Genomic DNA, 44,815 nt, shown 5'->3' with positions numbered 1-44,815 from the left:
TTTGAAGTTTAGCTTGATGACATTGGCTGTTATCCCCCACCTATCTTCCTCGATTTCTCGGCATCCCCGAGGTGGGGGTCTTACAGCCCGTTAAGCGTGGGATAAAAACAACACCAAAAGGTGAATGTCCATCTAAAGAACATTCACCTTTTTTATTTAACTAATACTTAATACTTCTGCTCTTTTTATTACCAGCGCCCGTCTCCATCATTTCCAGCCGATCCACTGCTTCTTTTGACCACTTCAAATAAAGTAGAATCTTTTGGCAGGCTGCCATTTTTCTGTTTCTCTGAGGTGGCTGTCACAGTAGCAAATCCAAGTTCTTTCCCTTTTAAGTAATATTCACCGTCAATTTTCACCACTTCTATTCTATTCGGCATATTGGAAATCACATTTTCCAAATCCTTTTCTGTCGCGTTTGATGGGATAAAAGTTAATAAATCTTTTACAGCTATATAATTAGTAATGGTGTCATCACTTTGTGTGATTTCGTAAACTGGTTTGCTGAATTTTATTTTCTCCAGCGCAATATAAGGATCAATGACCGTTACATGAACTCTAACTTCCAAGTTTGAACCTTCTGTAGATCGAACGATTAACTCTGTCGTTCCTGCTTTATTGGCAGCAAGTGTATTCTGTTCAGGAACAATACTAGCAATAGTTGGATCTGCAATAGATATATCGAGTTTATTATTTGTAGCATCAGTTGGCTCAACTGTTACCGTAAAGTTTCCTGTGCTGCCGACTGTTAAATTAATAGGATTCGGCTGTACCGTAATCGATTGAACGATCTTTTGAATCGTAATGTTTTTTGGAACCTCCACATTATTAGCAAAACCGCCGACCGCTTTTACTTTGATCTCGTTCAATCCAGTTTTCATTATTGAGATAACATCAGTTGGAGCAAACTCGGTCCAATTGCCGGTTTGATTGCCGTTTTTTATTTGATAGTAATACTTTACATCGCTGCCAGCCACTTTATTTGATAGTTTCATATCAATCGATTCAGTAGTTGTATCCCCACTATTATACTTGTTTCCTGTGAATTTCCCTATTAAATCATAATCAGGCACTAAATATAAGTATGCTTTACTATCATCATAATAAGTTATTTCTATAACTTGATTATTTGAGCCAGATTTATATTCCATATCCTTAATTGCTTTATTCGCTAAATTATAATCATTCGGCATCTCTGTTTGGACAAGCTTATTATTTGTTGCAATATCTCTTTTTTCGATAATGCCTGCTGCGTCGCCTTCGTATTTATTAATGTTCTTCTCTTTTAACAGCACCTTCATGTTTATTGCTTGTGAGGATGCCGGTATGCTTGTTTCATTGCTTCCACTGAATCGTGTATCTGTAAATTTCAAGTTCGCTTTTGGCATTGTTAAATTATATACAGCATAATCGACTTTACATTTTATACTTGCTGTTACTTCAGCTGGAGAGAAGCTTCCATTTGAATAATTTATGATATTATTTGCTAAAGTAATAACCGCATAGCGTTTTCCGTCTTTAATCTGCTCCACCACATTTGTACTCTGAATAATGGATACACCGTCTGGAATCGGCTGTTCAATCACTAAGTTTTTCAGCTGTCCACTAACCGTATTACTCACTAAATTGGTAGGTTTTAATGCATAATTCACATTAAAATAATTCGTTTTGTCTGTTGAGTTGCTCGTTTTAACTAAGTTATTCAACTCATTTACTTCTTTTTCCAATGTCATGCTATTGTTAAAGCTTGCAGGTGCATCGTCTTTCACAGTTATTGTTGTGCTTGCTGTTTTTTCCTGCAATACGCCGTCAAGATCACGATATTGCAAGGTGATATTATCAAAATCATACGTGCCTGTGCTATTGAATGTCAGCGGCAGCGATACATCAATCGTACCGGTTGAATCTTGGTTGATTGGAAATAAAATATCTTTTTTCACCATAATATTACCTATGCTGTCTGTCGTCGCATTCGCTCCATCTGCAAGCTTCACTTTACCTCCAAATTTGGAAATATTAATTTTTACAGTTGCCGTAATCGCTGGGGTAGCAATTTTCTGCGAGATATCTTCAAATATTTTCGCAATTGTATCCGTTGAAGCCTGTTGTGCTGTTACGCCTGTTATTTCGGACATCTTCTGTAAATATCCCATATCAACATCATTTTTGCTGCCGAAGCCTATGGAATAAAGCTTAATGTTATTATCCGCAAGATTATTCACTTCTGTTTGAATATGGGATTTGATGTTTGCTACTGCATCATTTACAGAAATATATTTTATTTCATTATTATATTTTTTAACACCATAGTAATTAATATAGTTTATATAGGTAACATTTTTATAATTATTACCTATTTTCTCATTCGCACTTGAAACAGTCGGCTGACCATCTGTTAAGAAAAAAATATATTTTTTGGAATTCGTATTGCTACTCGTTAATATACTTGCTGCTCTTTGAAAAGATTGTGTGTAGTTTGTAAATCCATTAGCATATAATCCTTGTGCCTTTAAATTAATGTTTTTCAAATTTGTTTGTACTGTTCCAATTGGCGGTGTAGCTTCTACAGGGAAACCAATCATACTATCTGATTCGACATCATCCGAAAACGGAATAAAAGCAAAACGGTCCAATTTATTTGGATCTGCACTAAAATAATTTACAGCTTCTGCTAAGGCATGTTTTGCACTAAGGAATTTCCCTGGATCTTTCCCTAATTCATCCATCGATCCCGATTTATCAAAAACAAAGGCTACATCAATTGGAGCACGATTGGCATTTGTTGCTTTTCCTTTTGGTGTTAAGCGAATATCTAAACTTCCCTGCGCATCGCTTCCACTTGGTTTCACAATGACATTTTGCGAAGGCGTTACGGTGAAGTCAATATGGGGAGCAGTTGCTGTTGCATCCTCTTCAACCGTTATCGATGTTTGAGTTGTTTTTTCTTGCATTACTCCATCAAGGTTGCGGTACTGCAACGTAATTTGATCGAAATTGTATGTTCCCTTACTGCTGAATAAGAGTGGAAGAGACACGTCAATTGATCCAGGCATATCTTGGTTAATTGGAAATAATAGATCCTTTTTGATAATAATATTTCCAGAACTGTCTAACGTCGCATCGGCCCCCTCAGCGAGCTTCACTTTATCGCCAAAATCAGAAATATTTATTTTTACTGTAGCCGAAATTGTTGACGTCGCCATCTTTTGCAAAATATCTTCTAATATTTTGGGAATTGCATCAGTAGAAGCTTGCTGTGCAGTTGCACCTGTTGTTTCGGACATCTTCTGCAAATACCCCATATCGACATCATTCTTGTTGCCAAAATAGACGGAATAAAGCTTAATATTGTTAGCAGCAAGCTTATCTACTTCTTTTTGAAATTCAGGCTTCAGTTCTGTTTCAGTTGATTGTCCATTATGAACAGCAACATTTGACTGGCCATCTGTTAAAAGAATGATGTATTTTTGGGAATTATTATTGCTGCTTGTTAACATACTAGCTGCTTCTTGAAACGATTCCGTATAATTTGTTGATTCATTGGCCTTTATTCCTTGTATCGTTGAATTAATAAGCTTCAAATTCTTTTGAACTGTACTGACTGTTGGGGTTTCTTCCTTAGGAAAAGGGACTATATTCTCTGTTTCCACATGATTTGCAAAAGGAATAAAGGCAAATCGATCACTTTTGTTGGGATCAGCGCTAAAATAATTCACTGCTTCTGCCATGGCATTTTTTGCACTGGGTAATTTCCCATCATCTTTTCCCTCTCCATTCATTGACCCAGATTTATCAAAAACAAAAACCACATCAATTGGAGTACGATTGGCATTTGTTGCTTTTCCTTCTGGTGTTAAGCGAATATCTAAACCTCCCTGTGCATCGCTTCCATTCGGCTTTACAATAATACTTTGTGAAGGTGCTACCGAAAAATTAACGCCTGTAGCAGTTGCTGCTGAACTAGTAAATGTTGGAACAATCAATATAGCTGCTATAAAAAACACAATATATTTACTATAAATATGTATTCTCCTCAAAGGTTTCACTCCAATTTCATAACTATTTACCTATGAATTTTCTCCGTTCTTTTTCTACCTACATTATATCAAGTACTTTTTTACTAAGATAGTTTTTTCTTTTCTATTATCCATCTAATAAACGGCTGTTTGTATAGGTCAATAGACTTCCTACAAGATAGGCAAAAAAATAAGAACTTCCTTTAGTGAAGTTCCAACAGTTTACAATATTTTTTTACTTATCTCATATAACATGCCACTCGATTTCGTCCTTCTCTTTTAGCGCCTACATAAAGTGCTCTATCTGCATGTCTTATTAATGCTAATGGTTCATCCGCATCCTGAGGAGCAATAGCAAGACCTAATGATGCTGTTATATTAATCTTGCTTTGCAAATTATTCATATTTTTTTTAATCATAAACGGTCTTGTTTCTATCATTTTTCGAATAAACTCCGCTAAATCAAGGGCTTCTTTTGCTGCTGTATTTGTTAGTAAAACAACAAATTCTTCACCACCATATCTTGCCACCATTCCATGCTCTCCGATTAATTTCTGAATCCGCACGGCAAACTCCATTAATATCTCATTCCCTGCTTGATGGCCATATGTATCGTTTACTGATTTAAAATGATCAATATCCAGCATAATTAAGCCCAAATTAGTTATATGCTGATTCTTTAGTTCCTTAAACTTCTCTGTTAAAATTTGATCAAAATATCGATAATTATAGAGCCCGGTCAATGCACAGCGCTCACTGTATTCTTTCGTTTTTTCGAAATATTTTGCGTTTTCAAAAGCTACGGCGAATTGAGTGCAAAGCAGATCCAGAATCATTAATTTTGTATGAGCAAATGCCCGCTTTTTTTTGCTTCCTAATAATAAAATCCCGATAACCTGGCTGTTTTTTTCCAATGGCATACATAAAACACTTTCTATTTCGGCTGGCATATAGCCCTTATTACTAGATTGCCAGTCCTTTTTCTTATGATAAATAACAGTTTCCTTAGAAGCTAATACTTTGCCGCTTATCCCCTCTTGTTCCTTAAGGATGCTTGTAAATAAAGGCATATGCTGATTGTGCTCAAATCTTGCAATCAATTCTAATGCATTATTGCTATTCACTTCATGAATAAAAACAAAATCAACTTTCAGCAGTTCATATAATTTTAATGTAAAAAAATCAATAACTTCTTTGGCATATAGATTTTGTGATAATTGATGGCCAATTTCAGCAATTTGTTTCAAATAATCATTTACTGTTTCACTCGAATGATACAATCGTAAAATAACAGAAAGAGAGATAAAAGGAATGCCAATTAGGATAAGCGCCATTAAACCTATGTCTTCATACATAATATAGAGGGCAATTCCAACTGGATATGTAATGACCGTCGTAATAAATTCCCACACTAAATCAACTGTCAAGAATTTATCCTTACTTTGATACACAAAACGGCCAATTATATAAATAAAAAAAGCATTTAAAACAAAATAAGAAAACGGGTAAAGAATGACTAATGAAAAGGACTTCATATCTAATAAAATATCTGCTGCATGTTTGCCGCCTAAACTGTAATAAATAAGCCCGCTGCACAAGGAAACAAGAAAAAACATAATCGAATTCAATGGAAAACGAAATAAACTTTTTTTATCCAATTTTATTTGCATCAATAAAGCGATTAATGCAATCTGAACAAGCACTGTTTCAATAAATAAGCCAAAGATTAAAAAAACAGAGAGAGTTGCCCATTGCAGAAAGAAAACAGGACGTCCGTTTATAATCATTGGCATGGACGCAACAATCGACAAAAAGAGCAAGAAAGCTGCTACATGCCAATTATGACCTGCTTGGATAGGCGGAAAATATTGATAGATAAAGCCAAGCCCAGCAGGAATAAGTATAATCCAAGTAATCCAAATTGCTTTTTTAATAGATGATTTAACCAAATGCTTCACCTAATCTCCGCATTAATATCCCATAATAGTTTTTCGGAAAAGGTATCACTTCCCTTATATTGAAAGTAATAACGCTAATCCTAATGCTTTTAACCTATTATCATTATACTAACCCTTTCCCTACTAATAATCTATCTTTTTTTTATTATTCAGGAAATTCTGTTAATCTATTGATTGTTTTTTCTATATATTAATTACTTGAAACATTTTCCTATTCATTCAAAACTCCCAGGCAGCCTTGTCCCCATTAACTAAAATGGAAATTCCCGCAGAGGCAGATCTAATAAAAAACGGAGCCACTCCATTCTTAATACAAAGAAAACAAAACACCAATCACATGTATTCGAAGGTAGCTCCGTCTCCTTATCCATACAAGCAAAATTATTTATTTTTTTGCTTCCAATATGCTTTCACTTCAGATAAAAAGTAAAGGGAACCAGTAATAACCAGCATTTCTTCCTCTTTGATCATTTCTACTTGCTCTTCTATGGCCTTCATCCAATCTTCTTTATATGATTTGGATGGATGTGTGCTTTCTTTATAAAGATCATAACAAGAAGCAGCTCGCGGATAATCAAAAGAAACAAATACTATTTTATTTGCAATATGGTCCAGTTTTTGAATCATTTTATCTGTTTTTTTATCAGAAAGTGCAGCAAACAGTACTGTCTTTTTTCGCGTCGAAAACCTTTTTGTCAGCTCCTCTGTTAAAGCTTGCACCCCTTCTTCATTATGAGCGCCATCCAAAACAATAAGTGGATTTTCAGCAATTATTTCGAACCTTCCTGGCCATTTTGCCTGAACAAGACCTGTACGGATCATTTCTTCCTTTAGTTGTGGATACTCCTTTTTTAATAAAATAGCTGCCATTATTGCTAAAGAAGCATTTTCTGTTTGATGGACTCCCATCATGCTAATATGCATATCTTCCTTTTTTTCTGCTGCAGTTTTAAACGTAAAACTTTCTCCTTTAAGAATGGATTGATGGTTTTCAATCATAAAATGTTTCGATAGTAAATAAACTGCAGCATTTTCCTCTGCTGCTTTTTTTAAGATAACTTCTTCCGCTTCACGCTGTTTCACCCCAGTAATGACAGGGGTATCTTTTTTAATAATCCCTGCTTTTTCAAAAGCAATTTCTGCATAAGTATTACCTAAAATAGCGGTATGATCTAAGCCGATGCTTGTAATGATCGACAATAGCGGCGATATTATATTGGTAGAATCAAAACGTCCTCCTAACCCAACTTCATAAATAACAAGATCCACTTTATTCACATAAGCAAAATAATACAAAGACATAGCTGTGATTATTTCAAACTCTGTCGGACCTCCCATTTCTGTCTGATCCATTTCTTCTACTATCGGGTACAGCTTATTTGCCAAATCTTTTATTTCTGTGTCACTAATTGGAATGCCATTTACACTGATTCTTTCATTAAACTGCTCAATATACGGAGAGGTAAATGTGCCGACATTTAGACCTGCACTTTCTAAAATACAGCGTAAATAAGTGACCGTCGACCCTTTTCCATTTGTTCCGCCAATATGAACTGTTTTTATTAGTTTTTCTGGAAAATTCAACTTTTCCATCATCATGTTCATTCTTGTTAATCCGGGCTTTATTCCTAATCGTAATCGAGAATGGATCCAATTTAATGCTTCCTCATATGTTTGGAACATCTAATTCACCTGCTTTTTATTTTTTGGCTCTTTGTTATCCTTTTCATAATCGAAGACGAATCCTTAATCGGATTCGCCTTTTTTTAAAGAGTAAGAAAGTATAAGTTTTCTGCAGTCTGACAAGTGTCTAGCGCAAGCATCCTATCGACTTCAACGCTTCCCTCACCTCGTTTGCGTAGTCAACATCGAATCACTACGTTCTTCGTGCTTCCTTTATCTCACTTAAGATACGCAAATTAAGAACGCCACATCCTGTGGACCTCACCTTTTTCTTTCGATGAGCAAGGGCGCTTGCGCTTTTCTTAGAAGCTTATCTTAAGCTTCGCCCTTTAATTCTTTAATGCGCGCTTCCACCGTTGCTCTTTTTTCTAAGTAATCTTGTTCTTTTGCTTTTTCTTCGTTGATTACTTTTTCAGGAGCTTTTTTCACAAAACCTTCGTTGCTTAATTTCTTTTGAACACGTTCTACTTCTTTATTCCATTTATCCAATTCTTTGGAAAGACGTGCAATTTCTTCTTCCATATTAATTAATCCTTCTAACGGCAGAATAATCTCTGCACCTGTCACAACGGAAGTCATCGCTTTATCTGGAATTGGTAGTTCTGTTGCAATTTCCAACGTTTCAGGGTTACAGAAACGTTCAATATACGCTTTATTTTCTACCAATGTTTTTTGAACCTCGGCATCTTTGGTTTTTAAGAGAATGCTGATTTTTTTGCTCATTGGTGTATTTACTTCTGCACGGCTGTTCCGTACAGAACGAATGATTTCTACTAGGAGCTTCATATCGTTTGCTGCTTTTTCATCTGTCCAATCAGAATTTACTTCTGGCCATTTTGCTTCCGTAATCGTTTCTCCAGCATGCGGAAGGTTTTGCCAGATTTCTTCTGTAATAAATGGCATAAATGGATGCAATAAACGCATGGTGTTATCTAATACATAAGCAAGGATCGAACGTGTCGTAAGTTTCGCTGCTTCGTCTTCCCCATATAAAGGAAGCTTCGCCATTTCAATATACCAGTCGCAGAAATCATCCCATATGAAGTTGTAAAGCACACGGCCCACTTCCCCAAACTCATAGCGGTCGGAAAGTCTTGTCACTGTTTCGATCGTTTCATTTAATCTTGTTAAAATCCATTTATCGGCAACTGATTTTTCTCCAGATAAATCAATTTCTTCGTATTTTAAGCCGTTCATATTCATTAATGCAAATCGGGATGCATTCCAGATTTTATTGGCAAAGTTCCAAGTGGACTCTACTTTCTCCATGCTGAAGCGCAAATCTTGTCCAGGAGAACTGCCTGTTGATAAGAAGAAGCGAAGAGAATCCGCCCCATATTGAGCGATAACATCCATTGGATCAACGCCGTTTCCTAATGATTTACTCATTTTGCGTCCTTGCTCATCCCGAACCAGCCCATGGATTAACACATCTTTGAATGGTCGTTCTTCCGTAAATTCAATTCCTTGGAAAATCATGCGGGATACCCAGAAAAAGATAATATCATATCCAGTTACTAGTGCAGCTGTTGGATAATAGCGTTTGAAATCTTCTGCTTCTGCATCTGGCCAGCTCATTGTGGAAAACGGCCAAAGTGCGGAACTGAACCATGTATCCAATACGTCTGTATCCTGTTCCCAGTTTTCAATATCCTCTGGTGCTTCCTTGTTAACATATACTTCTCCTGTTTCTTTATGATACCATGCAGGAATTCGATGACCCCACCAAAGCTGACGAGAGATGCACCAGTCACGGATATTTTCCATCCAGCGCAAATACGTATTTTCAAATCGCTCTGGTACAAAGTTGACTTTTTCTTCTTTTGATTGAAGTGCAACAGCAGCGTCCGCAAGTGGCTGCATTTTTACAAACCATTGTGTGGAAAGATATGGTTCAACAACAGCGCCGCTTCTTTCTGAGTGTCCAACAGAGTGCATATGTTCTTCGATTTTAAATAATACACCTGCTTCTTGTAGATCTTTCACAATTTGTTTGCGGCATTCAAAACGATCCATGCCTTCATATTTGCCTGCGCGTTCGTTCATTGTTCCATCTTCATTCATAACAAGAATGCGCTCAAGATTATGACGGTTGCCTACTTCAAAGTCGTTTGGATCATGTGCAGGGGTCATTTTTACTGCGCCTGAGCCAAAGTCCATTTCAACATAATCATCGGCAACAATTGGAATTTCTCTTCCTACAATCGGTAAAATAACTTTTTTGCCAATTAAATGCTGATAGCGCTCATCTTTAGGATGTACTGCAACCCCTGAATCACCAAGCATCGTTTCTGGGCGGGTTGTTGCCACTTCTATATAGCCAGATCCGTCTGCCAAAGGATACTTCATATGATAGAAAGCACCTTGTACATCTTTATATATAACCTCAATATCAGACAAAGCTGTTTTTGTAGCTGGATCCCAGTTGATAATATATTCACCGCGATAGATTAAGCCCTTTTTGTATAAAGAAACAAATACTTCGCGAACTGCTTTTGATAAGCCTTCATCCAATGTAAAACGCTCTCTGCTATAATCTAATCCTAAACCTAATTTCGCCCACTGTTCACGAATATGGCTTGCATATTCTTCTTTCCATTTCCATGTTTCCTCTACGAATTTTTCTCTTCCTAAATCATATCTGCTGATGTTTTGGCTGCGAAGCTTTTCTTCCACCTTCGCTTGCGTTGCAATTCCAGCATGATCCATGCCAGGAAGCCATAATACATCGTATCCTTGCATCCGTTTCATTCTCGTCAGAATATCTTGCAAAGTAGTATCCCATGCGTGCCCTAAATGGAGCTTCCCTGTAACATTAGGAGGGGGAATAACAATTGTATAAGGCTCTTTCCCTTCATCTGGTTTTGCTTCAAAAAACTTGCCGTTTACCCACCAGTCGTAGCGGCCTTTTTCTATTTCCTTCGGGTCGTATTTTGTCGGCATTGAAATTTCATTCGTTTCCATTCTTTTTCCTCCTACCATCTATTCTTTTATTTGAAAAGGATTTTTTTGCAAATAAAAAAACTCCACTCGTCATAAAAGGACGAATGGAGTTTTGTTCGCGGTACCACCTTTTTTCCAATAAAAATCATTGGCTCTTAAAGATGATATCGGATTCTCTCCGTCTCTTACTAATAAGGACTGCCGTTCGCAAAAGAAGCTCTAGGGCTACTTCCAATGGGTTGAATGGAAACCTCTCAGCAATTGATTTCCTCTCTGCAAAACAACTTACCATTGTACTACTCCCTGTCATCGCCATTTTCAATTATGTATATATGATATACTACCGAAAAAAAGTGATTTTCGTCAATAAGGATACCCGTTATTTTTATAAATTATTCAAGTTTTTTTATAAAGTGAACCTTTCCATCAGTGGTGGTTTTCTTCATCCCCACTGATGGTTAGTTGCGGTCCACAGGATGTGGATCACACAAACGTTGCCACAGGAAGTGGCGACCTTAGTTTGTGTACCTCCATCGGACCTTTACGGGCAGTTATCCCCCACCTATTTCTCAGCATCCCCGAGGTGGGGGTCTTTCTGCCCGTTAAGTGTGGGATAAACAGTATATGGCTGTTCATATTAAAGGGGACTTATTTGCAGCAAAAAAATCTTGGGGGGTACTTTCTGGGTTTACCAAACATATACTATGTGTAAAGGCTAAAAAGGAGGTATGATTCGTTTGAAAAGAAAATTTAACCCTTATAATTTGCCGCCATGGTTAAGAACGGTTCGAAATGCGTGCTCAAAATTTATTATCCCATTCTGCATTTTTCAAGGAATACGAACCATGCTTTTGCCCACTACATTTGATGTATTATTTCTTTCTCTGCTTATTGTACTTGCATTATCCATATACTTAGATATCATTTAAAACCCAAGTTTCATAAGCCACTTGGGTTTTTCACAATAACACAAAAAATTGGCTGCCTGTTAATGAAGAAAGATTTTTAAGAGAATATCAAAAAAAGCAATAAAAAAAGACCCAAGTTTATTAATCCTGGGTCTCTTTCTGCGCCTCCTGCTGCGCTTTTTTTTGCTTTTCAATTTCTTCCACTCGCATGACAATATATTCCGTGTTTTTTAACAGCCAATAATTCTTCAATAATTTCTGTGTATATTTTCGTTCATTGCTAATAAAATCCTCTTTCATGTAACGCTCACATATTTTCATTACAGGACCTGGATGCGCTAAGTAGCTTAAAAACAATAACATTTCATCCGATCGAAGTGGATAATAATTAAAATACGTATATAGCCAATCGATGCAGTCTTCATTTTGTTTTGGGGTTGTTTTTAAAGAACGGGCTAAAAATGGCAGCAAATCATGGCTGGGAGGCCCATATTTTGCATTCTCAAAATTAGCGAAATAGCCATATCCTCTTTCGTCATAAAGGAAATGCTCTGGAGATATTTTGCCATGGATAATCGATACCCTTGCCTTTTCCTCCTCTTTTGTTTGCTCATACCAATCTTTTAACTTATTCTCTGAGTATTTTAAAGCTTGGCGAATATCATGATAATACGTACAAAACATAAGTTCAAATGGGGACATATATTCTGTATTTTCGCACTGCTCGATAAATCCGTCCAAAAATTCCTGTTCCTTCTCCAGCTCTAATAAAGTATTTTCATAATGCTCCTGCCTATCTTCTTTTTCAATTGTTACTTCCTTAGAAGATAATAGGTGAAGCCTTGCCAGCTCTCGAAACATTTGCTGATGTTTTTTAAAATAATTCTCTCGATCCTCATTTGGCAGCCATGGCATTAAATAATATAGTTTTTGCTCAGAAAGAATGGCATATCTTCCATCAACCGTTGGAAAAATAGGAACAATCCGATTATATCCTTTTTGGTACAATGTTCTGACATACCTGATAAAGTCAGATCCTTTATGTGGATCAATTTCCTTTAGAGCAAAGGTGCCTTTATTACAATAGATTTTTGCAAGCGAACCAAATTCTTCCACAAAGTGTGGTTCTACTGCGTAAGACTTTAAAATGGGTGTATATTTTTTTATCGTATTTTTCTCACTCATACGCTCCCACTCTTTCTATTAATAAAAGCGCAAGCGCCCTTCCTCATCACCGTACAGACTAGAGGGTCATTTTGTGTGATAAGGCGAGCCTTCCATCAGGGGGATGTTCATTCCCATGATGGCCAGTCGAGGCGGTCAGGCTTTTACGGGCAGTATGTTGTGCACTCTCCTTTATTTTTTAGCAATAGCAAACTGATGTTAAACGGTCTTATTTTTCTGCATATTTAACAGGGATATACAGCACCTGCCCTTCATAAATATCCTGATTAGCTTCCATTCTATTTTCTTTTAAAATACTGTGCACCTGTATATTGTAGCGTTCACTTAATTTTTCAAGCGTTTCTCCGTGTTGAACAATGCAAATCTTTATTTTTGTATGGGTTTCTTCCTCTTTTCTTGCAAAAAACTCTGTAAAGGTGAGTGATTTTGTTTTATTAAAAATACCTTTTTTCTTTTTTGCACCTTTTTGATTGTTGGAGGATGATTCTGATGATTCCTCCTCTTCCTCCTCTTGTTCATATGAGACATCTTCTACTGTTAATTCAGAAGATTCCTGGGGCGGCTTCTGATAAACATCTTCTGCTGAATATACCTCTTCTTTTTCATTTCGAAATAGAGCCACTTTCATATCCCGATCCTCAGCATTCACTTTGTATATCGGAATCGCTTCCTCATCCTGTTGAGACTCGGAAAAGAATGGAACAACCTTGCTCTCCATCTCATCCTCGATTGCAGCAGATTTTTTTGCTTCTGCTTCAAATGGTTTGTATAAATCAGCTACATCTTCTGTATCTTCGTCAGAAGAACGCTCTTCTTCTAAAAGTGGACTTATTGTTTGAAAAGGACTTACCATAAGTTCAACAGGCTTTTCTTCATAAAAATTCTCTTCAAACACATCTGTGTCTTCCTGCCCTCTAAAAGCAAATTCCAGCTCTTCTGGTTCCTCTATTTCTTGCTCCTTATAAACGAGCTCGATTGCTTCCTCTTCCAATTCCTGTTTGTTCCCATCTGACTGTTCTTCATTTGTTAACCCCGCAATAGATAAATCAGCTGTTAAATTTAAGCAGCTTTCTTCCGGAAAAACATAATCAAAGGATTCAATTTCAACTTCAATATCATCTAAACTAGCAATTCTTGCGATAGGAATCGTTATATCTACAGGAAAATGGTGTAAAAATTCACATATTCCCTCTTCTCTTTCCATTACAGAATGAATTAATTTAGGAGCATGAAAAACCTCTTCTTCCCCCCAGTGATTATCTGGAGAACGTGTGTATTCCCCTGTTAATTCTAATGAACCTTGAATGGTAATATACTGATCGTTTTCTTGGATCGTTATATTTGGGTCAAGGGAAATGGAAAGCAGATCAGCTACTTCCTGTCCTCTTTGAAACCAGACTGACTCTTCCAATGAAAACCGTAAAGTAGACGAATTTTCTTGAGACAAAGCGACTCCTCCTTTCATTCCTTTCACGTTAATCACTATGTCAATTACAATTTATGAGAGGAATGTTTGAATTATGATTAGAATCTTCTTCTAATTAGTGGATTTCTGAAGAAACTATCCTGAAAAGAAGGTCCGCAGCCGGAATACACGAAGACTCCTACGGGATTAGCGGGACAGGCGAGACCCCGCAAGGAGCCGTGCTCCGAGGAAGTTCGGCGCCGGACCCGTGGAAAGCGAAGTGTATGCTGGCTGCGAACTAATTATAAGAACACCACTCTTTTCAGTGAAGCCAAAAAAAATAAGAGGGAAAATTCCCCTCTTATTTTTTCAGCTGTGAAAATGCTTTTTCTGTAGCTGCAATTGTTTTTTCAATATCTTCATCCGTTAGTGTTGTGGATAAAAACATTCCTTCAAATTGGCTTGGCGGAAGGAATACTCCTTGTTCCAGCATCACATTATAAAAGTCTGCGAAATAATCTAAATTGGATGTTTTCGCACTCTCATAATCTTTAACATCTTCTTTGGTGAAAAAGAACCCAATCATAGAGCCAGCACGATTAATTGTAAAAGGTATATCGTATTTTTTAGCCGCTTCATACAAACCTGCTTCCAGCTTATCTGCTTTTTGAACAAATTCGGTATACGTTTCTTTTGACAGCTGGGATAATGTTTCATAGCCTGCTGTCATTGCCAATGGATTGCCGGAAAGCGTCCCTGCTTGATAAATTGGACCGCTTGGCGCAATTTGATTCATAATTTCTGCTTTTCCGCCATATGCTCCAACCGGAAGTCCTCCGCCGATTACTTTCCCTAAACATGTTAAATCAGGTGTAATGCCAAAGTAGCCTTGGGCACAGCCATAATCAACTCGGAATCCTGTCATTACTTCATCAAATATAAGCAAGGCACCATATTGTGTCGTAATATCACGAAGTCCCTGCAAGAAGCCCGGCTTTGGCGGGACAACTCCCATATTCCCTGCAACTGGCTCCACAATAATTCCAGCGATATCTTCACCAAATCTTTCGAAAGCATAGCGGATGCTTTCGAAATCATTGTACGCAACCGTAATGGTATTTGCAGCTACTCCTTCTGGAACACCTGGGCTGTCCGGCAAGCCTAATGTTGCAACACCAGAGCCTGCTTTTATTAGCAAGGAATCACCATGACCATGATAGCAGCCTTCAAATTTTATAATTTTATTCCGTCCCGTATACCCACGAGCCAAACGAATGGCACTCATCGTTGCCTCCGTACCGGATGATACCATACGGATAATTTCGATCGATGGAACCCTTTCTTTTACAAGAGTAGCTAGCTTGTTTTCAATTAATGTCGGCGCACCAAAGCTTGTGCCGAGCTCTGCTACCTTTTTAATTTCTTCCACCACTTGATCATTTGCATGTCCTAAAATCAACGGTCCCCAAGACAGGACATAATCAATGTATTCATTTCCATCCAAATCACGGATTTTAGAACCTTTTCCTGACTGGATAAAAACCGGGTCTCTTTTTACCGATTTAAATGCGCGAACTGGACTGTTTACTCCTCCAGGCATTAATTGCACCGCTTCTTTAAATGCTTCCTTTGACTTTTGATATGAACGCATATTACTACCCCTCATTTCTTATTGTTCTTTTAACCAGCGTGCCGCATCTTTTGCAAAATAAGTCATAATTAAATCTGCTCCTGCCCGTTTCATTCCTACAAGCATTTCCATCACGATTCTTTGTTCATCAATCCAGCCGTTTTGGGCAGCAGCTTTCACCATGCTGTATTCACCGCTTACGTTATAAACAACAATCGGAAGATGCAGCGTATTTTTCATATCTCGAACAATATCCAAATATGGCAATCCTGGTTTTACAATAAGAAAATCTGCTCCTTCCGCTACATCCGATTCAGCTTCTCTCAACGCCTCTAATCTGTTGGCAGGGTCCATTTGATATGCTTTTCGATCGCCAAACTGCGGCGTGCTGTCTGCTGCTTCACGGAACGGACCATAGAAAGCAGAAGAATATTTTACGCCGTAAGACATAATCGGTGTATCGATATAGCCAGCTTCATCCAAGCCTTTTCGGATTGCTGCAACAAAACCATCCATCATATTGGATGGTGCAATTATATCTGCACCTGCTTCTGCCTGACTTACCGCTGTTTTAACAAGCAGATCCAATGATTCATCATTTAATACTTTGCCTTCTTCCACGATGCCGCAATGTCCATGGCTTGTGTATTCACATAAACATGTATCTGCAATAATGACGATTTCTGGATAATTCTTTTTAATAAATCGAATTGCCTCCTGGACAATCCCATGATTGTGAAAAGCTTGAGTTCCACATTGATCTTTTTCCAATGGAATGCCAAAAAGAAGAACAGATTTTATTCCAAGTTCCTGCACTTCATCCATTTCTTCCCCTAAACGATCTAATGAAAGATTATAGATTCCCGGCATTGAAGAAATTTCCCGTTTAATATTTTTTCCCTCTGCTACAAAGATTGGATAAATTAAATCATCCGTATGTAAATATGTTTCTCGGACAAGTGCTCTCATGTTCGTAGATTGTCTTAATCTGCGATGACGTTTAAATTCCAAAGTCATTTGCTTTCTCCCCTATCTGTTTATTGTTAAATAGTGAACTAAATCTGCCAGCATGCCGTCGACTGTGAAGACTTTAGGCATTACATCGACTTTTATTTTATAATAGTCTAACCTTTCTTTTGTAACAGGACCAATCGAAACGACTGTGCATTCACTTAGTTTTCTACGGAGATTATATTTTTCCACTACAGACATAAAATGATCCACTGTGGATGTACTCGTGAAAAAAAGGATATCCAGCTCATTTTCTATGAGCTTTTTTGCCAATTGCTCTTCACTTTCTTTCGGAAAATAAGTATGGTACACAATAACCTCTTCTATGAGAGCATGCCTTTTTTTCAGCATGACAGCAAGGTAATCTCTTGCCAAGTTTCCTTTTGCAATCAATACTTTTTCCTTATTTTTCAATAATGGACGAAATTCTTCCACAAATATTTCGGCGACATACTCACTTGGAATGAAATCAGGTTGATATCCAAATGTTAACAGCGCTTTTGTCGTTTTTTCTCCAATAACAGCTATTTTAGGTGTTGTTTTTCCAAATCTTTCTAGTTGATGAAAAAAGGCCCTCACCCCATTGCTGCTTGTAAAAACAAGCCAATCATAGTAATTGGTTTTGCACTTTGTTGATATTTCTTTAGAAATCGCACATTCACTAAATGCTAGAAGCGGAATATCCACAGCGATGCCGCCTAATGCAGCAACCTTTTCAGAAAGTGCTGCTGCTTGTTTTTTTGCACGTGGAATCATAACCCTTTTTCCGAGAAGCGGATCAGCCATCAATGATATTCTCCTCTTTCAACTGATCGATTAATTTCTTTGCCCCTTTATTTGTTAAGATGGAAGCAGCAAGCTCTCCAACCTCCACTGGATTATTTCCACTAACGGTTTCTTTATAAACTGTTTTTCCATCTGGAGATGTGACAAGTGCTGTTAAAACCACTTCATTCTCGTCTTCCACTGTCGCAAAACCCGCTATCGGAACTTGGCATCCCCCGTCCATTTTATTTAGAAAAGCTCTTTCAGCAAAAACAGTCCTTGTTGTTTCTTCATTAGACAGCTTGCTTAATAATTCCAATACTTCTTTATCATCTTCTCTGCACTCAATGGCAAGCGCTCCCTGGCCCACAGCCGGCAGACAAACTTCCGGTTCTAAAAATTCTGTGACTACATCACTTGTCCAGCCCATTCTTGCTAATCCGGCAGCAGCTAAAATAATAGCGTCATACTCTTCTGTTTCCAGTTTTTTCAGGCGGGTATCAATATTGCCTCGGATCCATTTAATTTGAAGATCAGGACGCTCCGCTAATAATTGTGCTCCTCTTCTTAAGCTGCTTGTGCCAATTATTGCTCCTTCTTTTAAATCCTTTAAAGGAATATGATTTTTGCTGATTAAAGCGTCGCGATGGTCTTCTCTTTTTGGGATGCAGCCAATAATTAAACCGCTTGGCAAAACAGCTGGCATATCTTTCATGCTATGCACTGCAATATCAATTTTTTTATCCATCATGGATTGTTCAATTTCTTTAACAAACAACCCTTTTCCGCCAACCTTTGAAAGGGTTACATCTAAGATTACATCGCCTTTTGTCACTACTTCTTTCACTTCATACTCAAATGACGGATCCAGCTTTTTCAACTGCTCAATCACCCAATTTGTTTGTGTAATAGCTAATTTGCTTCTTCTTGAGCCAACAACGATTTTTCTCATAAAACGCCTCCATCATTCGATTCATTTTGTTTCCATTTCATTTAAAGAAATCATTCTTGACTTTTTAGGCTCTTTTCGTATAGATTGTTGTTTATTTAACCCGCAGCCTGTATACACTTCACTTTCCGCGGGTGACCTGTGAGACTCCTAGCCCGTACCTCGCTGCGGAGTCTCACATTGCTCACTTTTCTAAGCAGGAGACTAAGTGTATTCAGGCTGCTCTATACTTCTAAAATGTTTCTCTTATTTCAAAAACAACAAACCTTTAGAAACAGCCTTTTTTTTTAAAAATGAAAGTAGGAAAAATTGCCAATTAAAAAAAAATTAATTAATACGATTAAAAAACTTGCAATATTTAATAAGGCTATATTTCTTCCTCTTAATTTATTAGACACCCGTAAATACAGGTAGCTTCCATATGTTAGCAGTACGATAAAGGAGCCAATTATTTTCGGATCATACCAAGGAAATGAGGGTTTTTGAATTATGGCCCATTGAATGCCAAGTATTAATGCAATCAAAAGGAGCGGGACACTGATAACATTTAAAATATAGGAAATATATTCAAGTCTTGCCAAGTCTGAAATTCTTTTCAGCCTTTTGCCCCAGCGCTTCTTTTTAAGAAGATCATATTGAATGCAATATAACAAAGAGAAAATAAAAGACAGTGAAAATGCTGCATATGCTACAATAGCAGCGGTAATATGAATAAAAAGGAGTTCTGAAACTGCCTGTTCAGCCGACTTATCACTTTGTTCACGAATAGGTGCAAAAGTATGTATTGCCATTATGATAAAACCTAATACATTTGTAAAAAAAACAAAAAAATCCGTTTTTAACAGCCGGTTCATGGCAATGGATAACGAAATCAACACCCATGTATAAAAATATAATCCTTCCATAATGGTAAGTACAGGAAATCTGCCTGTTTCCATCATATAGATAGCCAAAAATGAAGTTTGCAATAGCCATACAAACGAAAGTAACCAGAAAGCTGCTTTGTTTGCTTTCTGGTTATTATGCATAAAATCAAAAAAATAAAACAAAACAGAAAATGCATATAAAATAATCAATACTTCATGAAGTCTTGTCATGAATACATCCTGCATATGTGTTTCCCCTCTAGTAATCCAATACTCTTTTCATCAAAATACAAAAATAGCATGCTGAAATAATCATTATTTATGATTCTAACTTTGCTTAAAAAGAAACATCTATCAAGCACGCTCGATTTCTTGGGTGTTCGCCTTACTCGTTGCTCATTACTAGGTAACAGAGGATGAACGACTAAGTACATATTTAAGGGAAATCACCTAAGCTTCGCCACGTCCTTATGTCTTCGTCAATTGACTCGCATCCTGCGAGACTGTGACAACGTCGTTCTAACCAGCTTCCTGTTGCTCGGCGCTTCTCATCATGAGCTTCACGCCTCGAAATACTAACGTTTTCTTCAGCCTGAAGTTGGTGCAAACGATACTTTGTCTTCACTCTGATATACTTGTTTTTCTTTTTTGGCAGGCTGAGGTTTTTCAAGCAAATCTTGCAATTGAAAGATTTTCACAAATAAATCCATCGACTTTTCCGCATCATCTGTTGATGCCAATTCCTTCACTTGTAAAATTGGATCTTTTAACATTTGGTTAATGATGCTTTTCGTATGTTTATTTAATACTTTTCTATCTCGATCGCTAAGATGCGGAAGCTTTCTTTCCAAACTTCTCATTGTTTCTGCTTGGATAGACAGTGCTTTATCACGCAAAGAAGATATAACTGGAACAATTCCTAATAAATGCAGCCATTGATTAAACTCTACTATTTCTGCTTCAATCATCAGCACTACTTTTGCCGCTTCTTTTTGTCGTTCCTGCCTATTCGCTTCCACAATTCCTTCTAAATCATCGATGTCATAAAGAAATACACTTTCGAGTTCTGCTAATTCAGGATCTAAATCCCTCGGAACAGCAATATCCACCATAAAAAGCGGCATTCCTTTGCGAACTTTTTCAATATTCTGCATCATGCTTTTCGTAATAACAAAATCATTCGCACCAGTGGAACTGATTAATATATCAGCATTGATCAACGCACACTGAAGCTCGTCTAATGATTTTGCCTGTCCATCAAAACGATCGGCCAAGCCCTGCGCTTTTTCGAAAGTGCGATTTATCACCGTTACGTTTTTGGCTCCATTGCTGTATAAGTTTTGAATAGCCAATTCTCCCATTTTGCCGGCGCCTAAAATAAGAACATTTTTATTTTCAATTGTTCCAAATATCTTTTTTGCCAGCTCCACAGCTGCATAGCTGACCGAAACTGCATTTTCGCCAATTTCTGTTTCCGTATGAGCTTTTTTCGCTAATGTAATGGCTTGTTTAATAAGTTGATTAAAAACAGTTCCAACAGATTGAACTTGTTGTGCTTCCATAAAGCTAGTTCTAACTTGGCCAAGTATTTGCGTTTCTCCTACAACCATAGAGTTTAATCCGCATGCTACTTGGAATAAATGGTTAATTGCACCTTCTTGTTCATAAACAAATAGATATGGAACAAATTCGTTTTGCTCCATTCCAAACCATTCAGATAAAAATTCTTTTACATAATAACGACCTGTGTGCAGCTGGTCTACTACAGCGTATATTTCCGTTCTATTGCAAGTTGATATAATCACATTTTCTAGTATGCTTTTTTTATGCTGCAACTGATTCATCGCTTCCCCTATTATGGATGAATCAAACGTTAAACGCTCGCGTATTTCTACTGGGGCTGTTTTATAATTAAGTCCAACAACCAATATATGCATAAGCTAATTGACACCCCTAACAATTCAAATAAACAGATAGTTATTTATAATAATTCTAAATATGGATTTATTATAACAGATTTTCATCTCGAATGAGCTAATAAATTCTTTCCTATTTGTGAACAAATTGTGAAATCTAATATAGCCCCCCAAAAAAATCCATATAAGGAAATAGGGAAAAATAGACGATATAGCTTTTCTTCCAATACCCTGCGCAATGTAAATGAAAACCTTTAATAGAAAGCAATTAGTTCCATACAAAAACCAATGCTATTTTCATTTTATCATAAGTTGCTTTACTCTGCCGCATCGATTATTTCCAGCTATGCTGCTTATAAACTTAAAGCAAACAGATATACCTATTATATCTTTTTTTGAACGACCTTACTCTATATTCAGTAAATTTTTCATGCATTTCCTCTTTTTTCTGTCTGAATTTTTTCAGTTATATATGCAGTAAAACAAGTAAAATTCCCCAATAAGCGTCCTATAGTCTGAATTTTTATCCAATTTTGAATGTAAGGTTGAAATTTCCCTTCTTTACAAATAAAATGAGTAAGTTAGTCCAACGCAATAAGGAGTGTAAACAATGAAAAACAGCTATATAAAAACTGCCTCCAGCTTATATGTGAATTATTTAATGCTTGGTATGGTGAATATCATACTGGCATCTAATATGCCGTATTTAACGAAGCAATTGAACACAGATAGTGCTGGTGTAAGTTATATCATTTCAGCAATAGGAATTGGCAAATTACTTTCCTATTCTCTATCAGGCATTTTGTCAGATAAATTTGGGAGAAAGCCTCTTATCTTGCTTTCAGGGCTGATGATGGCCTTATTTTTAGTCGGAATCCCTTTGGCGCCAACCTATCAAATCGCTTTTCTTTTTGCTATTTTAGCAGGGGTTGCTAATTCTGCCATGGATGCTGGAACCTATCCGGCACTCATTGAAATTTTCCCTACATCAACAGGATCTGCCAGCGTATTAGTAAAGGCATTTATGTCTGCTGGGGCTGCTTTGCTGCCATTAATGATTGCCTTTTTTGCAAATCACGATTTGTTTTATGGTTATTCTTTTTTTATTCCTGCTGCCATTTACTTTCTTAATATGATGTTTTTATGGAAGCGATCATTTCCAAATCATAAAGTTGAAGCTTTACCTACAACGGAAAATATAGAAGAAAGAAAAAAATTTCAATCAGAGCCGCAATTTTTGAAAGAAGGACTAGCTCTTATTATCATGGGATTTACATCCACCTCATTATTTACCGTTTCGCAAATTTGGCTTCCTACCTATGGGCAAAAAGTGATTGGGATGAGCGCTACAAGTTCTGTTAAATTGTTAAGCTTTTACAGTATCGGGGCATTAATTTCTGTTTTGGCATTATCGATTTTATTAAAAAAATTAATCCAGCCAATTACTGTCGTAGTTATTTATCCTATCATTACCTTTTTCGCAGTAATGGTTTTATTAACAATAAAAACACCAAGCATCTCCTTTATCGCTTCCTTTTTCTTAGGATTTTCTACAGCAGGAGTTTTTCAGTTATCTATAACCATTATGACCGAATTGTTTTGGAAGAAAAAAGGGTTTGTTACAGGATTGGTCGCAACGGCAGCTGGATTGGCTTCTGTGTTATTGCCAATTGCTACAGGCATTATGTCAAAAACCGGTCATATATCGATTATCTTTATTTTTGACGCTGCTCTTTCTTTAGTCGGAATCACAGCAGCAGCTATTGTAAATTATCGATATAGAAAGATAGTGAGAAAAAATACCGAAAAGCAAATGCCTATTACAGCATCATAACTCACTCTTGAGATCGCCTTCATGAATGTGACGGCGATTTTTGTTTTATCCACCCTATTAAAAAAGGAGTACTTCCTTGTCATGTCGAAATGAGTATGTGACACGTTGTACAACCTAGTTCTTCTTTTGTTGATTCTTCTTGTATGTTTGATAGAATAGCTTATTAGGTAATAGTCATTAAAACGTATTACGAGTTATATACATACAAAAAAGATTGAATTTATCCCACTCTTAACGGGCAGTAAGCCCCCACCTCAGGGATGCTGAGAAATCGAGGAAGCTAGGTGGGGGATAACTGCCCGTAATGGTCCGATAAGTTCAACTAACCATCAGTAGGGGATGAAAAAAACCCCCACTGATGGAAAGGTTCACTTTATTACGTCTAATATTTCTATACGTGATAAGACATCCTTCTTGTTTTCACTCATTATAGAAGAATGCTGAAAGATTAGCCGATTAAACGGCTGAAAAAGAAGGGACTATCAGGAGCAGGAGGACATAATGAAAACACAAAAACTATTCTCTGGGATTATATTAATTGGATTTGGGTTATATTTTCTTTTAAAAGAATATCCTATTCCATCGGTGTCATCGCTTTTAGTTTGGCCGACTTTACTGTTAATAGTAGGCATCGCATTTTTATTTCAAGGCTATGGAGGAAAAGATTACAGCTTCATTTTGCCAGGAATAATTTTTACTGGTTTTGGACTTCATTTTCATTTAGTTCACAAACTTTCCATTTGGCCTGATCATGCAGGCACATTTGTATTAATTATTGCACTAGGTTTTATTCTGCAGCATCAAAAAACAGGGAAAGGCATGATGAATGGACTGTTGTTCCTTTTTTTAGCCGTTCTTTTATTATTTTATCAAGACATTTTAAAATCAGTAGGATTCTTAAAAATCAGTCCTTCTGTTATGAGGAAAATTATCCCGATGCTGTTCCTGCTTGTAGGCGGCTATTATTTAATTTCTAAGAAAAAGTAAATAGGCTTCAAAAGGCAGACACTAAAACTTTCTGGTTTTAGTGTCTGCCTTTCTTTATGGTTTTTTTCACGCCGTCTTAACGTGGCCATCTTTTTTCTTCTGACAAAATAAAGTAAACTTCCATCATTGGGGGTTTTTCCTCATCCCGCACTGATGGTTAGTTGGATTTATCGGACCTTTACGGGCAGTTATCCCCCCACCTAGCTTCCTCGATTTCTCGGCATCCCCGAGGTGGGGGGATTACTGCCCGTTAAGAGTGGGATAAAAATAGTGAGCGCAAATTTCAGCACTCACTATCCATTCAAGTTTATTTTCTCCTGGCACTTATTTCGCCAAATGCTGCAGCAAGGACCATACTTTGTCTTTTCCTTCACCAGTTTCCGATGAAAAAAGAATCAGATAATCGTCTTCGCTTAAATCAAATGTTTCTTTTGTTACTTTTAAATGCTTTTGCCATTGTGACTTGGATATTTTATCCGCTTTTGTCGCTATTATGACGCAAGGAATATTATAATGCTTTAAAAAATCATACATTAATACATCGTCTTTTGTTGGCGGATGCCGGAGATCGGTTATTAAAATAACTGCTCTCAGTTGATCTCTTGATGTAAAATACGTTTCAAGCATCTTCCCCCATGCTTCCCGTTCCTTTTTGGAGACTTTTGCATAGCCGTATCCAGGTACATCTACAAAATGGAGGATTTCATTAATTAAATAAAAATTTAATGTTTGTGTTTTACCAGGTTTGGAAGAAATGCGGGCTAACGCTTTTCTTCCAAGCATTTTATTAATAAACGAGGATTTCCCTACATTTGACCTGCCAGCCAATGCAAATTCTGGTATATCTGCTTCAGGATATTGATTTGGCTTTACAGCACTAATTACTATTTCTGCGCTATTTACTTTCAAGAATGTACACTTCCGTTCAGAGCATGTTTTAATACTTCGTCTACATGGGATACAAGAATAAATTCAAGATCCTCACGTACACTTTCTGGAATATCATCTAAATCTTTTTCATTATCTTTTGGTGCAATAATGGTCGTTAATCCAGCTCGGTGGGCACCCAAGGATTTTTCCTTTAATCCCCCAATTGGCAATACTCGACCTCTTAAGGTTACTTCCCCTGTCATTCCGACTTCCTTTCTGATTGATTTGCCAGAAAGAGCAGAAACAAGTGCCGTAACCATTGTTATACCGGCAGAAGGACCGTCTTTTGGCACAGCACCTTCTGGAACGTGGATATGAATGTCATTTTTTTCATGAAATTTTGGATCAATGCCAAGTTCTTCTGATTTGGAACGAATATAGCTGAATGCTGCTTGAGCTGATTCTTTCATGACATCGCCGAGTTTTCCAGTCAACACCAGCTTGCCTTTTCCAGGCGCTAACGATACTTCTATTTGCAGGGTATCACCGCCGACAGTGGTATAAGCAAGACCTGTTGCCACACCAACCTGATCTTCCTCTTCCGCCTGCCCAAATCGGAATTTAGGCTTGCCAAGAAACTCTTCCACATTTTTGCTTGTTAAAATAATTTTTTTCTTATCGCCAGAAACGATTATTTTGGCTGTTTTCCTGCAAATGGCAGCGATTTGTCTTTCTAGACTTCGCACGCCAGCTTCCCGTGTATATAAGCGGACGATTTTTTGAATGGCATCTTCTCTAATTTGCAATTGCCCTTTTGTTAATCCATGATCTTTTATTTGTTTTCCTAACAAATGATCCTTCACAATGTGTATTTTTTCTAATTCTGTATATCCAGCAATCGAAATAATCTCCATTCTATCTCTTAGCGGAGCAGGTATTGTTGCCAAATTATTGGCTGTTGCAATAAACATAACTTTGGAAAGGTCATATGTTTCTTCAATATAATGATCACTAAAGCTGTGGTTTTGCTCTGGATCCAACACTTCCAGCATGGCTGCAGAAGGATCACCGCGGAAGTCATTGGACATTTTATCAATTTCATCCAGCAAAAATACTGGGTTGATTGTGCCAGCTTTTTTCATGCCTTGAATGATTCGGCCAGGCATTGCCCCTACATAGGTTCTTCGATGCCCTCTTATTTCCGATTCATCTCTAACGCCACCAAGGGAAATGCGGACAAAGTTGCGATTAAGCGATTTGGCAATCGATCGGGCTAAGCTTGTTTTCCCGACTCCCGGAGGTCCAGCTAAACATAAAATGGGGCCTTTTAGAGAATTTGTCAAGTTCTGTACTGCTAAATACTCTAATACCCGCTCTTTCACTTTTTCCAAACCGTAATGGTCTTTATTTAAAATATTTTCTGCTTTGTTAATATTTAAATCATCTTCTGTAGCGTTTGACCAAGGCAAGGTAATTAACCATTCTATATAGTTCCGGATTACAGAGCTTTCAGCAGAAGTAGACGGTATTTTTTCATAGCGGTCCAATTCCTTTAGAGCAGCTGTTTTTACATGCTCCGGCATGCCGGCTTCTTCGATTTTTTCCGTAAGCGTACTTACTTCTCCACTCTTGCCGTCTTTATCGCCAAGTTCTTTTTGAATGGCTTTCATTTGTTCGCGTAAATAATATTCTTTTTGGGTTCTTTCCATGGACTTTTTCACGCGTTGTCCGATTTTCTTTTCTAAATTGAGAACTTCTTTTTCATTGTGAATAATATCAATAACATAATTGATTCTTTTTTTATTGTCCAATGTCTCCAAAATATGTTGTTTTTCTTTTAATTTTATTGGCAAATGGGAAGTAATAATATCAGCCATTCTTCCTGGTTCTTCCATATCTGATACAGTGGCATATGTTTCATTTGATATTTTCTTTGATATTTTTATGTATTGCTCAAAATATTGAAGCATAGTGCGCATTAACGCTTCATCTTCTACATCTTTAGATGTATCTTCTTCATATACATTCAAGCTTGCAGCAAAATATCCGTCTTCTTCTATCAGTTCCTGAATTTCTGCCCTTTTAAGCCCCTCCACCAATACACGGATTGTGCCATTTGGCAGCTTTAACATTTGTTTTACCTTCGTTAATGTACCTATTCTGTATAAATCCTCTTCCGAAGGATCATCCAGGTCAATATCCTTTTGCATGGTTAAAAAGATTAAATGATCATCTACCATTGCTTTTTCAAGTGCCTGCACCGACTTTTCACGGCCTACATCTAAATGTAAAACCATCGTTGGATAAACAAGCAGTCCTCGAAGCGGCAGGAGGGGGACAATTGTACTATTCATTTCCTCCATAACGTTGCACCTCCAGCAATAAAAGTTCCTTTACATTTCTAATACTTTGTACAATTCTATCTTATTTATCAAAAAGTGTCTATTAACTAGGGTTATTATCCGCTTATATAAAGGGAACCTTTCCATCAACGGGAGTTTTCTTCATCCCCCATTGATGGAAAGCTTTCGGTCCACAGGATGTGGATCACACAAACGTCGCCACAGGAAGTGGCGACCTTAGTTTGTGTACCTCTATCGGATCTTAACGAGCAGTTGTTCCCACTAGCTTCCTCGATTTCTCAGCATCTTGAGGTGGGGGTCTTACTGCCCGTGAAGAGTGGGATAAAATAGAACTTTTTCATTTTACTGAATGTCATTCATGTAAAAATATCCTTTTCTTTAAAAAGGAACCCTTTTTAGGTGATAGTATTAGTATCTTATCAAACTGCCTGTAATATGTCCTGATATCAAAAAATATTTGTGTATTTATATTTCATACGTTCTTGTAAAGCTTAACATTTGAAATGGTTACATTTATCAAGATATTTTAAAGAATTGTTCTATTCCCAATAAAAAGCCGATTTTTAACTCTACTCTATTTTAAACTACTCACCACTTAACAACCTTATCCCACTTCCAACAAGAACATTCGTTTCTATTTTAACATACGGAGGAAAGTGTTGGCTAATGCCAACCGACATTCATCTCCTACCTACTTATTGGGCTTTTCCCTCCACATTCCTTGAGGTGGGAGTCTTCTGTCGAAATGATAAAACAATTTACTTCGACAGGAAAATGTCCTCTATTATTAATGGACGAAAACCTTTCCATTTACCGATCAGTAAAAAAGCTTTAATCCCCCACTATTATACGGAAAATTAAAGCTTTTACTTTATATGCTTTTTTTCTTGGAAATGTCTATCGCAGACGACAGGATTTCTTCTTTAATTGATTCTTTTATTAAGGCATGACCCAATACTTCTTTTAACGTTGATACTGGAACAAGCGTAATTCCTTGTACTTCCTCTAAAATGGATTGCATATTTTCTATCGGGATAATGACTCTTTCTGCACCGGCTTTTTGGGCAGCTTTTACTTTTGCAAGTACACCGCCAACAGGCTTTACTTTTCCATGTATGCTTATTTCGCCTGTCATTGCCACCTTATGGTCTATTGGAAATTTATATATAGCAGAATAGATGCCTGTTGCCATTGATATTCCTGCCGATGGCCCATCTATTGGCACTCCGCCGGGAAAATTCACATGGATATCGAATTGATCTGCTGGGACATTCATGGAACGAAGAACGGTAATAACATTCTCAATTGATCCTCTTGCCATACTTTTTCTTCTAATTGATTTTCCTTGTCCGCCAATGCTTTCTTCTTCTACAATCCCTGTAATATTAATGGATCCCTTCTCTTTAGCAGGAATAACGGTTACCTCTATCTCCAACAAAGATCCGATATTTGTTCCATAAACAGCTAATCCGTTTACAGATCCAATCAACGATTCTGTATTAATTTTCCTCTCCAATCTCGGTACAAGCTGACTAGAATTAATAACCCATTCCATTTCTTCCTCTTTTATGAAGCTTCTGTCTTCTCCAATAGCCAAACCTGCTGATATTTGAATAATATTTACTGCTTCTCTTCCATTTCTTGCATACTCCGCTAATATGTCTAATGATTGGTCGCTAATAGTCAGATTCACTTTATCAGCCGCTTTTTTTCCAATCTTTACTACTTCCTCTTTCGTTAATTCTCGGAAAAAAACTTCCATGCAGCGAGAACGAATAGCTGGAGGGATTTCATTAGGAGTTCTTGTAGTTGCTCCAATTAAACGGAAGTCAGCTGGAAGGCCATTTTTGAATATTTCATGAATATGTGTTGGTATATTCGCATTATCTTCATTGTAGTAGGCACTTTCAAGAAAGACTTTTCGATCTTCCAACACTTTCAGCAGCTTGTTCATCTGCGTTGGATGCAGCTCCCCAATTTCATCAATAAATAAAACTCCTCCATGGGCATTTGTTACTGCACCTTGCTTCGGCTGCGGGATACCTGCTTGTCCCATTGCTCCGGCTCCTTGATAAATGGGATCATGCACAGAACCAATTAACGGATCGGCAATTCCTCTTTCATCAAATCTGGCTGTTGTTGCATCCAATTCAACAAATACCGAATTGATTTTAAAAGGAGACTTTTGATTCTTTTTTGCTTCTTCTAAAACAAGCCTAGCAGCTGCAGTTTTGCCTACTCCAGGGGGTCCATATATGATCACATGCTGCGGATTTGGTCCACAAAGAGCAGCTTTCAACGACTTGATGCCGTCTTCCTGTCCTACAATATCTGAAAAACTTGTAGGACGTACCTTTTCTGATAATGGTTCTGTTAAAGAGATGGAACGCATCTTTCGCAATTGATCCATTTCCTTTCTTGATTCTCGGTCAATCGATACTTTTTGTGTTCTTTGGTTTTTCAGTAAATTCCAAAAATAAAGCCCAATTATTATGCCAAAAAATAATTGGACAAATAAAGCGATCTCCGTCCAACTCATATTAATACCTCCCGAATATATTCATGCTGATAAAAATTAGTATCTCCTTCCATGAGTTGGAATAAACAGTTTTTCTTGAAAAAATCGGAAGATTAACACACGCTGTTTTTCCATTCTGGAGGAAAAGGAGTTCAGCAGGGGAAATGGGTATTGGAGCCTATAAAAAATGAATGCCTGCTTTCAAATCAACGCAAAAAAACTGTCCAATAAGGGAGAGAGCTCCACTTATTGGACAGTCCGATATCTTTTTATAACTGTTGTTAGGCAGATGTTTTTGTTTCTTTATCAATAACGGTTCCGTCTTCTAAAACAAGCTTTGGCGTAGCATTATCCGATACCGTTTCTTTTGTGATGATACATTTTACAATATCATCGCGGGAAGGCAGTTCAAACATTACATCAAGCATAATGCCTTCAATAATGGATCTTAAACCACGTGCTCCCGTTTTACGTTCAATTGCTTTTTTCGCAATTTCTTGAAGTGCGCCTTCTTCAAAATCTAATTCAACATTATCTAATTCAAGCATTTTTTTGTATTGCTTTGCTAAAGCATTTTTCGGTTTCGTTAGAATTTCAACAAGCGCCTCTTCATCTAATTGACCAAGGCTGGCAATTACCGGAAGACGTCCGATAAACTCTGGAATTAGACCAAAACGAAGCAAATCTTCAGGCAATACTTTTGATAGAAGATCCTTATCTTCAATTTCCGGCTCCTTCGATTCTGAACCAAAGCCTATTACTTTTTGACCAAGGCGTCTTTTTATAATTGGTTCAATTCCATCAAACGCCCCACCGCAAATAAATAAAATATTTGTCGTATCAATTTGAATAAATTCTTGATGAGGATGTTTTCTTCCACCTTGTGGCGGTACACTTGCAACGGTACCTTCCAAGATTTTTAATAAAGCCTGCTGTACACCTTCACCTGAAACATCTCTTGTAATAGATGGATTTTCAGACTTGCGGGCAACTTTATCAATTTCATCAATATAAATAATGCCTTTTTCCGCTTTTTCTACATCATAATCAGCTGATTGGATTAATTTCAGAAGAATATTTTCTACATCTTCTCCAACATAGCCAGCTTCTGTTAAAGAAGTAGCATCAGCAATAGCAAACGGTACATTTAAAATTCTGGCAAGTGTTTGTGCAAGAAGTGTTTTCCCGCTTCCTGTTGGTCCAATCATTGCAATATTACTTTTTGATAGTTCTACATCATCAATTTTGCTGTTTGAATTAATGCGTTTGTAATGATTGTATACTGCTACTGAAAGCGCCTTTTTTGCTTGCTCCTGTCCTATTACATATTCGTCCAAAATATCACGAATTTCACTAGGTTTTGGTACATCTTTAAATTCTACTTCTTCTTCTGTGCCAAGCTCTTCTTCCACAATCTCTGTGCATAATTCAATACATTCATCACAAATGTACACTCCTGGTCCAGCAACTAGTTTGCGAACTTGATCTTGTGTTTTGCCGCAGAAGGAACACTTTAGCTGTCCCTTTTCATCATTAAACTTAAACATGTCTTCACCCCTTAAATCTTCTTTGTATATGTTGATCGCACGGATTATTTGTTTAATCATTTTTTATAAAAACTCTCACAACAGTTATGTATTGCATTGTAACACAATGGTGTATGTACAGGAAATGAAACAACTTGCGACCAACAAATAAACCGTGGATCAAAATTTATGTACTTCTTTTAAGCATAACCAGATTCGCTAATATTAAGCCTGAAAAAATTAAATGCAATTAAAATCATAATATGTTTCCTGTACGCAAAAAGTGTCTTGCCTATTCTTATTCTATGTTCCATCTTACTAATATAAAACTAAGGCACGATTCATTCGCGCCTTAGTTTTTTTACTTACTTCTATTATGCAACAGTTTTACTGTTTTCCACAAGAAAATCGATTGCTTTTCTCATTTTTATATCCATTTTTAAGTTTTCAGTTCCGCCAAGTGCTTGTGTAATAGCATCTATAGGCATTTTATACATTTCAGCCATTTTGTCTAATTCAGCTGTAACTTCTTCTTCAGCTACTTCTAAGTTCTCAACATTAACAATTGCTTCTAAAGTTAAGTTAACACGAACACGTTTTTCCGCATCTTCTTTCATTTGCCCTTTTAACGCTTCTTCATCTTGACCTGAGAATTGGAAGTATAATTCAAGGTTCATGCCTTGTGCTTGAAGGCGCTGCTCGAATTCATTCATCATGCGGTCGATTTCCGTGTTAACCATTGCTTCAGGGATATCAATTGTAGCATTTTCAGCTGCTTTTTCTACTACCGTATCACGTACAGCATGCTCTGCTTGATGTTTTTTCTCATTTTCTAAACGAGTTTTGATTTTTTCTTTTAATGCGTCTAAAGTTTCAGCTTCTTCATCAACATCTTTTGCAAACTCATCATCTAATTCAGGAAGTTCTTTTCCTTTAATTTCATGAATTGTTACTTTAAATGTTGCAGGTTTACCAGCTAATTCAGCTGCATGGTATTCTTCTGGGAAAGAAACTTCAATTTCTTTTACCTCTCCAACAGCCATGCCTACTACTTGATCTTCAAATCCTGGAATGAATTGGCCTGAACCTAATTCAAGGGAGAAGTTTTCAGCAGTTCCGCCTTCGAAAGCAACTCCATCTTGGAATCCTTCGAAATCCATTACTACTGTATCGCCTAATTCAGCTGCGCCTTCTTCTTTTACTACTAGCTCAGCTTGTTTTTCTTGCAATGCTTTAATTTCAGCATTAACATCTTCTTCTGTTACTTCAGTGCTTACTTCTTCTACTTCGATTCCTTTGTACTCGCCTAAAGTTACTTCAGGCTTTACAACAACAGTAGCTTTAAAGATTAATGATTTGCCTTTTTCGATTTGCTCTACATCGATTTCAGGACGATCAACTGGCTCAATTCCAGTTTCTTCAATAGCGCCTGCATAAGCTTCCGGCAATAAAATATCGATAGCATCTTGGTAAAGAGATTCTACACCAAAACGTTGTTCGAACATACCACGCGGAATTTTCCCTTTACGGAATCCTGGGATATTTACTTTTTTTACTACCTTTTTAAAAGCTAGTTCTAAACCTTCGTTTACTTTCTCAGCATCTACTTCAATTGTTAAGACGCCGCGGTTCCCTTCTAAAACTTCCCATTTAGCTGACATACAATGTTTCCCTCCAACAATCTATTCTACTTTTCATTGCTTCTAACTTTTGTTTAGATAAAACTGCTTCAATCTTGCTAAAAACCATCGCCTCTTCAGGTTTTATCCTCGCAAGCAATAGGATAAGCAGCTATCTATCAGTCAAAATATTATTCGCATTTTCTAAATGCAACCATTACATTATATCATAGGTTCTAGTTGTTTCAACATCCAAGCCTAAATATTAGGATAAGAAATTTCCTCCAAGCTCTTTATAAAACTTATTGCTTCTTCCATTTCGTGCTCATTTACACTGTAAATGTCGCAATATGAAGCAATTTCTTCTTCTTGCCCATAATACTCCTTCATAACAAAATGATAAGCAGCAGCCCATGTCCTGTTAGTAAATATCTCGAGTTTAAAAGGATATAAGAGAAAAAATTGACGTTCCAGCAGAACTTTGATGTTTTCCATTAAAACAGGGTCTTCATGTTCCAATGTTTCTTTTAAAGCAACTTCAATTTCTGAAAACTGTGATTGTGCCTGAATATCTTCGAGCATGCTTGGAACAACGTTTATATATCTATTAAATTTATAAACCGCCACTTCTTTATGATATTCCTGTTCCTTTAGGATATTTAGAAGCAGCGTTTTTAAAAAAGGACTTCCTTCTTCCGTTGCAAGATACTCTTTAATTTCTTCTATATACGGACGAATATTTTGATTGGCTAATTTGGATATAAGCATCATTTGTTTATTCGTGTCTTGAATGGATGTTAATTCTAATTTTTCTCCGATTGGATAATTCAGATCTTCTTGCTTCTTATCCTCTTTATCCGTCGTACTCAAACCCATCCGTCTGCTAAAATCAAGCATCTTTGAAAAATGTTCGATTTTATTGGCAGGAATTTGACGATCTTCAAGCAGCACTTCAATAGTAGCAATAATTTCATCATATTCATGGAGCTGAACTAGAATCATCAAATATAGATCCAATACATGAATATAATCTCCCAACCCTTGATCCAGCATATTTTTTGCAATTTCTTTTGCTTGGTTAAGCGATCCTAATTCATAATAAGATAAAATTAAGCCAATTTGTATATCACTATTTTCAGGACTAAACTCCATCGCTTCTTTAAAATAAGAAATAGCCTCATAATATTTTTTTTCCTGTACGGCATCAAGACCCTTTCCAAGCAGCCTTTGATCCAAATCAGGGAAAAATACAATATTATCTTTCTTCTTTATATCCCGCTTCTTCATTGTTTTAACCGCCTAATGTCTCTAGTTTTAGCTAGTTTAGCATTTTTTTTTGCTCATGTGCAACCACTCTTTAAGCGCTGCTGCCCATTCTAACAATAAAGATTAGATCTTATTGATTAACTTAATTTAAACGAAAGGGAAATGAGGAATTACATCCTTGTGAAGAGAAGAAATCTTATATTCAAACCCTTATGTGAAACACGAATGATTTATTCCACACAAAAAAAGAGCCTGCCAAAAGGACAAACTCTTTTACCAACTATCTATAAGACTGATACTTCTGCTTTATGCTTTTCATATGCTTCAATAGACTGGTCATATTGTAATGTTATTTCAATTTCGTCCCAGCCATTTACAAGCATTTTTTTCCAATATGGATGAATGGCAAAGCTTGCTTTAAAACCGCTGTCATCTGCGATTGTTTCTTCTTCTAAATCAACCTCTAGATTATAAGGTTGATTTTTTGCTGCTTTTAACAAGTATTCCACCTTGTCCGTTTCTAATTGAATTGGAAGCATTCCATTTTTTAAACAGTTTTGATAAAAAATATCTGCAAAAGATGGAGCGATTACCACTTTAAAACCATAATCATCTAACGCCCATGGCGCATGCTCTCTTGAAGAGCCGCAGCCGAAGTTTTTGTTAGCAATTAAAATGGATGCACCTTGGTTTTCTGGATAGTTTAATTCAAAATCCGGATTCGGTCCTCCATCCTTGTTATAGCGCCAATCGAAAAAAGCAAATTTGCCGAAGCCTGTTTTTTCAATTCTTTTCAAAAATTGTTTTGGAATAATTTGGTCGGTATCCACATTCGCTCGATCCATTGCTGCTGCCTTGCCGACAAATTTTTTAAATCCGCTCATACTTCCCCCTCCTTGCATAATCTTTTCAAAATAATATTAAACGAATTCAATTTCTTGTTCTTTTCGTACATCAACAAAGCGACCGTTGATTGCTGCTGCTGCTGCCATTGCTGGGCTTACTAGGTGTGTCCTTGCTCCAGCTCCTTGTCTTCCTTCAAAGTTTCGGTTAGATGTAGATGCACAATGCTCTCCGCTTGGAACGACGTCATTGTTCATACTTAGGCACATGCTACAGCCTGCATCTCTCCACTCAAAACCAGCTTCCGTGAAGATTTTATTTAAGCCTTCTTTCTCTGCCTGCTGTTTCACCTGCTGAGAACCAGGAACAACTAATGCACGAACACCTTCTTGAACACTGCGGCCATTTATTACACTGGCTGCCTGGCGTAAATCTTCAATTCTAGAATTTGTGCATGATCCGATAAATACATGCTGAATTTTAATATCTGTAATGGATTGTCCTTCTTTTAAATCCATGTATTCAAGAGCGCTTTGCAATGCACGGCGGTCTGTTTCATCTTCGCAATCAGCTGCTGTTGGAATTGCTTCATCAATTTTCGCTGTCATCGCTGGATTTGTCCCCCAGCTGACCATTGGCGCAATATCATTTCCGTCAATTTCAATCACTTTATCATACTCAGCATCTTGGTCAGAAACTAGCTCTTTCCATTCCTTCACTGCTGCTTCAAAGTCTGCTGGTGCATATTTTCTGCCTTTTACATAATTAAAAGTTGTTTCATCTGGATTAATTAATCCTGCTCTTGCTCCGCCTTCTATAGACATATTACAAATAGTCATTCTTTCTTCCATAGAAAGGTTTTTAATGACATCACCTGTATATTCAAGCACATAACCTGTTCCAAAGTTCACACCATGCTTTGCAAGAACATAAAGAATAACATCTTTTGCGCCAACGCCTTTCGCAAGCTTGCCGCTAATATCTATTTTTAAAGTTTTTGGTTTTGTCTGCCAAAGTGTTTGTGTTGCAAGGACATGCTCTACTTCACTTGTTCCGATTCCAAATGCAAGGGCTCCAAATGCTCCATGTGTGGACGTATGGCTGTCCCCGCAGACAATTGTTTTGCCAGGCTGTGTTAAGCCAAGTTCTGGTCCAATGACATGGACTATCCCCTGTTCTGGGCTTTCTAGGTTTGCTAAAGGCACATTAAACTCCACACAGTTTTTTTCTAGGGTAGTCATTTGATTTAATGCAACTTCATCATCTATTTGAAAACGATTAAGTGTTGGTACATTATGATCCATTGTTGCAAACGTGCGATCTGGTCTTCTCACATCGCGATTTTTCATTCGTAAACCAGAAAATGCTTGAGGTGATGTTACTTCATGAACAAGATGTAGATCAATATATAACAAGTCTGGCTTTCCTTCTTCTTTATGGACAATATGTTTTTCCCATATTTTTTCAATAATTGATTTTCCCATCATTATCCCTCACTTTCTATCAAATTTCGTTTCTTTTATATATATAAAATCCTTTTATCCTGCCATTTTTCTGCTTTTCTTAAACAGTTGGCTTTATCTATTTATTGTCTATTATGCTTTTAACTGGTTTGCAAGTTTCGCTAGTATTTCTTTTTTCACTTCTTCCACCATTTCTGTTGTAGAAACAGTTTTTGTATTTGGAGAAATAATATCTCTTGTACGGAAGCCGTTATTTAACACTTGGTTAACAGCATCTTCGATTAAAGCAGCTTCTTCTTCCAATTGAAAGGATACTCGCAAAAGCATGGCTGCTGAAAGAATAGTTGCTAATGGATTAGCAATATTTTGTCCTGCAATATCTGGTGCTGAGCCGTGGATTGGTTCATATAAAAATGGACCATCCTCAGAAATGCTAGCAGATGGCAGCATTCCTAATGAACCTGTCAGTACAGATGCCTCATCACTCAAAATATCCCCAAACATATTTTCCGTTACCACTACATCAAATTGTTTCGGATTGCGAATAAGCTGCATGGCTGCATTGTCCACAAGCATATGCTCTAATGTTACATCAGGATATTTCTCTGCGATTTCATTTGCACATTCACGCCATAATCTGCTTGATTCAAGTACGTTTGCTTTATCAACAGAAGTTACCCTTTTAGAGCGTGTTTTAGCCATTTGAAATGCTTTTTCTAACACTCTTGTAATTTCTTCTTTGCTGTACACTAATGTATCAACAGCACCCGGTTTTCCACTAACCTCTGTTCGTTCACTTGGTTTGCCGAAATATATTCCACCTGTAAGTTCCCTTACGACAAGCAAATCCACATCTTCAATGATTTCCTTACGCAATGGAGAGGAATCTGCTAAGCTTGCATAATATGTTGTTGGTCTTAAGTTTGCAAAAAGATTCAATTCTTTTCTTATTTTTAACAGCCCTTGTTCCGGACGAAGAGGGACAGGCAGCGTTTCCCATTTTGGACCGCCAACAGCTCCTAAAAGAACTGCATCACTTTCTTTGCATAATTCAATTGTTGCATCCGGCAACGGACTTCCATCTATATCAACAGCACTTCCACCGATGTTTCCAAAGTTATAGTCAAATTGATGTTCAAATTTTTCTTCAATTACTCGTAAAATGTCAATGGCACCTTGTACAATTTCTGGACCAATGCCATCGCCCGCTAATACAGCGATTTTCTTTTTCATTACTTATCGCCCTTTCCATAAAAGTAAAACTTCCATCAGTAAAGCATGGTTTTTTTTTACTGATGGGCAGTTGTACAAATCCAGGTTTTTCTTAAATTGAAAATTAATGGAAACCCCTGTCAAACTGAATATCACCTAGCTGTTTACAATTTCAACTGTTTGTTCTTTTTCTAATATCACTCTATTGATTGCATGTAAATATGCTTTTGCTGAAGCTACCAAAACATCTTGGTCAAGTCCTCGGCCGTTTGATTCTGTATCTTGATAACGAACTTTCACAAATACTTGAGCCAAAGCGTCTCTCCCGCCGCCTACTGATTGAATTCGGTAATCTAAAAGGTTTGCATCACCATTTACCGATTTTTCCAATGTATTATAAAGGGCTTCTACACTTCCGGAACCTGTTCCAGTTTGCTCAATTAATTCATTTTTAGCGCCTGAAAGCTTAACAGTAGCTTTTGGGGCACTTCCTTCAATATGATTTACCTTTACATCTACAAGCTCATAATATTTTTCTTCTTTTGATAGTTTCTTCTCTAATACAATTGCGATGATATCTTCATCTGTAATTTCTTTTTTGTGATCTGTCAACTCTTTAAATGCGACAAATAACTCTTTTACATCACTATCGTCTATTTTTAATCCCAATTCTACCAATCGAGTTTTAAATGCATGGCTGCCTGAATGTTTCCCCAATACCATATTATTGGACTGGTACCCAACTAATTCAGGAGAAATGATTTCATACGTTGTTTTTTCTTTTAATACACCATCTTGATGAATTCCTGATTCATGGGCAAATGCATTGCGCCCGACAATCGCTTTATTTCCTGGAACAACCATACCAGTCAGTTCGCTAACAAGGCTGCTTGTTCTGCTGATTTCTTTTAAGTTGATTCTTGTACTCTTTTTATAGTGATCGTTGCGAATATGAAGCGCTACCGCGATCTCTTCTAAAGCTGCATTTCCAGCTCTTTCCCCTATTCCGTTAATGGTACATTCCACTTGTGTTGCACCATGTTCAATGGCTGCCAATGAGTTGGCTGTTGCCATACCTAAGTCATCATGACAATGAGTGGAGAAGGATACTTTATCGAAAGAAGGTACATTATTTTTCAAATATTGGAAAACCTTCGAATACTCATATGGATTTATGTATCCAACCGTATCCGGAATGTTAATAACATGCGCCCCTGCCTGAATAACTTCTTCAATAATTTCCGCTAAAAATGGAAGTTCTGTTCTGCATGCATCTTCTGCACTCCATTGAATAATCGGAAATTTTTGAGCAGCATATTTAACAGCCGAAACTGCTTTTTCCACTACTTGTTCTTTAGACATTTTTAATTTATATTGGCGGTGGATGGGAGATGTTGCCAAAAACACATGTATTCTTGGCTCTGCTCCATCTTTTAATGCTTCCCAAGCTGTATCAATATCGGACTGTACTGCTCTTGCAAGACCTGTAACCGAGCTGTTTTTGATGGTCTGTGCAATTTTTTGCACAGACGTAAAATCTCCTTTAGAAGCAGCAGGAAAGCCTGCTTCTATAATATCTACATTTAGTCTCTCTAATTGTTCTGCAATGACGATTTTTTCAGCAAGATTTAGATTAACTCCTGGGGATTGCTCTCCATCTCTTAGCGTTGTATCAAAAATCTTAATTCTGGACACTGCCTACCACTTCTTTCTTTTTGGAACTTTTAACAAATGGCATCATTGCACGTAGTTCTTTCCCAACTTTTTCAATTAAATGCTCATTTTCACGATTGTTGATTGAAGTAAATTCTGGTCTGTTAGCTTGGTTTTCTAAAATCCAGCCTTTAGCAAATTTTCCTTCTTGAATATCTGTTAATACTGCTTTCATTTCTTTTTTCACATCTTCAGTTACGATTCTTGGTCCAGTTACAAAGTCGCCCCATTGTGCTGTATCAGAAATAGAATATCTCATTCCAGCCATTCCATCTTCATACATTAAGTCAACGATTAATTTTAATTCGTGTAAACATTCAAAGTATGCAAGTTCCGGTTGGTATCCAGCTTCTACCAATGTTTCGAAACCAGCTTTTACAAGTGCAGTCAATCCACCGCATAGTACAGCTTGTTCACCAAATAAATCTGTTTCTGTTTCTTCTTTAAATGTTGTTTCCAATGCACCTGCACGCAAAGAGCCGATTGCTTTTGCATAAGCCAACGCCAATTCTCTTGCTTCACCAGTCACATCTTGGAAGATAGCGAATAATGCTGGTACACCTGCTTCTTGTTCGTATGTTCTGCGAACTAAATGTCCTGGACCTTTAGGTGCTACCAATAATACATCACAAGCTTCTGGTGCAACGATTTGGTTAAAGTGAATGTTGAATCCATGTGCAAACATTAATGCTTGATTTGTAAGGTTTGGTTTAATTTCTTCATTATAAACTTTTGTTTGAAGCTCATCTGGCAATAAGATCATTACGATATCTGCTTTTGCAGTTGCTTCTCCAACTGAATATACATCAAATCCATCTTCTACTGCTTTATCCCATGATTTTCCTTTTCTTAAACCAATGATAGCATTTACACCACTGTCTTTCATATTTAAAGCATGTGCATGACCTTGAGATCCATACCCAATTACTGCTACAGTTTTTCCTTCGAAATATCCTAAGTTTGCGTCTCCGTTATAATACATTTTAGCCATTTTTTATTCTCCCTTTCGAATTAAAAGTTATATTTTTATTTTAGTTGCTTATACGATTGAAAAAGTATTTTTAGTATTTACATTTTTTTGAGATCCACGAGGGAAGGCTGTTGTGCCTGTTCTTGCCAATTCTTTAATGCCATATGGGCGAATGAGCTCAATAAAAGCATCCACTTTATTTGATTCGCCTGTAATTTGAATAACAATGCTTTCTTTGCTTACATCAATAACGGATGCTCTAAAAGGCTCAATTAAGGAATATAATTCATGCCTAGTATGCGGTGTTGCCAGAACCTTAATCAACGCTAGTTCACGTGCAACAATTGATTGATCCGTTATATCTACTACTTTTAATATATCCACTTGTTTATTCAGCTGTTTTGTAATCTGTTCAATGACACCATCATTTTCAACATGAACTACACAAGTGATTCTTGAAATACCTTCATTTTCAGTATGTCCAACCGAGATGCTTTCAATATTATAATTTCTTTTTGAAAACAAGTTTGTAATGCGATTGAGCACACCCGATTTATTTAATACCGTCAAACTTATTATTTTTTTCAAGGTTTCATCCCCACCATTTCATGCAAACCTTTACCAGGTGCGATCATTGGATATACATTCTCATTTGGATCTAAACGGAATTCAAGTAAAACTGGTTCTCTTATTGCTAATGCTTCATCTAAAATGGATTCCGCTTCTTCTTCTGAACTAATTTGATATCCTTTTATTCCATATGCATCTGCAAGTTTTACAAAAGAAGGCTGAACAGACTCTTTACTGTGTGAGAAACGGGATTCGTAAAAGAATTCCTGCCACTGTCTTACCATTCCTAAAGCCTGATTGTTAAACACGATTATTTTAATCGGCAAATTTAACTCTTTAATTAGCCCCAACTCCTGGGAGCACATTTGGAAACCGCCATCTCCGCTGATTGCTAAAACAGTTGCATCAGGATCTGCTAATTGTGCTCCGATACTGGATGGCAAACCGAAGCCCATAGTTCCCAATCCCCCAGATGTTACCCATCTGTTAGAATCTTTAAAAGGATAAAATTGTGCTGTCCACATTTGATGCTGACCAACGTCTGTTGTAACTATTGCATCGCCTTTTGTTTTTTCATGCAGCATTTCCAATACCTTTTGCGGTTTTAACAAATCGGAATTTTCGTAATAATAAGGATATTCTTTTTTCCAATTTTCAATCTTTTTATTCCATTCGCTATTTTCCGGCTGTTTCCCATTTTGATTAATCAGCTCAGTTAATGCTTCTTTCGCATCAGCAACCACTGGAATTTTCGTTGGGATTACCTTGCCGATTTCTGCTGGATCGATATCAATATGTGCTTTCACTGCATTTGGTGCAAAATGCGCTAAATTTCCTGTTAATCGGTCGTCAAATCTTGCTCCGACATTTATCAGCAAATCGCATTCGTATAAAGCCATATTAGCTGCGTAGCAACCGTGCATTCCTCCCATTCCAATGAATAAATCGTTATCTGCTGGGAATCCGCCTAAACCTAATAATGTATGAACAACTGGAATTTGCTGTTGTTCCGCATATTGTTTTAGCTCATTGCTTGCTTTGGAAAAAATAACTCCTGCACCAGCTAAAATAACTGGTTTTTTCGCCGCACTTACAGCTTCTGTTAATTTACGGATTTGCATGTAATTTGGCTGTGTTGTCGGCTGATATCCTGGCAAATCAATTTCCTTCTCTTCAGGTACTTCCGTAATAGTAGCCGCAATATCTTTCGGAATATCGATTAATACAGGACCAGGTCTTCCGCTTGTTGCGATGTAAAAAGCTTCTTTCACAATCTTTGGAATTTCTTCCAAACTTCTAATTTGGCAATTATACTTTGTTATTGGAGTTGTTATCCCTAAGATATCTGCTTCTTGGAAAGCATCTGTTCCAATAACACCTGTAGCTACTTGACCAGTAAATACTACTAATGGCAATGAATCCATCATCGCATCAGCAAGTCCTGTGACGATGTTAGTAGCACCAGGTCCGCTTGTAGCAATTACTACACCAGGTTTCCCTGAAATTCTTGCATATCCTTCAGCAGCGTGTATGCCTCCCTGTTCATGTCTTGGCAAAACATGAAAAATTTTCGAATCATATATTTTATCGTAGATTGGCAATACAGCACCACCGGGATATCCAAAAATAAACTCTACATTTTCCTTTTCCAACGCCTGCAATATAAGATCAGCACCAGTTAACGGTTTTGCATTAGCCTTTGCATTTTCAAAGGCAGTTTCCTGTAACATTTGTTACCCCCCTCATATAAGTAAATAGCTACATCCATTTTATTAAAGGAATCTTGAAGTATCATTTTTTAGATAATTTGAAAATGTTGACAAAAAAAGCCTTTCCACCCCCATTGTATACTAACTACCTTTTAGTAGACAAAGGGATGAAAAGGCTTTTTGCTTTCCACGGTACCACCCTCATTCATACACAAAACTTGTGCATGCACTCAGCGGACATTTCTGTCCTTTTTTTGGTAACGAGTGGGCATCACTCGGTTAGCTCTAGTTGAACTAGTCTTTCAAGCTAACACTCAGAGGCGAGTTCATTTCACTTGGCTTCACCGGCTCTCAGCACCACCGGCTCTCTGTGGAATCCCAAAGTTGAAACTACTTATCCTCATCATCGTATTTTCAATATCTCTATAAAATTATAGTTAATACTTGTTTAATATGCGTCAAAAATTCTGTTTGAATACGCAAAAGCTTTTTTGTTTGTTTTTTCTGAATTGCTTTTGTTGAAGTAATCTTACGCTGAATTAAAAAAAGAGTCAACAGTATTTTTGAGAATTATTAGATTATTAAAACAGGCATAGTGTTTTAGAAACCGCTTACAATATTGATAAATAAATATTTGTGGAACTTAAAAATATCTGAAAAAATTTTTATAAAATTGTTTTATATTCCTCGTTTTTTCTATTTTTTGTATATTTAAGAAATGAATAAATTTTTTCCTCAACAAATAAAATGGACGTTCTCTATTATGTAAAACTCATGCATATTGATAGTAAATGCTGGAGCTTTCTTTTAAGGATTCACTATATACTGCATCAACTTGTTTGATCAGGCTAAAAAGTATTCCATGACTATTTTCTTTTGGGTATTCTATATGTATTTGCTGACTTCCAATAATGGTTTTTTTTCATACAAGGAGAAATATTTATTAGATTCACATTATAATACAATAATTATCATGCAGTACACTAACTTGTTATATTTTCTAACACGGTTTTTAATTTCAGCTAGTTTATGGGAGAAATGGACATATTCAGTAAAATGGAGATTCCTTTAAATAGAAAATAATAAAGTAAACTTCCATCAGTGGGGGTTTTTTCTCATCCCCCACTGATGGTTAGTTGCACTTATCGGACCTTTACGGGCGAGTTTCAACACCTAACTTCCTCGATTTCTCGGCATCCCCGAGGTGGGGGTCTTACTTCCCGTTAAGAGTGGGATAAATGCAACCTTCTTTAGAAAGCGATTGCATTTTTAGTGAAGTATTATCTGTTTACAGCAGAAATATCATGAATCCATGACAATTGAATATTTAGCACATTTTGTTTTTCATCTTTTAAATAGATGGTTTGATCATGTAAGTTAAGCTTTTGTATATATCCCTTGCAAGATTCTAAAAAACCATTTTTGTAATAATTAATAATAATCAGCCTGTTTCTTCCCAGTTCTTTCAAAACCATCTTACATTCTCCTTATCTATTTTCACTTTTATCTATCATCTATTCACAAAATATCATTACTTGATTTACTATACCTAATAGTATACCCGAAAAATAGTAAGCGTTTACAAATAACATTTACAACTTTGTGAACTTTTTGGAATAGATCTATTTACATCCTTTCTCATTTCATTGTTTTTTAAACATATTTCTTTTTCCTTTTATAAATATAATGGAAAAGAACCTTACAGTTCCTTGTAAACTTGCTGCAACTTTGATTACATTCATTTTGGAGAGCTCGATTAGAAACGAATTAACATTATTCTAATATATTTTGTTGGAAATCCAAATTCTATATGCGTCCTCTATTCTATCGATTTCTGACATAATCGTAAAAAAAGAGCGATGGAAAATTCTCCACGCTCACTTTTGACTGTCTATCACATCAAGTTACCACAAAATAGCAGTAAATTGTAGACGATTATTAATTGTTCACACATGATAGTTGCTTTTACCTACTTGAAATAGCCTATTTTATCATTTGCTCTCCATCATAAGTGGCTATTGTTTTATATAAATCAGGGCGTCTATCTCTAAAAATGCCCCACTCAATACGTTGAATTTCCAACTGATCCAAGTCAAATTCAGCTACAATAACCTCTT

Annotated in this window: 30 protein-coding genes and 2 other annotated features (1 of these 32 cut by a window edge); of the genes, 3 read left to right on the top strand and 27 right to left on the bottom strand. The window is 36.9% G+C overall.

Features of this window, described 5'->3' with window-relative positions; all coding sequences use genetic code 11:
- Positions 1-188: 188 nt before the first annotated feature.
- From ACTYBU_RS10995 to ACTYBU_RS10980, 4 genes are all read right to left on the bottom strand, one after another.
- Entirely contained in the window at positions 189-4,037 is a 3,849-nt protein-coding gene (locus ACTYBU_RS10995; RefSeq protein WP_445489675.1) for a vWA domain-containing protein, read from the bottom strand.
- Between the two features lie 218 nt (positions 4,038-4,255).
- Positions 4,256-5,974, bottom strand: a complete 1,719-nt coding sequence (locus ACTYBU_RS10990) for a sensor domain-containing diguanylate cyclase (RefSeq protein WP_445489673.1) — start codon at positions 5,972-5,974, stop codon at positions 4,256-4,258.
- Positions 5,975-6,355: 381 nt separating this feature from the next.
- On the bottom strand, positions 6,356-7,657 hold the full coding sequence (locus ACTYBU_RS10985) for a bifunctional folylpolyglutamate synthase/dihydrofolate synthase (RefSeq protein WP_445489671.1): 1,302 nt from the start codon (positions 7,655-7,657) through the stop codon (positions 6,356-6,358).
- Positions 7,658-7,972: 315 nt separating this feature from the next.
- The gene (locus ACTYBU_RS10980) at positions 7,973-10,621 is read right to left on the bottom strand and encodes a valine--tRNA ligase (RefSeq protein WP_445489669.1); all 2,649 of its coding nucleotides are present in this window, start codon (positions 10,619-10,621) and stop codon (positions 7,973-7,975) included.
- A gap of 72 nt (positions 10,622-10,693) precedes the next feature.
- Positions 10,694-10,919 (bottom strand) — a binding site (T-box leader).
- A gap of 418 nt (positions 10,920-11,337) precedes the next feature.
- On the opposite strand from ACTYBU_RS10980, the gene ACTYBU_RS10975 reads away from it, so the two are divergent.
- The gene (locus tag ACTYBU_RS10975) at positions 11,338-11,529 is read left to right on the top strand and encodes a hypothetical protein (protein WP_445489667.1); all 192 of its coding nucleotides are present in this window, start codon (positions 11,338-11,340) and stop codon (positions 11,527-11,529) included.
- Positions 11,530-11,649: 120 nt separating this feature from the next.
- Here the strand turns inward: ACTYBU_RS10975 and ysxE are convergent, their stop codons facing one another.
- From ysxE to hemA, 8 genes are all read right to left on the bottom strand, one after another.
- Positions 11,650-12,693 carry a spore coat protein YsxE gene (ysxE, locus tag ACTYBU_RS10970; RefSeq protein ID WP_445489666.1) on the bottom strand — a complete coding sequence of 348 codons (1,044 nt, stop codon included), beginning with the start codon at positions 12,691-12,693 and terminating at the stop codon, positions 11,650-11,652.
- Positions 12,694-12,901: 208 nt separating this feature from the next.
- Complete coding sequence (gene spoVID / locus ACTYBU_RS10965; RefSeq protein WP_445489664.1) at positions 12,902-14,140, bottom strand: stage VI sporulation protein D; 1,239 nt, start codon at positions 14,138-14,140, stop codon at positions 12,902-12,904.
- 319 nt (positions 14,141-14,459) lie between these two features.
- Positions 14,460-15,749 carry a glutamate-1-semialdehyde 2,1-aminomutase gene (gene hemL, locus ACTYBU_RS10960; protein ID WP_445489662.1) on the bottom strand — a complete coding sequence of 430 codons (1,290 nt, stop codon included), beginning with the start codon at positions 15,747-15,749 and terminating at the stop codon, positions 14,460-14,462.
- 18 nt (positions 15,750-15,767) lie between these two features.
- A complete protein-coding gene (hemB, locus tag ACTYBU_RS10955; protein ID WP_445489660.1) occupies positions 15,768-16,745 on the bottom strand; it encodes a porphobilinogen synthase in 978 nt (325 codons plus the stop codon).
- A gap of 12 nt (positions 16,746-16,757) precedes the next feature.
- The gene (locus ACTYBU_RS10950) at positions 16,758-17,525 is read right to left on the bottom strand and encodes a uroporphyrinogen-III synthase (RefSeq protein WP_445489658.1); all 768 of its coding nucleotides are present in this window, start codon (positions 17,523-17,525) and stop codon (positions 16,758-16,760) included.
- A complete protein-coding gene (gene hemC / locus ACTYBU_RS10945) occupies positions 17,518-18,456 on the bottom strand; it encodes a hydroxymethylbilane synthase (RefSeq protein WP_445489656.1) in 939 nt (312 codons plus the stop codon). Before hemC ends, ACTYBU_RS10950 begins: the two co-directional genes overlap by 8 nt.
- A 284-nt stretch (positions 18,457-18,740) precedes the next feature.
- Positions 18,741-19,565: a cytochrome c biogenesis protein gene (locus ACTYBU_RS10940; RefSeq protein ID WP_445489655.1), complete on the bottom strand. Its 825-nt coding sequence runs from the start codon at positions 19,563-19,565 to the stop codon at positions 18,741-18,743.
- 341 nt (positions 19,566-19,906) lie between these two features.
- Positions 19,907-21,256 carry a glutamyl-tRNA reductase gene (gene hemA, locus ACTYBU_RS10935; RefSeq protein ID WP_445489653.1) on the bottom strand — a complete coding sequence of 450 codons (1,350 nt, stop codon included), beginning with the start codon at positions 21,254-21,256 and terminating at the stop codon, positions 19,907-19,909.
- A gap of 589 nt (positions 21,257-21,845) precedes the next feature.
- On the opposite strand from hemA, the gene ACTYBU_RS10930 reads away from it, so the two are divergent.
- Complete coding sequence (locus ACTYBU_RS10930; protein ID WP_445489651.1) at positions 21,846-23,069, top strand: MFS transporter; 1,224 nt, start codon at positions 21,846-21,848, stop codon at positions 23,067-23,069.
- A 501-nt stretch (positions 23,070-23,570) separates the two neighbouring features.
- Entirely contained in the window at positions 23,571-24,056 is a 486-nt protein-coding gene (locus ACTYBU_RS10925) for a LiaI-LiaF-like domain-containing protein (RefSeq protein ID WP_445489649.1), read from the top strand.
- 324 nt (positions 24,057-24,380) lie between these two features.
- Here the strand turns inward: ACTYBU_RS10925 and yihA are convergent, their stop codons facing one another.
- From yihA to aguB, 15 genes are all read right to left on the bottom strand, one after another.
- Complete coding sequence (yihA, locus tag ACTYBU_RS10920) at positions 24,381-24,965, bottom strand: ribosome biogenesis GTP-binding protein YihA/YsxC (RefSeq protein WP_445489647.1); 585 nt, start codon at positions 24,963-24,965, stop codon at positions 24,381-24,383.
- Positions 24,962-27,289, bottom strand: a complete 2,328-nt coding sequence (lon, locus tag ACTYBU_RS10915; RefSeq protein ID WP_445489645.1) for an endopeptidase La — start codon at positions 27,287-27,289, stop codon at positions 24,962-24,964. The genes yihA and lon overlap by 4 nt, the downstream gene beginning before the upstream one ends.
- Before the next feature lie 871 nt (positions 27,290-28,160).
- Positions 28,161-29,828, bottom strand: coding sequence for an ATP-dependent protease LonB (gene lonB, locus ACTYBU_RS10910; protein WP_445489643.1), 1,668 nt, complete (start codon positions 29,826-29,828; stop codon positions 28,161-28,163).
- Positions 29,829-30,088: 260 nt separating this feature from the next.
- Entirely contained in the window at positions 30,089-31,354 is a 1,266-nt protein-coding gene (clpX, locus tag ACTYBU_RS10905) for an ATP-dependent protease ATP-binding subunit ClpX (protein ID WP_445489641.1), read from the bottom strand.
- A 353-nt stretch (positions 31,355-31,707) separates the two neighbouring features.
- Complete coding sequence (gene tig / locus ACTYBU_RS10900) at positions 31,708-32,994, bottom strand: trigger factor (RefSeq protein ID WP_445489639.1); 1,287 nt, start codon at positions 32,992-32,994, stop codon at positions 31,708-31,710.
- Positions 32,995-33,210: 216 nt separating this feature from the next.
- Positions 33,211-34,239 (bottom strand): tetratricopeptide repeat protein, encoded by a 1,029-nt coding sequence (locus tag ACTYBU_RS10895; protein WP_445489637.1) that lies wholly within the window; start codon positions 34,237-34,239, stop codon positions 33,211-33,213.
- A 263-nt stretch (positions 34,240-34,502) separates the two neighbouring features.
- Positions 34,503-35,102, bottom strand: coding sequence for a 3-isopropylmalate dehydratase small subunit (gene leuD / locus ACTYBU_RS10890; protein ID WP_445489635.1), 600 nt, complete (start codon positions 35,100-35,102; stop codon positions 34,503-34,505).
- A gap of 36 nt (positions 35,103-35,138) precedes the next feature.
- Positions 35,139-36,548: a 3-isopropylmalate dehydratase large subunit gene (gene leuC / locus ACTYBU_RS10885; protein WP_445489633.1), complete on the bottom strand. Its 1,410-nt coding sequence runs from the start codon at positions 36,546-36,548 to the stop codon at positions 35,139-35,141.
- A gap of 108 nt (positions 36,549-36,656) precedes the next feature.
- Positions 36,657-37,757 carry a 3-isopropylmalate dehydrogenase gene (leuB, locus tag ACTYBU_RS10880; protein ID WP_445489631.1) on the bottom strand — a complete coding sequence of 367 codons (1,101 nt, stop codon included), beginning with the start codon at positions 37,755-37,757 and terminating at the stop codon, positions 36,657-36,659.
- Positions 37,758-37,892: 135 nt separating this feature from the next.
- Positions 37,893-39,431 carry a 2-isopropylmalate synthase gene (locus tag ACTYBU_RS10875; protein WP_445489629.1) on the bottom strand — a complete coding sequence of 513 codons (1,539 nt, stop codon included), beginning with the start codon at positions 39,429-39,431 and terminating at the stop codon, positions 37,893-37,895.
- Entirely contained in the window at positions 39,418-40,440 is a 1,023-nt protein-coding gene (gene ilvC / locus ACTYBU_RS10870) for a ketol-acid reductoisomerase (RefSeq protein WP_445489628.1), read from the bottom strand. Before ilvC ends, ACTYBU_RS10875 begins: the two co-directional genes overlap by 14 nt.
- A gap of 48 nt (positions 40,441-40,488) precedes the next feature.
- Positions 40,489-41,007 (bottom strand): acetolactate synthase small subunit, encoded by a 519-nt coding sequence (ilvN, locus tag ACTYBU_RS10865; protein WP_445489626.1) that lies wholly within the window; start codon positions 41,005-41,007, stop codon positions 40,489-40,491.
- The gene (gene ilvB, locus ACTYBU_RS10860) at positions 41,004-42,719 is read right to left on the bottom strand and encodes an acetolactate synthase large subunit (protein ID WP_445489624.1); all 1,716 of its coding nucleotides are present in this window, start codon (positions 42,717-42,719) and stop codon (positions 41,004-41,006) included. Before ilvB ends, ilvN begins: the two co-directional genes overlap by 4 nt.
- 139 nt (positions 42,720-42,858) lie before the next feature.
- Positions 42,859-43,114 (bottom strand) — a binding site (T-box leader).
- 864 nt (positions 43,115-43,978) lie between these two features.
- Positions 43,979-44,173, bottom strand: a complete 195-nt coding sequence (locus tag ACTYBU_RS10855; RefSeq protein ID WP_445489622.1) for a YolD-like family protein — start codon at positions 44,171-44,173, stop codon at positions 43,979-43,981.
- Positions 44,174-44,681: 508 nt separating this feature from the next.
- Positions 44,682-44,815, bottom strand: the 3' portion of a protein-coding gene (gene aguB, locus ACTYBU_RS10850) for an N-carbamoylputrescine amidase (protein WP_445489620.1). It continues 745 nt past the right edge of the window; 134 of the gene's 879 nt are visible here — the last part of the coding sequence; its start codon lies beyond the right edge, outside the window; it ends in the stop codon at positions 44,682-44,684.

This window comes from Niallia sp. 03133 (genome assembly GCF_052663225.1).
Note: the sequence above shows the minus strand (reverse complement) of the source record. Positions and strands in the feature narration are given on the sequence as shown.

Excerpts from the sequence above, each read along its gene's own strand:
- ysxE (WP_445489666.1), bottom strand. The coding sequence starts at position 12,693 with ATGAGTGAGAAAAATACGATAAAAAAATATACACCCATTTTAAAGTCT.
- ilvC (WP_445489628.1), bottom strand. The coding sequence starts at position 40,440 with ATGGCTAAAATGTATTATAACGGAGACGCAAACTTAGGATATTTCGAA.
- ACTYBU_RS10950 (WP_445489658.1), bottom strand. The coding sequence starts at position 17,525 with ATGGCTGATCCGCTTCTCGGAAAAAGGGTTATGATTCCACGTGCAAAA.
- hemB (WP_445489660.1), bottom strand. The coding sequence starts at position 16,745 with ATGACTTTGGAATTTAAACGTCATCGCAGATTAAGACAATCTACGAAC.
- lonB (WP_445489643.1), bottom strand. The coding sequence starts at position 29,828 with ATGAGTTGGACGGAGATCGCTTTATTTGTCCAATTATTTTTTGGCATA.
- hemL (WP_445489662.1), bottom strand. The coding sequence starts at position 15,749 with ATGCGTTCATATCAAAAGTCAAAGGAAGCATTTAAAGAAGCGGTGCAA.
- tig (WP_445489639.1), bottom strand. The coding sequence starts at position 32,994 with ATGTCAGCTAAATGGGAAGTTTTAGAAGGGAACCGCGGCGTCTTAACA.
- leuC (WP_445489633.1), bottom strand. The coding sequence starts at position 36,548 with ATGATGGGAAAATCAATTATTGAAAAAATATGGGAAAAACATATTGTC.
- ACTYBU_RS10855 (WP_445489622.1), bottom strand. The coding sequence starts at position 44,173 with ATGGTTTTGAAAGAACTGGGAAGAAACAGGCTGATTATTATTAATTAT.
- ACTYBU_RS10925 (WP_445489649.1), top strand. The coding sequence starts at position 23,571 with ATGAAAACACAAAAACTATTCTCTGGGATTATATTAATTGGATTTGGG.
- ACTYBU_RS10895 (WP_445489637.1), bottom strand. The coding sequence starts at position 34,239 with ATGAAGAAGCGGGATATAAAGAAGAAAGATAATATTGTATTTTTCCCT.
- leuD (WP_445489635.1), bottom strand. The coding sequence starts at position 35,102 with ATGAGCGGATTTAAAAAATTTGTCGGCAAGGCAGCAGCAATGGATCGA.
- ACTYBU_RS10980 (WP_445489669.1), bottom strand. The coding sequence starts at position 10,621 with ATGGAAACGAATGAAATTTCAATGCCGACAAAATACGACCCGAAGGAA.
- clpX (WP_445489641.1), bottom strand. The coding sequence starts at position 31,354 with ATGTTTAAGTTTAATGATGAAAAGGGACAGCTAAAGTGTTCCTTCTGC.
- hemA (WP_445489653.1), bottom strand. The coding sequence starts at position 21,256 with ATGCATATATTGGTTGTTGGACTTAATTATAAAACAGCCCCAGTAGAA.
- ACTYBU_RS10985 (WP_445489671.1), bottom strand. The coding sequence starts at position 7,657 with ATGTTCCAAACATATGAGGAAGCATTAAATTGGATCCATTCTCGATTA.
- ilvB (WP_445489624.1), bottom strand. The coding sequence starts at position 42,719 with ATGTTACAGGAAACTGCCTTTGAAAATGCAAAGGCTAATGCAAAACCG.
- hemC (WP_445489656.1), bottom strand. The coding sequence starts at position 18,456 with ATGAGAAAAATCGTTGTTGGCTCAAGAAGAAGCAAATTAGCTATTACA.
- leuB (WP_445489631.1), bottom strand. The coding sequence starts at position 37,757 with ATGAAAAAGAAAATCGCTGTATTAGCGGGCGATGGCATTGGTCCAGAA.
- lon (WP_445489645.1), bottom strand. The coding sequence starts at position 27,289 with ATGGAGGAAATGAATAGTACAATTGTCCCCCTCCTGCCGCTTCGAGGA.
- ACTYBU_RS10930 (WP_445489651.1), top strand. The coding sequence starts at position 21,846 with ATGAAAAACAGCTATATAAAAACTGCCTCCAGCTTATATGTGAATTAT.
- ACTYBU_RS10940 (WP_445489655.1), bottom strand. The coding sequence starts at position 19,565 with ATGCAGGATGTATTCATGACAAGACTTCATGAAGTATTGATTATTTTA.